Source organism: Butyricimonas faecalis, from assembly GCF_003991565.1.
In the GTDB taxonomy this organism is placed as follows: Bacteria; Bacteroidota; Bacteroidia; order Bacteroidales; family Marinifilaceae; genus Butyricimonas; species Butyricimonas faecalis.
The window spans coordinates 4,604,769-4,662,439 of the sequence record NZ_CP032819.1 but is presented as its reverse complement, the minus strand read 5'-3'; the positions used below and the strand labels follow the sequence as shown (position 1 = coordinate 4,662,439).

The window sequence follows — 57,671 nt, the reverse complement described above, 5'->3', positions numbered from 1 at the left end:
TCGAACAATACACCACACTCGCAATACAATAAATATGAACTCTATAATTTTCATCAGGAAGAATTATACTATTTCTATCCTGACTCACTAAAAATTAAAATAAATCCAACTGTTTTAGAGTTAATTGAACATTACGATACAGAAATTCGATGCATCTTTGAGGAAAAAAATAAAAAACCTCAATACTATAATCCTTTTTGTTTAAATGATTTTTCCCAAAACGAGAATTGGTGTTACGGAATGAAAGGAAGCGATGAACAGTTTTATACCGATACTTCTATTATGGTTTTTGATGGTTCTTTACACTTAAGGGGAAAAGTCGAAAATATAAGAGGATTCGTTTCTTGTGGCACAGAAGGCTGGGGAGGATTAACAGAACGACAGTTTTATGATTTATACGATGGCATATTAGGACATCCCCCCGTGATTCCGGGCATTCCCGTTTTTACAGGAACCCCTGGTATGGGATCTGGTAAATTTTACTATAAAGTGACTATCACTCTTTATCCCAAATCTCCTTATGACACCACCCCTATTGTTTTGATGCGTACTTTTTTACCGGAATATGATTACGGGAATGATATTCATTGTCAATTAACAGGTTGGATGACAAGAAGAGATCATTTTAGATACTAATACCTTCATTATATTACTTAAAATTTTGATATAGGAAACACTAATAAAACGCACATGAAAAAACAAATTTTAATCTCAATTTTTATCCTATTCCTAGGTGTAACAACACTCCACGCACAAAACAACAAGTTCACAATCCATGGAGAAATTAAAGGAATGACTTCCGGAAGCCTCTTTTTCGGCTACACGGATAATCATGAAAAATACCTAAAAAAGACGATTCCGGTAGAACATGGGAAGTTTAAACTGGAAGGCATGATCTCCGAACCGACAAATGTCTTTTTATGTTTGGATTCCACGATCAATCGCATGGACGACCCCAATCTCACGAATTTTTGGATTGAAGCTACCGATATGCACTTGGAAATAACCCTTGGTGCATTCAAGCAATTCAAGCTCTCCGGCTCGAAGACAAACGACGAGGAGCAAGAGTTAAATCGTCAGCAAGCACCCATCAGGGAAGAGATGCAACCACTTACGGAGGCTTACATGGCAGAAAAAGATCATGAAAAGGCCGCTGCCATCCGCGAACAATTTGAACCTTACAATGAACGTATGGAGGTAATCACGGATGAGTTTATCCGAACCCATACAGACTCTTATTTATCCCCTCACCTCATGCGGTTCCGGTTGATGTCGTTACCTGTCGATCAAGTTGAAAGTGCTTACAATCATTGGACGGAACGAGTAAAAAACAGTCGTTCGGGTAAAGAGATTGCAGAAGAAATAAAAAAACTGAAACAAGGTTCTCCCGGTAGTCCCGCAATCATGTTCAGCCGGAAAGATATTAACGACAAAATGTTTAATCTTGAAGAACTGAAAGGCAAAAAATATGTCATTTTGGATTTCTGGGCCAGTTGGTGTATTCCCTGCCGCAAGGGTAACCCGCACTTGAAAGCCTTACACGAGAAATATGCCCCGCTGGGACTTGAAATCGTGTGCATCGCATCCGACGACTCTTCTCCTGACAGATGGCGTCAAGCTGTTGAACAAGATGGAATCGGACATTTCCATCACGTGTTAAGCGGGATGAAACACACGGCAACGGGATATGACAAAAGTGAGGATATCGGAGAATGGTACGGGATCCATACCCTACCAACCAAAATATTAATCGACAAAAACGGAAACATTATCGCCCGCTACGGCGGTGGTGGTGAACCTCATGAAAACTTGGATCAAAAACTAATTGAAATATTTGGAAAATGAACAAAATGACATTTATCGGATTAATCGGGCTTACGGTTGTAGCCTGTCAATCCAACACGGAGGGTTATCAAATCAAAGGCAACATTGAAGGTGCAGGGAATGGCGTTGCCATTCTGACACTCCCTGTCGGGAGAGAAGAACCCACAACGGGTGACACGGTAAAGATGAAAAACGGGGTCTTTACTTTCACGGGAAAATTAGAAGCTCCCTCCTGGATCAGTATTCAAGTTTGCCCGGATAAAGAGCAACCGGCATCCTTGGGTTTCATTGGAGAGAACAACCCGCTTACTCTTGCCGGTAAATGGGCTGACGTTATCGATCAATACGGCTACCGGAATATACCGAATGTTCAAGTGACAGGTTCACTAAATGAAAAAGTATTCCAGAAAATCAGTAACATTCGCCAAAAGTTGATGCAAGAACCTCGCTTTAAGGAATACGCAAAAGTTCAAGCTAAATTGAATGAACTCCGGAATGGGGAGGACAAAGAAGCCTTCTACAAATATCAAGCAGAAACCGAGGCGATCACCGAACAATTCAATAACGAGGTGCAGAAACAACAGAAAGAACTGATATTGAAAAACGATACGGTAGAATCAGTGGCATATTATCTAAACTTCCTTCAAAATAATATGGAACTGGCAGAGTTGGAACAGGTATTTAATGCCTTGTCGCCTAAAGTACAGAACAGTTCATTTGCTGAAGATGTTAGAGAAGAAATCGCTGCAAGAATTCGGGTGCAACCGGGTATGCCAGCTCCAGACTTCACGTTGGAAACGCCCGATGGAACGAAATTATCCTTGTCCGATTTGCGAGGGAAATACGTGATTTTGGATTTCTGGGCTTCTTGGTGTCGTCCTTGTAGAGCTTCTTTCCCTGAAATGAAAAAACTATACGCGGAATACCACAAAAAAGGAGTTGAAATACTCGGGATCACGAATGATAGCAGGAAAGACAACTGGCTGAAAGCGTTGGAAGAAGATCAACTTCCCTGGCTGCAAGTCATCGATGAATTCCCTATCCGCAATAGACCTGCCAAAATAGCTACTTTATACGCTATACCCTATTTGCCAACGCTCATGCTGATCGACCCCGATGGAAAAATCGTGGGAAAAGCAAAAGATAAGCACGAGTTGAAAGCTTGGCTGGATGAACGGTTGGCAAAAAAGAAGTAAGTAATTTGGAAGGGGGGAAAAAACTCTTTTTTCGGATAGAACTCCTTTCGTTACTACCCCCTCCAACTCCCCCTTACACAGGGGGAGAGTTGGGATACTCTCCGTTTTTGGCTAGAGTGCCAGCACCTCCTCTGTTCTCCCTTCCCATCCCTTTTGGGGTACTACTCCTTAGGCAGGGGAAGACGGAGGTGGTAGCGGACAGCGTAACGGTTAATTCAAGGCCCCCCGCATTTTCTCCCGATCCAGGATGATGATCTCCCGACGATTCACGGAAATCATTCCCTCGTCAGCCAGTTCGTACAACACTTTGGCCAGTGCCGGACGAGTTACCCCGAAATACTCGGCCAATTCTTGCTGTGACTTTTCCAACAACACTTTTTTCTTATCGGGTGAGGCTAGTTCCAGAATATAATGGATCAATTTTCCTCGAATTGTTTTGAATGACAGAAATTGCAAACGTCCGGTGAGGAAAGTTGTCCGGTTCGCGTTTACAGACAGGAAATTACGCAGGAAACTTTCATAACGTCCCATCTGTCGGAACACGGATTCTTTCGCGGCGATAAACACGTCGGCCTTTTCCAAAACGGTTGCCGTCACCGGGAAATGATTGTCCTCGGCAAAGAGGAATGCCGGGGCAAGCGCTCTCGGTGCCCGAATGGTCTCGATCCGCAACATGGCTCCCGAATCATCCGTCATTTCCGCCTCGACTTCCCCTTCCAACAAAATATACAGGAAACGGCACACGTCGCCCTGCCGGAAAACCACGTCTCCTTTCATGTAGCTCTTCACGCTATAATCCAATCCTTCTAAAAATTGTTCCCTTTCCCGTTCGGGTATTCCCAGGCATAAAGGGCAATCGAAAAGTCGTGCTATATCCATTGTCTGTCATCTTTTTAATGATATACAAATGTATCATTTTCTTCTTTAAGACCTTATCTCACTTTTAACCTTTTTCATCCTCGCTCGTATAAATTATTGAAAATTAAATTCACGTTTGTAATTTATATTACAACTATTGTTTTGTTGCTCACGTACATTCGCGACAAACAATGAAAGAAGTTATTTATCAAATACACTAGACCATGGAAAAAATGTTTTGTTATCAATGCCAAGAAACTGCAAAAGGAACCGGATGTACGGTCCGCGGCGTATGCGGAAAAACATCGGACGTTGCCAATTTACAAGATTTACTGCTATTCGTTCTGAAAGGTATCGCCCACTACCGGGTGCAACTCAGAGCCCTTGATGCCGTTGACCATTCGGCTGATCGCTTTATCCTCGACGGTTTGTTTATGACGATCACGAACGCGAACTTTGACAAGCAACGTTTCGTGGAAAAAATCAAAGAGGCCATCAAATTACGAGAACAGTTAAAACAAACTTTCCTTGAAAAAGGCGGGAATCCCGAAAAGATTACTTTCGAGGGAGCCTTTTGGACGGCCGACACGCTGGAAGAAATGGAATCGAAAGCCGGACACGTGGGAGTTCTCTCCACTGAAAACGAGGATATCCGTTCTTTAAGAGAGATGCTTACCTACGGGATGAAGGGGATGGCGGCTTACACGGAACACGCCCATAATTTAGGGCACGAGAACCCATCCATCTACGAATTTATTGACCGGGGGTTGGTAGCCACGACGCTTCCGCTGTCGGCCGATCAACTCGTGCAAATGGTATTGGAATGCGGTAAAAATGGTGTTGACGCCATGGCCCTGCTCGACAAAGCGAACACGGATACTTACGGGAACCCGGAAATCACGAAAGTAGAGATCGGTGTACGGAAAAATCCCGGTATCCTTGTCAGCGGTCACGACCTGCGGGACCTGTATGAACTTCTGGAACAAACGGAAGGCACGGGAGTGGACGTCTACACCCACAGCGAGATGCTTCCCGCCCACTACTATCCGGCATTCAAGAAATACAAACATTTCGCCGGGAATTACGGGAACTCCTGGTGGAGACAAGTGTATGAATTCCAACATTTCAACGGTCCGATGCTATTTACCACGAACTGTATCGTTCCCCCACATCCGGATGCAAATTACAAGGATCGGGTGTACACGACCGGATCGACAGGATTCCCCGGGTTCAAACATATCGAGCGCAAGCCCGGACAACCGAAAGATTTCAGTGAAATCATCGAACACGCTAAAAGATGCCCGGCACCGGAAGCCATCGAAAGCGGAAGTATTATCGGTGGATTTGCCCACAATCAAGTGTTTGCACTGGCAGACAAGATCGTGGAGGCCGTGAAGTCCGGGGCTATCCGCAAATTCTTCGTCATGGCCGGATGTGACGGTCGGATGAAAAGCCGGGAGTATTACACCGAGTTTGCCCGAAAACTCCCGAAAGACACGGTGATCCTTACCGCAGGATGTGCCAAGTACCGTTACAACAAACTACCCCTCGGGGATATTAACGGTATTCCGAGAGTACTGGATGCAGGACAATGTAACGATAGTTACTCTCTAGCGGTCATTGCCTTGAAACTGAAAGAGATTTTCGGGGTAAAAGACATTAATGAATTACCTATCGTTTACAATATCGCTTGGTATGAACAGAAAGCTGTCATCGTGTTGTTAGCCCTGCTCTATCTTGGCGTGAAAAACATCCACCTCGGACCGACTTTGCCCGGATTCCTTTCTCCCAACGTGGCGAAAGTGCTCGTGGAAAAATTCGGGATTGCCGGAATCACAACGGTGGATGATGATTTGAGATTCTTTTTGGGAAATTAATCCATACCACCGGATGGGAGTGTCTAACAAGTCAGTCTTTTAACGACTACCTCCCCTACCCCCTCCAACTCCCCTGTGTAAGGGAAAGTTGGAGGGGGTAGCTTGTTGATAATACCATCCGATTACAATATCTTTGCAAGCGAAGAAAAATGACCAAACTATGATTCAATCAAAAACCGACTATATACACGACCGGATAGCAGAAGGAGAACACCAGCAACAGGATTTCAAGTTCGAGATTTCCGATGCCCGCAAGATCGCCAAATCTCTTTCCGCATTCTCCAACACGGACGGGGGACGCTTGCTCGTGGGGGTAAAGGATAACGGCAAGATTGCCGGCGTACACTCGGAAGAGGAGGTGTACATGATCGAGGCCGCCGCGAAGCTTTATTGTAAACCATCAATTGATTGTGAAATGCACGTACACATCGTGGAAGGGCGTACGGTTCTCGAAGTCATCGTTCCGCCGGGTGAACAAAAGCCCTATTACGCCAAGGATCACGATAACCACTGGTGGGCTTACATCCGGATTCTGGATGAAAACATACTTGCCACGCCCGTGCATATCAAAGTATGGCAACAGGCCGGAACCCCCAAAGGTGCATTCGTACATTACACGGAAGCGGAACAGGTGCTATTGGATTACCTTTCTTCACACGACTCTATTACACTGAATCAGTATTGTCGTTTGGCAAAGATTCCCCGCCCGAAGGCCGAAAACACGTTAGCCAAGTTTATACGATTCGAGCTCATCGAACCGTACTTTGACGGACAACGTTTCCTTTTCCGACAAAACGAAAGGAGTTTATGATATCCATTTACTCTCGAAAGCGGGATAACTCGTCAATCATCACGCGGGCAAATCGCTCGGATGCCCCGGCATTGCCCAACTTTTGGTTCACCTCGTCGTATCCTGCCAGCATTTGATTCCGTTTTTTCCCATCCGAAATAATACGCGATAGTTCTCTCAACAGATTCTTCTCGTTCAATTTCTGCATCAACAACTCGGTGACTACTTCCCGCCCGGCAATCAGGTTTACCAACGAGATATATTTCACCTTAACGAAGGTCTTAAACAGGAAATAACTCAACGCCCCCCCCTCCCCGCTGTAACAAACTACCTGGGGTGTCCGCAAAATAGCGGTTTCCAGCGTGGCCGTTCCCGAAGTAACGAGCGCCGCACGGGCCTGTCGCACCAACCGGTAGGTTTGCCCGTAAACAATCCTCACTTTTACATGCTGCAAATAAGGAGCATAATCCGCGTCACTCATAGAAGGAGCCCCCGCTATCACAAACTCGTGGTCGGGGAAATGTTTCACCATGGTCAGCATTTTCGGCAACACGTGTTTCAATTCCTGTGAACGACTGCCCGCCACCAAAGCGATAATCGGTTTACCGGAAAGGCCATTTACCTGCACGAACTCGTTGAAGGTTTCGTCCTTGCAAGGACGATCGTGAATAGCGTCTACCAACGGATTGCCGGCATATTGCACGGGATAATCATAGCGGGCATAAAAATCTACCTCAAACGGGAAAATCACGAACATCCGGTCCACCAGCCGCTTGATTTTCTTTACCCGTCCCGTGTTCCAAGCCCAAATCTTCGGGGAGATGTAATAGAATACGGGGATGCCCGCTTCCTTGATAAATTTAGCCACCCGGAGATTAAAACCACCGTAGTCCACGAGAATCACGACATCCGGCCGCCATGCCAGAATATCTTGGTGACAGGCCTCGATATTCGCCTTGATTTTGTCCAGATTTTTCAAGACGGTCAAGAAACCCATGATGGCCGTATCCTTGTAATGACGAACGATCTCACATCCGGCCTCCCGCATCAAATCACCTCCCCATCCGCGGATTTCCGCATCCGTATCAAACTTTTTCAATCCCTTGATCAAATTAGAGGCATGCAAATCACCCGAGGCCTCTCCCGCAATAACGTAGTATTTCATTGGCTTTTTTCTATTCTTTGGGCAAAGATAGAAAAAGATTTTTCATTTTATACCCATGACGTTCATACACTGAAAGAGAGTGGTTCAAAAAATGAAAAACATGGACAAAAGAGTCAAAACTCCAATTTCCATGCTCTCATTCATTATAAATTTCGTACATTTGCAAATGTACGAACACATGGTAAGCAAATGATTTCGAGAGAACAACATTATTATGGATAAAAAAAAATTAGATATAGCCTATTTCCTTTCATTTTGTATTGAACAATACAAAATGAAACAAGGATTATCTGGTGAAGAGACAATCTGCTTGTTCGAGAAATATAATGTATTATCATATTTATCGGATAACTTTGAAGTATTACACACACAAAGCCAACAATGGCTGATGGAAGAAATCAAAGAATACATTACAAAACAAAAAAAGGCAAATCAATGAAACTATACCATGGTAGTTTAGAAATCGTGAAAGAACCACAAATCCGACTAGCTAACCGAACATTGGACTACGGAATGGGATTCTATACCACAACTTCCGAAGAACAAGCAGAACTATGGGTAAAACGAAAAATTAGAGAAAGGAATGAAAAAGGGATTGTTAATATATACGAATTCGATTTATCTTCTACAGAAAAATTAAACGTATTGCGTTTTACAGAACCCACTGAAGAATGGTTGGATTTCGTAATGGAAAACCGAACGAACAAAGATTATCGCCACAATTACGATATTGTTCACGGTCCGGTTGCAAACGATCGTGTTTATGCAGCCTTCGCACTGTATGAAGGTGGTTTACTCAATAAACAAGAACTAATTCAAGAACTCAAGACATATCTTTTAGTGGATCAATACCTGTTTCACACGAAACGATCACTATCATACTTAACCTTTCTAAAAGTAAAGGAGATATTCAAATGAACCGAGAAATTACAGATAAAAATCTTTACTTGTTAATACCTTCTAAAGTCAGCCTTTTTGTACAACTGTATATAAAAGAACATGGCGGTTCAATTATAGATGCTATCCGACAATTCTATCATTCCAACACTTACAGAGCCTTAGAAAAAGAAAACACGAAATTATGGCATTATGGTTCCGTAGCTTTATACGAGGAATTCATGGATAAAAAATGAAAAAACTCTATCTTTGCCCCTCACTAGCAAATTTAAAGTAGATCGCATATGAATATTGTTGGGAAGAAGGTGGCATATATCACGTTGGGATGCAAATTGAATTTCTCCGAGACATCCACCATCAAGCACAGCCTCGAACAAGAAGGAGCCGTGACCGTGGGAGAAAAAGATGGGGCGGATATATTCGTGATTAACACGTGTAGTGTCACGGATATTGCAGAGAAGAAAGGACGGCAGATGATTCGAAAAATCATCCACCGAAATCCCGGGGCCTACATTGTTGTGGTCGGTTGTTATGCCCAACTTCGAGCACAGGAAATCATGAAGATCGAAGGTGTTCACCTGGTACTCAACGCACGTGACAAGTTCAACGTGGCTCACTACTTGAACCACCTCGAAGAGCAGGAACGACACGAACCGCATTCCTGCGATATTTTCGGAGTCAAGAACTTCGATATTGCCTACTCGTACGGTGACAGGACCCGGTGCTTTCTGAAAATTCAAGACGGGTGCGACTACTTCTGTTCTTACTGCACCATCCCCTTTGCTCGTGGACGTAGCCGTAGTGCCACCATTCAAGACGTGATCAAGGCTGCCCGAGACGTGGCTTCCAAGGGTATCAAGGAAATCATTCTCACGGGAGTAAATACAGGAGATTTCGGAAGAGAAACAGGAGAAACATTCCTCGATTTGGTACGGAGACTGGACGAACTGGAAGAGATACAGCGTTTTCGCATCTCCTCCATCGAACCCAACCTGCTGACAGATGACATCATTCGTTTCGTGGCCACCTCCCGGCGTTTCATGCCCCACTTTCACATACCTCTTCAATCCGGAAGTAACGAAGTGCTACACTTAATGAGGAGACGCTACGAACGAGAACTTTTTGCCGAGAAAGTGCAGGAGATCAAAACACTTATTCCCGATGCCTTTATCGGGGTGGACGTGATCGCAGGAATGCGGGGAGAAACGCCGGAAGCGTTCGAAGATGCCCGACAATTCATTGCCGGACTAGATGTTTCCCAGCTACACGTGTTCCCTTATTCGGAGCGTTCCGGAACAAAAGCCCTGGACATCCCGTATATCGTCCCACAAGTGGAAAAGCATCGCCGGGTGAATGCACTCCTCGATATTTCCGAACAAAAGTTACACGATTTCTACATGGCACACGTGGGGCAAACCCGCCCGGTGCTATTTGAAGAAAGCGATATTGCCGGATCGATCGGTGGCTTCACGGACAATTACATCCGAGTGGAAATACCCTACGATCCTGCCTTGGCAAACCAGATCGTACCCGTGGAACTGAAGCCCGACATTTTCGGCTCGTAAATACCGGACTTCACGCGGGACAACCCCCCGAAAGGACGCAAACTTATGAAGTAATTTTGTATTTTTGTTGCCGTAAAAATTGTATTAAAAACGTAAAACAGATATTATGAATGTCTTAGTTACAGGAACAGCGGGTTTTATTGGTTTTTATCTTGTTCAGAAGCTACTGGATGCAGGGCACACCGTTTATGGAATCGATTCGATCAATCATTATTACGATGTCGCCTTGAAGCATGATCGACTGCACGCCTGTGGCATAGACCATCCCGTCCCCGGTAAAGAAATCGTATCTTCCCGGAACACGAATTACACGTTCTGCCAGTTGGACCTGTGTGACACCGAGGCCATCCACAAATTATTCGCCACCCATGCTTTCGATTGCGTGGTGAATCTTGCCGCACAAGCCGGAGTGCGGTATAGCCTAAAACACCCGGAAAGTTACGTGCAAAGCAACATCATGGGATTCATCAATCTACTGGAAGCCTGCAAAAAGACAAATTGCAAAAAATTCATATATGCCTCATCTTCTTCCGTGTATGGGAACAACCAATCTGTTCCTTTCAAGGAAACGGACACCGTGGATCACCCAATCAGCATTTATGCCGCCACGAAAAAAAGCGACGAATTGATAGCAAATGCCTATGCTCATCTCTACGGCATACAAACTATCGGATTACGATTCTTCACGGTATACGGCCCCTTCGGACGCCCGGACATGGCTCCCATGCTTTTTGCCAACGCCATTCAACACGGCGAGGTAATCCGCATATTCAATAACGGAAATCTTTCCAGAGATTTCACCTATGTCGAGGATATCGTGACCGGCATTGAGAAAATCGTGTCAACAGCGGGAATCCCACGGGAAGATGTACCCGGTACTCCTGCCACGATATACAATATCGGACACGGTACTCCCGTCCAGCTCATGGATTTCGTCCACTTGCTGGAAAAGAACCTGGGAAAAGAGGCTCGTAAAGAGTTTGTCGGGATGCAACCGGGAGACGTTTACCAGACATGGGCCGACACCACCCGCTTGCAGGAAGACTACGGGTACACTCCACAAATATCACTCGAAACAGGGATTGCCCGTTTTGCCGAATGGTTCAAATCATACAACCCATGACAAGAATCAATAAGATACGGGCCGTGTATTTCAGCCCGACAGGAACAACTCGAAAAATCACAACCGCCACGGCCAAAGGACTTGCCAAGAGATTAAAGGCTCGCTTCGAAGAATATGATTTTACCTTACCCAAGGCAAGAATGCGAACATTACAATTCTCGGACAGCAATCTCGTGGTGTTTGGCACCCCGGTATACGCCGGACGAGTTCCCAACATACTGTTACCCTACTTGAACACGATACAAGGTAACGGGGCTTTAGTCATTCCCATCGTGCTTTTCGGAAACCGGGATTACGACGACGCATTGATCGAATTACGGGATATTCTTGAAAACAACGGGTTACACACGATAGCCGCGGGGGCATTCGTGGGAGAACACTCTTTTTCCCGGATACTGGCAAAAGACAGACCGGACACGAGAGACCTGAACACCGTGGATGAGTTTGTACGGAAAATCAGTGAAAAATACGAAACAGATACACTCTTGCACCCCGTCTTTGTTTCCGGAACCCCTTATCCCTATCGCAACTATTACACCCCTCGTGATCGGCAAGGGAAGCCGGTAGACATCCGTAAAGTGAAACCACTCACGAACGACCGCTGTGACAACTGCAAACTTTGCGCGGAAGTATGTCCCATGGGATCTATCAGTCATGATAATGTACGAGAATTTACCGGTATCTGTATCAAATGCGGGGCATGTATCAAGAAATGTCCCAAGCAAGCGAAATATTATGAAGACGCAGGGTATTTATATCACCAACACGAATTGGAAGAAGGTTTAACCCGACGTGCAGAAAACACGCTTTTTATTTGAAATTTACATAACTTTCATTAAATTTGTAGCATAACAATATTGACAATCAACAAACAGGATAATGGTTAAGGAAATATTTAAATTCTCCATTAGAAGATTTATTCAAACGAAAATAAATGGAGGAATAGTTCTTTTATTTGTGGCTCTTGCCGCCATGATTATCGCAAACTCTCCTTTACGGGAATATTACAATATTTTATTTTCTAAAAACATCACACTCACGATCGGGGAGTTCAACCTGTTTGATCGTCATGATGGCCATCCGATGACCTTACTGGATTTCATTAACGACGCTCTTATGGCCATCTTTTTCTTCTCGGTAGGATTAGAGATCAAACGAGAATTACTTGTCGGAGAACTCTCGTCACCCCGTAAAGCCCTGCTTCCGGTAGTGGCCGCTTGCGGGGGAATGATCGTCCCGGTCTTACTCTTCAGTCTGATCGGTCAACCCGGATTAGTCATGCGGGGAGCTGCCATTCCTATGGCAACGGACATCGCATTCTCGCTAGGTGTTCTCTCACTCTTGGGTAAGAAAGTTCCATTGAGTTTGAAGATTTTCCTTACTGCTTTCGCTGTCGTGGATGATATTGGCGGAATCATCGTTATCGCCCTATTCTATAGTTCGCATCTGACCGTGGAGTATTTAATTGCCGCAATAATCATTGTCGCACTCTTGTACATCGGCGGACGACAAGGGATTCATAATAAATTGTTTTTCATATTCTTCGGTATTATCGTTTGGTGCCTGTTCATCAATGCCGGGATTCATCCCACGATCGCGGGAGTTATCGTGGCATTTACCGTACCGGCCCGTCCGAAACTACATATATACAAGTACGTGAATAGTATTCGGGAAAGCTTAAAAAGGCTACCGGAAAATTCAAGCGAGATCATCATATTAAGCAACTCCGAACTTTCTATATTAAAAAGTATCGAGTCGGCCTCGGATAAAGTGGTTAGTCCCCTGCAAGCCATGGATGATGACCTGCGTACCCTTGTGAATTACGTGATCATGCCTCTTTTCGCGTTTGCCAATGCCAGTATCTCATTCGAAGGTTTCACGCTTGCCTCACTGGAAGGCGTATCGATAACGATCTTTGTTTCCCTTGTACTCGGAAAACTCATCGGCATTTTCTCGTTTACCTACCTTTTTATAAAATGCGGTTGGTTAACCATGCCCGACAAAATGGATACGCACTCTCTTTTCGGAGTATCTTTATTAGGTGGAATCGGATTTACCGTGTCACTGTTCATCGCCACCCTTTCCTACTCGGGAATGGGGGCAGAAGGAGCCATTTTATTAAACCAAGCCAAAATCGGTATCATCGGTGGTTCCCTGTTTGCTGGAGTTTGCGGTTATTTCTACTTGAAATATACCTTGAATAAAAAAACACAAAAATCGCTTTGAAAGTAAAATAAAATACCTATATTTGCATCCGCATTGGAGAGGTGGCAGAGTGGTCGATTGCGGCGGTCTTGAAAACCGTTGTACTGCGAGGTACCGGGGGTTCGAATCCCTCCCTCTCCGCCAAATGTGAAAGCGAAAAGCCTGTAAATTAAATATTTGCAGGCTTTTTCCTTTTAGGAATCAAACAGAAATGGGCTCACCTGAAAAAGTAGGTGGAGCAGCCCTAAAGTGTTATCTTCGTAATTCAAAGAGTATTAATATGAACGAGATCCCAACAAACAGCCTGCTTGCAAACTATCTGCCCGCGGACTATTCAGATTCATTCTCTAAAGAGGTGATGACAAAAGAGAGCATTACACCTGATGCCTTTTTTAATATGACATTTAATCAATTCCCTATTTGGATAGATTGGCTCTTGAAATTGAGAAACACGATTGTCAAACCGTTAGGATTGGATACCACAAGTCGTTTTTCAGATTTTGTATCTGATAGAAGTATGAATGAAATTATATGGGGAATGCCCGACAAGCATTTGGATTTTCACGTTTCAATGTGGTGTGGCGAATATCGAGAGGGCAAACAGGAGCTTCGGATTACCACCGTTGTGAAATACAATAACTGGTTCGGACGAGTGTATTTCTTTGTTATCAGACTGTTCCACGGGATAATTATCCGGTCATTATTAAACAGAATTCAGAGGAGATTAGAAAAGGAAATTACGCTTTCAAATAGATAAAATAAAAAAGTTGCAAAAACGCTTGACTCGTCCCTTGGGGCAGGGCTTACTTTTGCATCGTAAACCAATGCGCATGAAGTTTATGAAAAGCAAATGGTTATGAACTAAGCGATCGACATCGTTTTTGCTATATCGATGGCATTTGAAACAAAGAATCCATCCTTGAGTGGTTGACAGAGATCCAGTTGCCCGTGAAGCAATAAAGCATAATCTTTCATTGAGCCCCGAAATTAACCCGATGGAATTTCGGGGTATTTTAGGATATACCTCATTATAAATATTCTTCAACGTATTGGTAATTAGAAAAATATTCGCAACTTTTACATTGTATGAAGTTTGGATAAAATTTCCACTGGTAAGTCTGGAAGGGACAGGTTGAATTTCATACGATCTAAAGAAGGGTACCACACATTGGAAAAATAAGAGAATCGAATGTTTCCTGAATCTTACTTGTGGATTGATAATTTTTCTATAACTTGCCATTGACTATCTGTGAGAATTGTTTACACATCATATATAATATCCTTGATTCATTTCAAAACAGCTTTAAGTTATGATTTTACCTGCTATAGAAGATAAGATAGTAAGACGACCAGGATTGAATGTGCCAAAGACACATTATATACCGAATGATAAAAAGTCTGCTTTCTGGGATGACTTTTATACATCAGTTGCGAAAACAATATCGTTTAAAGCACCTGTTCCAAATTTTGAAAAATTAATTAATCCTTATTTTGGAAGATTTGGGATGCGGTGGCATCCAGTTATAGGATCTCCTCACTATTTTCATATAGGAATTGACATCAATTCTCCTGAAACAACTCCCTTTAATCCTATTGAAAAGGGCCTATTAGATTATTCAGGATATGCAAACATAAATGGCAATTACATTGTGATACGCCACCCTCATATTATTACTGAGGATGGTTTTGTATTGCATTCATTATATATGCATTGTAAGACTGTGAACGTGGAGTTTTCATGTTTCCAGAAGTTTTTACGCAGATTCATTTGTACTGATATACCTCTATCAAATTTAGCAATTGGGCAACATGAAATAATAGGTTTGATAGGGAGTAGCGGACATAAATTCAAGTACACTCCACACCTTCATCTTCAACTTGAATTTATTGCTATGAAAAAGAACATCAGAGTTGCAGTAGATCCAATTCGAATGTATGGACATGAAAGTTCTGACAACCTTTCAGCAAGTTTGAATAATATGGATGATTTCAAACTTTTTTACAAGGAAAATTTCCATGAATTGAGTGAATGGAGAAAATTTTTTGAAACATATATAACAGAGTAAAATTGAACTTGGTACACATCGTATTGCCAGCGGATATACTTACGCTACTTTACAAGAAAACAGACCGCCCTTGGAATACACATCCATGGCGGTCTGTTTATTTTTATGAACACTTATTCGAGTCCGCTATATTAAAAACTGTATGTCTACTATATTTTTTCGGCTTCACCACCGGTTAAATCTTCTGCCGGCTCCCATGGATTAATAGACAAATTGTTAGAAATTAACATTTTATCCTTACCAATTCTCAAGTTCATCTCGTAAGCCTTGCCTGCCTCCAAGTTAAGCCCGGAAGTCGGAACCACGTATTGATAGATTTTATCGTTACTCATGGTCACGTCTATCATCTTCTCACCCGGCTGTTGCCCTTGCGACGGATAAAATATGGCCTCATACTTGTCGTCTGCCACTTTATACATCAATATGTCTTGCGGTTGGTAGCCAGGAGCTATAACAGCCTCACCCGTAGTCAGATTAAAGTTTATGTAACTTGCCGTCTGGTTGAGTTTCACGCTCTTTACAGTTAAGTTCTTTCCATCAAACTCGTTTCCATAAATCATGTTCACGGTAAGCTTTACCAAGGCATGGTTAAAATCTATGCTCAATGCCTGAGTATTCGCATCCAAGTCGGTAGAAGGGACAAACCCCGAAATGTATTCATACACCAAATCGGCTGCTTCAGTACCTGAAGTCTGGTCGGGAACAATGGCAAAAGGCAAGTTTTCCACATCGGTGGCACTCACTTGAAAAGGTGCATAGGCATACACGTTTACCGGATCGGTAGCGTTTTTCCACAACATCTGGCTGGAAGCTTTCCAAGAGCCATTGACATTATTCCAGCGCACCATGTCGGTATTGTATTTATCACCAACGCCATATTCAAGGCAAAGTCCCAATGTATTTCCGGCATAAGGCGTGGAAGCACGTGAGAAAGCCTTTGTCACCATCGAGCTGATGCGTACCACCCCGTCTTGCGGATAATTTCCGTATTCCTGCAAATTGTCGTGTTCGCTACTGCAAGCAGCAAGCCCCGCAATCAAAGCAAAGAAAACCAATGTATTTTTTATGTATTTCATATCGAATGTTCTTTTTAATAATTGTTCTATTTATTCCACTGCTTTTATATCGTGAGAAGAAGAGGTGCCTACACCACCCACAGTGGGTAAGTCTGAGCAACCTGACGCATTATACCAGCAAGATTTCGTTTGAATATATCCTGCATCTTCTCCGATAAAAGCCGCAACAGTATTTTTTACACCTACAACCACATTCATTTGTCCTGTAAACGAACAATCCGTAGCCGTGAGGTAAGTACACCAACCGGCAAATCCACCCACTCGCTGAGGACAAGTAGACTTCACATTTCCTTGTGCCGAGCAACCTTCCAACACAACCCTTGAGTCTTCGTCCCAACCTTCCAAAACTCCAGAAAATCCACCACATCTCCAGTCATTGGATTCGACATTGGCATATGAAACGCAATTCTTTGCCTTTACAGAACAATACAAAACGCCGGCAAATCCACCAACAGTCCAAGAACCGTTCACCGTCCCTCTCACGGTACAATTCTCAAAAGAACCTTCGAAAGCAGAACCTACCATTCCCCCAGTAAATCCATATCCTGTCACTTTCACATCCACCGAACAACCATTAGCCACCAAATACGAAGCATCACCTATCATACCACCGGCATATCCATAATCCTCGGTAACTGTTACCGTACCGCTCACGTGTACATTATATAAACAAGGTGTTGCACTAGAAGACGGATTTAGTGCACCGGCCAAAATACCAGCATGATGTGCGCCCGAAATAGAAGCGTTGCGTATAGTAAGGTTTTTCACTGCATAATCCGATGTAGAAGTAAGCCAGCCGAACAATCCCAATTTACCCGCATCCGTTCTATTGATTTTCAAATTTGATATAACATGGCCTTGTCCATCAAACAAACCACCAAACCCAATACCACCGGCACCATCAATCCACATTCCCCAATCATTGTCCCACTTATAATCAGCAAATCCGATAGAAGTCCATTCCAGATTATTCAAATCGATATCTTGAGTAAGGACAAAATACTTGCTTCCACTAAAAGAATCGGGAATACGATCATTTATCTCTTGCGCCAAATAAGCCAACTGTGCTCCAGTCGCTATTTGATACGGATCGTCTTTCGTTCCGCTACCTCCGGCAAGAGCCGTGGCCACCGAACCATCCCACACGTCGACATTCGTTACCACGTCAGTTTCCCCGTCAAGCGCTTCCCCGTTTTCCCAATCGCTTACCAGGATGTTTCCGGCCGTGATATAATCTTTTCCCACTTTTATCGGCAACTCGTACTTGTAATTGCTTTCCAGCGTGATATCCTCTCCGGAAGTCCAAGTGTACTTATTACCGTTAATGGTAACATTCACCGAGAATCCACCGGCCGGTACAGTTTGCGGCAACAAAAGACATTCATACGTGGCCGCGGCCTTCTTGGTCCTGCCGCTTCCGGAAGTATAATCAACCTCGTAAAGCTGCACCTCTACCGGTGCTACCGATGCGTAATCCCATGTCTGGTCATCGATATTGAAATTACCTTTCGAGTGAGTACCCCCTATCGTCAACGCTGCTACCGGATTTTGTTCCGTACCCGGCAACTCGTTAAATTGATAATCCAGCGTCAGTTTCAAACTTATCTTGGACATCAGGTGAGAAAAATTCACTGCAACCTTTCCATCATCCATGGTAGGCAAAGCCTCCGTGGGAGCCATGTACAAGTAATCACCTTTCTTAAAATCATTCTCATCACGTTGGTCTTGTACCACCTCGAATTCGGCCTTTCCGAAATTAGCAGATGACAGCACCTCGTCGTTTTTATACAACGCGGCCACCATAACCGGATTCTTCACGCTTGCCCACAACATCTGCAAGGCATCCCCTACCGTGCCGTCTGCAGCCACATTGTAACTTTTCCACGTGTTTCCCTCCGGCTTCACGGCTGCATAATAATCGTATTTCCCCGCCTCGGAACCGGACACGCGCAACATGAACGCTTGCATGTCGGCCACGTTATCCATACCAACGCGAGTCTGCACCTCGTTTATAGAAGGCACTATTTGCATCTCTTGACCCGAGAAGGAACCTATATTCGAGTCGTCATTGCTACAAGCAGCCGAAGCTAGCAGTAGCGTACTCCAAAGAGCAATTTGTCTTAATTTCATAGCTATCGTATATTTATTCTCCATTTATTCTTTTTAATCCAAAGCTTCCCCTCCGCTAATCTCGTCCCCTTTCAACCAATCGTTTATAACAATACTTCCAAGAGAGAGTTCGTTACGCCCAACGGTCAAATTGATGATCGTGTATTTTCCACCTTCAAAATCTATATCCGTATCGTGCTGGTACACGTAATCTCTCCCGTTTATATTCACTTTTATCGTTTTTATGCCCGATTGAGGCACGACAATGGAAGCATAACTTTGGTTAGCCTTCACCTCTGCCAACGCAAAAGTTCCTCGTTCCGTACCTGCAACAACGGTCTTTTGCAAATAATTCACCTTGCATTTCGTAGCCACGTCATCCAGTGTAACACTCGCCACTTCCGGCCCATCCGCTCCCCATTGGTTACGGAATTCCAAATTCACGATAATTTTGGCCAGCAAGTGATCAAAAGTAAGCGACACGGGATTTGCCTGCGCCTTTATCCCATTCAAATTCGTGGCTACCAGCAAATCACTCTCCTCCAAGTTGGCATTTACTTCAAAATCGCTTTCCTCCAAATTAGCGATAGACTGGGCGTTGGAAGGATATACCCCGATGAAAAAATGCTCATCGCTCATGTTCTTCCATAACATTTGAGGAACAGCCTGCCAAGTTCCGCCAGCAAGCGTGTTTATCGCGTTATCTACCACGCGCTGCGATATATCCGGCACAGATGCCTTGCTTCCGGTCCATGCATACACGCTAATTTTATCCCCGTTTTCAAACTCCTGCGAACCATTTTCGGCCACAGCCACACGAGTAAGAATGTTTGTACTTATGGTTATATACTCCGAAGCATCATTTGTAACAGGGTCTTTCTCGCCATTATTACAACTGCCCAGCACGCATACCATCGATGCCAAAGCCATATTAAACAAATACTTTTTCACCGTTATTCTGTTTTAATTATTAGGATCCAATATTTCTCCGCTTATAGTCCACCCGTATTTCCAATCGGTAATCTTGATCGCCGACACACGCAAATAAGGCTTCAACTCGTTGTAAGAAAGAGTCAGTTCGTATTTCCCCGCTGGTTTCATCCGCGGGGCATCCACGACGCATTCAAAGGTAACGCCATCCGTTGTCGTCAAAAACAATCCCAACCGCGAGCCGGACTTTCCTTGAGCCGTGGGCATCACCCGCATGGCCTCCGTGACAATCGCTCCATTCTTTTCCAACGATTCGGGGAGAATCACCTCCGTCATGGTTTCTGTCGTGGGCAAACCGTACTGCCCGTCGGCATCCTTACATGCAGGAAGAATACCTTCCGCCGGCTCGTACACCTTCGTATTCAGACGAGCACCGGACGGAACCCCCTCTATCTTTATCGCGAGTTCTGACAAGATACGTTTCATGGGCAATGTCACCAACTGATTTTCATTTTCACGCACCTCCACTTGAACCGTACTGTAAAAAGCATGTTCAGACAGCGGGTCGGGAGCAGACGTGTAAAAAGCAAGCGTTTGCATTTCGTTCTGATTCTTGTACGTCAACGGTGAATTGAAATTAAGAGCAGAAACGACAACGTAGTTTCCTGCCGGCAAATCAAAACACTGAGAAGACAAATCCTTCGCCCCCTCGTAAAAATATTCCTTCACCAATTTACCATCAACTTGGTAAATCCACAAAGAACCGTTCTTCACTTTCGTTTGAGAAGCATCAAGCTCGTCATCGAAAGTCGAGCGTACGCTTATCCCGTACAACTCTTTTTCATGGGCATTTTTATCACATGCCGACATGCAACTTACTATCGCGCATATAAAAATGTATAAGAATGTATTTCTTGACATATTTTATCCTCCTTATTCATTAACTTTCGTATCCGTCTCCGCCCGGCGAGCCTCTTCGGCCGACTTGTTCTTGTCTACCCCCGCACCAATGGCAGATATACGCGAAGCATCAATATTAAACTTCTTAACCAACCAATCCTTTATCACTTTTGCACGAGCCTCCGACACGCGATGATTTACAGCATCAGAACCTTTACCATCGGCATATCCCTTTATACGGATATTTACTTCCGGGTGCTCTTTCAACAGACGAGCGATTTGGGCAACTTTTCCACGCTCTGAAGATTCAATCCATACACTGTTGAACGAGAATCGAATAACAGGGAATACCAGCTCGTGACGTGAAGTCTCTACAATCTCCGCCACATCTTTCCGGGCTTCCGCGATAGAATCCTTCGCTTCTATCCTTGACGGTTGTTCCTTTATCACCGCTTCTTCCTTAGTTACCGGTTCTTCTTTTTTCACTACCGATTCTTGACCAACAACAGGAACCGGGTTAGCAGATGCAGGCTTCTTACCTTTTTTACCAAAAACAAAGCCTAGCCGGATACCGCTTCCCCACGTGTAATTATTCTTGTGCAGGTACTTGGGCATTCCATCCAGACGACTGCCGGTCAGGTACGTCAATCCGCTATACACGCCTAATTGCACTCTATCAGCCACCCGGTAGCCCACCTGCAAATTTCCACCTAAGCCCACGTGCCACTTGGTGTTCTCTTTATTTAATGTTTGACCGGATTTATTATTTTGAATATCCGCTTTCGTTCCTACGGTGGAAAGTGCCGGAGATAAATCTACCGACCATCTGCCATACTTCGTGCGGGAAAAGAAACCCAACAAGTTGATATTAAGTTGTACCCCGTAGCGCTGCATGAACACTTTACTTTTCAGGTCACCATAAGCAACTCCCTCCATGCCGAACACGGGAGCGTTATAACGCACGCCGTCTGCACCATACCAATAGTTCCTATCCAGACAGCAATCCTGCACGGTCAAAGACATCTTGGAAAAAGCCGTTTGGACTTCAAGTGATAACGCGGGAGTGAAACGATATCCGGCGAATGCACCCGCGTCCCAACCAACATGTGTTTTATCGGCACCGAACGAGCTGAATGTACTCACCCCAAAAAGCGGTCCGCCTTGAACTCCACCATACCATTTTCTTTCTTTAATAGAAGTATTGTCTATTTTTTGACTATAACTGATGAAACTGCACACCCCGTTTATCATCAAAATAATGAAAAGTCTTTTTAGCATAATTCTACCTTTATTTTTTCGCGAAAGTAGAAAAAGGGCTATGACAGGGGTGTTCAACAATGTAAAATTTACGTCCAATCACGTAAAACTATGTCCAAATCCGTAAAAATAGACTTATTAAACGCTTTTTACATCCTGCTTACCTGAATAAATTTTCTGCCATTTCAAGAAACTGGTACGGCTACCGAAACCGCAGCGCTCTATCAATTCCACTTGTTTCATCTTGGGGTGCTCCTTCTGAAGTTGAACGGCATATTCGATGCGAAACTTATTGACATAAGCATAAAATGACCCATACTCTTTGGTTATCACCGCGGAAACATAACTTCGATTCTCCCCCACCGCCAAAGCGATATCCATCAACTGCAAATTTGACTTTAAAAACATACGATTTGTCTCGATACACGTGCGAATCTTTCCCAGTATCTCGCCATAACGTTCATCGGAAAGGTGGAAAGCTCCTTTGGCAACCTGCATGGAATCCTGCAACGCGTACTTCTTTCCATTACGCTGCGGATAAAGAATGATCAAGATCAATAATGTATGCAAGAAACAGAGCAATAAATCAACTGCCGCTTTTACCATCCTGCTATCCGACACGTACAACACCCACATATTGAGCATAAGAAATAAAACAAGCACGATAGTTATTCGGGCAAAACGTAAAGGAAAATCTTGTTCGTTGGAATACTCGTCATACTGAAACTGACGGATATCAACATATACTCTATATAAGGTATAGCACATCGTCACCATCGATAATACCGCCATCATCACGGACAACAAGCAAACAATATGCGCCCGTCCGGCCAAAAGATCTCCACCGCGCAATGCCAATAAAAACAACACGCACAACAAAACGGAAGATATGATCCACACCGTGTGTAATGACATACGCCACCATATCCGTTCCGTATAATGGAAATACCGGTTCAACAAGACCGTGAATATCACGGGATAAAACAAGATACCAAACACCCGGACATACATCCAGGCATCGAAAGACGACAAATACATCAAATACGGAAACTGAAACAGAATTAAAAAATAGCATACAGTTACCTGCTTGCGTGCCGGATAATAATAGGCTTCCTCCTTATCAAACGGACGGCACATGTGAAACCAACGCAACACGGCACAGATCAGTCCGGAAAAAAGACACAATATATTAGCCGTGTAATAAAATATATCATTCCCTTGCAATGTCATAGTATTTCCCCTGTCACCCTTTAGTCTAAAACAAGGACAAATATACGAAAATCAAGGTACTTATATACCACTTTACAATGAAAAACGAAGTAAACTTTTCCCAGGAAATACACGTGTATCTTCCGTGGCATATTCGATGTTCTTAGGGATTAAAGACGTATCAAAGACGAATCAAAGACGTTACAAAGACGTTCGTGAACGTCCCTGACACCTCTCCGTGGCGAAATGAATGGGTGCTTGTCTTAGAAATGAATTCCTTATCCATTGGATTACGCATGGTAAATATTCCTTCTTGCATGCGGGAGTTAACATCTCACAACAAAATCGTATATAACTACCAAAAAAGTAACCGTGAAGCAACCCTAAAGCAACCGAGAAGATACCGTAAAGATACCGAGAAGCTACCCCACATTTGCTCTTTATTCGAAGTTTACTCGTTGCTCAACCAATCCCAATCGGCTGAGCAACGGCTCAACAACGACACAGCAACGACGAAGGGGTAGCTTCTCCCCAGCTTTTCGGTAGGATTACCTATGCTTCTCTTCTAAAACAGACTCTTACTTCCTCTTCTTTTCCGTCTTCGACAACTCCTCGTACTCTTTTATCCTCCGCTCGCACGCTTGACGTGTCACCTCGCCAAACTTTTCGACTTTTACCATCAAGTCGTCAATATCTTCCCGGTTCACTTTAAATTCCGGATTATAACGCGCTTCGATGTACGAACGCACGAGTATTTTAAACAATCGCTCCTCCTCTTCATTCCCGACAGGAAAAGCACGAATCAGTTCGGGAGCGTATCCTCGTGAAGCTCTAAAAAGCTCATCCAAATTATGTTCCTTATCATTTTTAAGGGTAAATGTCAACAAAATCGCGTTGAATAAATTTTCACAAGCCTGATGCAAATTAAAAGAAGACATCACATATTCTTCTTTATCACACATGAAAGCAGCTTGCTCCACGAAAAGTTTGGATTTAGCGAGTTTCTCTCTGAAATATTCTTCCCCCTGCCTCTTTATTTCTTCAAACTTCAACGGTTTCCGCCTCGCCAGTTTATTATTCCCGCGATTATAAAGCATGATCCCGTCACGCTTCAATTCCGTATAAAAATAGCGACCGTATTTCAAATCTTCATTCACTTTCTTTAGGCTATCATGGATAAATTGCACGGGAACCCGGTAACGATAGTCGCCCCGCTTGCCGTAGATACTACGGACGCGTGCTAACTTATTTTCAATTTTGTCATAACTCCAGGCATTATTTATAACCAATATATCATAATCACTTTTAAAAGAAGTAGGTATGCCAAATTCCTCTCGCTCGTCATAGCTAACGTAAGTACCGCGGGCATAACTTCCATAAAGGATTATCATTTCACAAACCGGAATTTTATCCAAAATCAGTTCAACGAGATATTTCAGGTCTTCCCGATTTTTCTTGGGCAGGAAAGCAATCGACTTTTTCATAACAGCTACATATTTAAGAACAAATATAGCATTTTTCCGGCAGAAAGGTTACTAGGTTTATCTTGAAGAGAAAAAAGGGATCAACCTTCTTACTAGGAATTCAATCGGTTATAAAATAAAAAATGGTCTGACAATCAAATGACTATCAGACCACCTTGTACCCAGAACAGGACTCGAACCTGCACAGCCGTACGGCCACTAGTCCCTGAAACTAGCGTGTCTACCGATTCCACCACCTGGGCATGATGTCGAAGAACTGGAATAAAAAGCCTTGCAACTTCCCTGCTGCAAGGCCCCTCTTCATGTTTGTTGTCCCACAAGGATTCGAACCTTGACTGACAGAACCAAAATCTGCTGTGCTACCATTACACAATGGGACAATCTTTATGTCGTTTCAACAACCGTTGTTGTTATTTTGACGCTGCAAATGTAGAGTATTTTTTTATTTCGCCAAAACAAAATGCAGAAAAATTAAAAGAAAATTGCTATTTTCGTGCTGTCGAAAAACGACTTTTTTGTTATAACCTTGAATATTAATAAGAAATATAAATTCAAACTAAGGAGAAGCATGTGCAACATTAAAAATCACCCAACATTAAGCTACAGGTTGATCAATAATGTCACCGGATGGGTGGCGTTCGTGGTGGCCAGTATTACTTACATTCTTACGGTCGAACCAACAGCCAGCCTTTGGGACTGTGGTGAGTTTATTACAACCTCGGTCGGACTGCAGGTAGGACACCCTCCCGGAGCGCCTCTATTCATGATTATCTCGCGCTTGTTCGCCATATTCGCACCGAGTCCTGAAACACAATCCTACATGATCAATATCATGTCGGCCCTATGTTCCGGGTTCACGATTCTATTCCTGTTCTGGACCATCACGCACCTGGCTAAAAAAGTCGTGGTGAAAGAAGGAGAAGAATGTTCCATGGGACAATTGTGCGGGATCATGGGAGCCGGACTTATCGGGGCATTGACCTACACGTTCACGGATACGTTCTGGTTTTCAGCCGTCGAAGGCGAAGTGTATGCCATGTCGTCCCTGTTCACGGCTGTCGTGTTCTGGGCCATCCTGAAATGGGAAAATGTTGCCTTCCAACCTTACGCCAACCGCTGGTTGATTTTTATTGCCTACATGGTCGGACTGTCCATCGGTGTTCACTTGTTGAACTTGCTGGTAATCCCTGCCATTGTATTTATATACTATTTCAAGAAATACGAAACCACCAAGTGGGGTATTATCAAGTCGGCAGCCCTCTCTATCGTTATACTGGGCGTGATCATGTGGGGTATTATCCCGGGCGTGATTATCGTTGCCGGTTGGTTTGAATTGCTGTTCGTGAATGGCTTTGGGATGCCTTTCAACACGGGTGTTATTATTTACGCGCTACTTTTAATTGCCGGATTGACTTTCGGAATTCGTTACACGTTAAAACACAACCACACGGTAGTGAACACGATCTTAACCTGTTTCGTGGTTATGCTTATCGGGTACTCCTGCTATGCCATGGTCGTTATCCGCTCCGTAAGCAATCCCCCGATTGACGAAAACAGCCCGGACAACGTGTTCTCGTTGCTTTCTTACATCAGCCGCGATCAATACGGGCAGGAGCCGTTGGTTTACGGTCCTTATTTCAACGCCCCGGTTATCGGCGTGGAGGATGCCGGACCTGTTTATTACCAAAACGAGAAAACGGGTAAATACGATATCGTGGATCATAAAAAAGAGGTGAAATATGATCCTCGCTTCTGCACGATCCTACCGCGTATGTACAGTCAGGCTCGCGAACCACAGGTGTACTATGAATGGGTGGGACAACCCAAAGGCCCCGTGTACATGGTGGACGGACAACCCATTCAAAAACCGAGTTTCGGACAAAACCTGAGTTTCATGTTCCGTTACCAACTCGGACACATGTATTTCAGATACTTCATGTGGAATTTCTCCGGACGTCAGAATGATATTCAGGGACACGGAGATTTCCGCTATGGCAACTGGATATCGGGTATTCCATTTATAGACAATATTCTGGTCGGTGACCAGAGTTTAATGCCGGACACGTTGAAACACGACAAGGCAAATAATAAATATTACATGCTCCCGTTCATTCTCGGATTACTGGGTATGTTCTATCAATACCAACGGGGAAAACAAGGGAAGAAAGATTTCTGGGTGGTTATGCTGCTTTTCTTCTTCACGGGTATTGCCATCGTACTCTACTTGAACCAGTATCCATATCAACCGCGGGAACGTGACTACGCTTACGCCGGATCGTTCTACGCCTTTGCCATCTGGATCGGATTCGGGGTTCTTTACTTGTGGGATCTTCTTCAAAAGAAGATGGACCCACGCAACGCGGCGATTATCGTCACCGCTGTTTGCCTGTTCGCTGTTCCGGTAAACATGGCAGCACAGAACTGGGACGATCATGACCGTAGCGGACGTTACGCAACGATTGCCCATGCCAAGAACTACCTAAGTTCGTGTGCTCCGAACGCTATTCTGTTCACGTACGGGGATAACGACACGTTCCCGCTATGGTATGCACAGGAGGTGGAAGGTTTCCGCCGGGATGTACGCATCGTGAACCTGAGTTTGCTTGCCGGAGACTGGTACATCGATCAGATGAAACGGAAGGCTTACGAAAGTGACGGGGTACCCATTTCCTTCACGAAAGACCAATACCATGCCGGAGTGCGGGATTTTGTCACGATTGAAGAACGGGTGCAACAACCTTTCAGCATGAAAGACGTCATGGAATTCGTTGCCAGCGACAGACCGGAAACGAAATCCAACCGTTACCAGGGAGGTGCCGTGGACTTTATTCCGACACGCAACCTGTATATCCCCGTGGACAAGGAAAAAGTGTTGGCCAATGGAACCGTACAACCCGAAGATTCTGCCTTGATTGTTGACAGAGTAGAGATTCAATTAAAAGGAAATTCCCTAACCAAATCACAATTAATGGTACTGGATATATTGGCCACCAATAACTGGGAACGTCCGGTATATTTCGGGGTCGGCATGGGACAAGACAGTTACATGGGCTTCGACAAATACTTCCAGCTGGAAGGAGCCGCGTATCGCGTTGTACCGATCAAGACGGAAAACAATTCTGCCTATTATGACTTCGGACGTATCAACTCGGCAATCCTGTATGACAACCTGATGAATAAATTCGTCTGGGGTAACATCAAGGACCCGAAAGTAAATATCGATCATTTCCACGACAATACCATTGCCGTGATGAAGTACCGGAATACGTTCTTGCGTTTGGCAGAACAATTAATGCAAGAAGCGAGCACGGAAACACGTGTTATGGGAGACTCGATTATCAATGAAATCACGGATTCCACTAAAATTCAAGAAGCCATCAGGGTGCTTGACAAGTCTCTGGAAGAAATTCCATTGTATCAAGTTCCGGCCGACTTCTTCTTGTTGAATTATATCTCGATCTACTACGCTGCCGGCGAGTACGAGAAAGGAAACGATCTGGCTTGGGCCTTGGCTCTTGACAACGCACAAACGCTGAGATATATCGGGTCACTTTCTCTGAATCGCAGAAAAGCGCTGGAAAACGACGAGAGAAGAAGTATGCAAGCGTTGCAAATGCTCGTGGACATGGCCAGAAGAAACGGGGAAACTGCTTTTGCCCAAGAAATTCAGGACATGGTGGAAAGCACGTTAAGCGGACGACCTGTAACCAGCAAGCGGGTAAACAAAAATTTCCCGATGGCTAACCAAAACAAGTGAAATAACGTACACGAAAACATTCGTCCCTTCGTATGGAGGGACGAATGTTATTTATAAACTTAATACACAATGATCACAATAGACCATATTAAAGAATTGGCAGAGCGAGGTGAAGCATTGAGGAGGTATCTTTGACATCGATGGCAAGAAGATACAACTCGCTGAAGAAGAATTAAGAACACAGAATCCGTCACTGTGGGACAATCCCAAGGAAGCAGAGGCCTTGATGAAGAAAGTCCGAGAATTGAAATCCTGGATTGAAGGCTACGAACAGGTGACCTCGGCCGTGGGAGACTTGCAGGTACTCTTTGATTTCGCCAAAGAGGGTGAAGCGACCGAGGAGGAAGTGGATGCCCAATACCAAGAGACCATTCGGGTGCTGGAAGACATCGAGATGCGTAATATGCTACGCCGGGAAGAAGATCACTTCGGGGCCATCATGAAAATCAACTCCGGTGCCGGGGGAACGGAAAGTATGGACTGGGCCAGCATGCTGTACCGGATGTACATCCGCTGGGGAGAGTTAAACGGTTATAAGGTAAAACACGTAGACTATCAAGAAGGTGAAGAGGCCGGTATCAAATCAGCTACACTGGAATTTGAAGGTGACTACGCTTACGGTTACCTGAAATCCGAAAACGGGGTTCACCGACTGGTTCGTTTATCACCGTATAACGCGGCCAACAAACGAATGACCTCTTTCGCCTCCGTGTTCGTTTATCCTGCCGTGGACGACACGATCGAGATCACGATCAATCCCGCCGATATCAGTTGGGACACCTTCCGAAGTGGTGGTGCGGGTGGTCAGAACGTGAACAAAGTGGAAACCGGGGTGCGGTTACGCCACGCTCCCACGGGAATCATGATCGAGAACACGGAATCGCGCTCGCAGTTGCAAAACCGTGAAAACGCCATGCGTTTGTTGAAAGCCCAATTATACGAATTGGAGTTACAAAAACGCCAGGAAGAACGGGATAAAGTGGAAGGGACAAAAAAGAAGATCGAGTGGGGATCACAAATCCGCAGTTACGTGTTCGACGACCGTCGGGTGAAAGATCACCGCACCAACTACCAGACATCAAACGTACAGGCTGTTATGGACGGAGAAATCAACGAGTTCATCAAAGCCTATTTGATGATGTTCGGTGGCGGAGAAGAGTAGAGGCAATTAATTTATGATTTATGAATTACGATTTACGAATATACAACCTCTGGTTGCTTAAAGAAAATCTAAAATCATAAATCTAAAATCTAAAATGAATACATGGATTTAAACTTTAATAGCTGCAAAATACTGATCGTCGGGGACGTGATGCTTGACAAATATTATTTCGGGAAAGTGGAACGGATTTCCCCGGAAGCTCCCGTTCCGATAGTAAATATCGTGAACGAGGAATCCCGTCTAGGCGGGGCTTCAAACGTGGCCAACAACATCACGAGTCTTGGTGGGCAGGCAACGTTGTGCGGGGCTATCGGCCACGACTTTTTCGGGAAAGAGATTGAACGCATGGCACGCCAGAAAAAGATCAAGACCGGTTTTGTCAAGACCGAACAACCCACGATCACGAAGGCGCGCATCATCGGGGGAAGACAACAGATTGTTCGTATAGATTACGAGCAACAGTTGGAACTTTCCGAAAAAGCAAGAGAAGATCTCCAAACCAGTCTTGCCTCTCTTCTCCAAGAACACCCTACCCTTATCATCTCTGATTATGGGAAAGGCATGATCACGGAAGAACTATGCACGTACTTGATAAAGACGGCCAAATCACATGGTGCCCGTGTTATCGTAGATCCTAAAGGGAAAAATTGGGAAAAATACTCCGGAGCAGATTTGATTACCCCAAACGTGAAAGAATTAGGAGACGTTATCGGTCATTCGGTGAAAAATAACGATCCGGAAATTACCGAGGCTGCCCTAGAAATCATTCACCGCTACGGATTGTCGGCACTGCTTGTCACCCGAAGCGAACAAGGCATGAGTTTGATTTCGGATCAAAATATTCTACATCTTCCCACACACTCTCAAGAGGTGTTTGATGTAAGCGGAGCCGGAGACACGGTGGTGGCAGCACTCTCGTTAGCTTTAACCCAAGGGCAGGAAATCACGGAAGCCATGCGTATTGCAAACGTGGCAGCCGGAATTGTTGTTCAGAAAATCGGGACGGCAACGCTTAGTATCGAGGAATTAAATGCAAATCTATAAGGAACTACCCCCTTCGACTCGCTTTTACACGGGAGGGATATCGTTTGGTAATTAACCCTCCCCCGGTGTAAGGGGGAGTTGGAGGGGGTAGTTGTAAAAAATACTTGTTAGAAGTCTTTTAAATCTTAGATACAAAGTATTTCAGGAATGCCGTATTATCGGTAAGTTCCGGGTGGAATGATGTGGCCAACATATTCTTTTCTTCTGCCGCAACAATATGTCCATCAAGTTCACACAGCACGTTTACTCCTTCCTTCACACTTGTAATATAAGGGGCACGAATAAACACCAACTCAATCTCGTTAGGATCTACTTCCGGAATCACTTTCTTCGTGGCAAAACTATCAATCTGGCTCCCGTAAGCATTACGCCGAACGGCAATATCCATTACGCCCAAATGAGTAACCGAATCGTTCACGAGTTCTTTAGCCAACAAGATCATTCCCGCACATGTTCCCCATACCGGTAAACCACCCTGGATTTTCCCGCGTAAAGGCTCCATAAGTCCCGTGCGATTAAGAATTTTTCCCATGGTAGTACTCTCTCCTCCCGGTAGAATAATAGCATCAATCTCTTCCAACTGCTCCGGGTATTTCACAATCACGGGTTCATGGCCGATGGCCTTTATCTGGCGTTCGTGTTCAATGATAGCCCCTTGAAAGCCTAAAATTCCAATCTTTTTCATGACAAAAAAATATAAGGTTTATAAAGTTCATAAAATCTAAAAAGTAAGTTACCTTATGAACCTTATAAACCTTATGAACTTTATAAATTATTCTTTACCAGCCTCTTTCAGCGTATTTGTTTTCCAATTTACTGATTTCCAATCCGGACATAGCTTCACCCAAGTTCTCGGATAATTGAGCCAATTTAACCGGGTCGTTGTAATAAGTTGTCGCTAAAACGATAGCTTTCGCTCTCTTGGCAGGATCGCCTGATTTGAAGATACCAGAACCAACGAATACACCCTCGCAACCTAATTGCATCATCAAAGCTGCATCAGCCGGAGTAGCAATACCACCGGCAGCAAAGTTTACTACAGGCAATTTACCATTTTCATGCACGAATTTTACCAAATCATAAGGGGCACCCATCTCTTTGGCAATCGTCATCAATGCTTCAACCGGAGCCGCTTGTACCTGATGAATATCATTGTTCAACTGACGCATATGTCTTACAGCCTCTACCACGTTTCCGGTACCGGCTTCTCCTTTCGTACGAATCATGGAAGCACCTTCGCCAATACGTCTTAAAGCCTCACCCAAGTTACGGCATCCGCAAACGAACGGTACTTTAAACGCGGTTTTGTCAACATGATACAAATCATCTGCCGGCGTTAAAACTTCACTCTCGTCAATATAATCAATGCCAATGGCCTCCAAAATCTGCGCTTCCACGAAGTGACCGATTCTCACTTTTGCCATTACAGGAATAGATACGGCATTTTTTATAGCCTTGATCATCTGAGGATCAGACATTCTGGCCACACCACCATCTTTACGAATATCCGACGGAACTCTTTCCAATGCCATTACAGCACATGCTCCGGCAGCTTCAGCAATCTTTGCTTGTTCAACATTGGTTACATCCATGATAACCCCGCCTTTCAGCATTTGTGCCAGATTTTTGTTTAATTCATAGTTTCCCATAAGGTTCTCATTTATTTATGTGTTCATAATAATAATTCTCCACTATTCCTAACGCTCCTGGGAGTCACATATTTATGATTGACAAACCCATTTTCTCAAGCATTTCCAATCACACCAAACACCCCCGCTAAAACGGGGAACAAATATAGCAATTAAGTTGAAAAAACTAACTTTATAAGCATATTTTAGTTGCAGACTGTAAGTACATAAAATACAGATACCAACAATCTAAAAGAATGCTAGCCATCCCACAATTCCCTCTAACACATAAATTTTGTATGAAAAGATTATCAGAAGAAAAGACAAAAAGTCAAACAAAGTGTACCTTTCCATAAATTAAAGAATGAAACTTATGGACGAAAGAACTTTCTATAAAAAGAAATCATTCACCTACCTCTTATAAATAGGTCTTCAACCGTTTACTACGGCACGAGTTTTTCAGTTTCTTGATGGCCTTGGACTTAATTTGTCGTACCCGTTCGCTCGTCAGACCAATCCGGTCGCCAATTTCTTCCAATGACATTGCCGAATAACCTCCCAAACCGTAATACATCCGCAGGATTAAAGCATCCCGTTCATCCAGCATCGTCAAATAGCGATCGATTTCCGTCCGCAATGAATCGGCATTCATCTCCCGTTCTGCATCCGATATGGCATTATCCCCGGTAATCATCACGTCATATAAGCTGGACGAATCCTCGTCTGCCGACAATGGCGCATCCATGGATACGGGACGATTGGCTATCCGCAAACTATCTTTAACCTCCTTCGTGGGAACATCCATTTTCGAGGCTATTTCCTCTACCGTAGGTTCCCGTTGAAATTCCTGTTCCAGACGGAAAAAGAATTTATTCACTTTGTTAATGCTACTGATTTTGTTCAATGGTAACCGAACTAAACGAGAATTCTCCGCGATTGCCTGTAAAATCGATTGCCGAATCCACCATACGGCGTAAGAAATAAACTTGAATCCTTTCGTTTCGTCAAAGCATTCGGCAGCTTTTATTAATCCCAGATTGCCCTCGTTTATCAAATCCCCCAAACTTAAACCGTTATTCTGGTATTGCTTGGCCACGGAAACCACGAAACGCAGGTTACTCTTCACCAATAGTTCTCGTGCCTCTCGGTCACCCGATCGGATCTTCTTGGCTAAAGCAACCTCCTCATCCGGCGTCAACACGTCGATTTTCCCAATCTCCTGCAAGTATTTCTCTATCGAGAACGAATCCCTGCCAGTGATTTGTTTGCTAATTTTTAACTGTCTCATAGGTCTCTTCGTATAATTGGCTTAAAGTTAATCATCTATTTCAGTAAAACAAATATTCGAACTTTTTTTTTCATGTCTACTCAAAGAAATATACGAGGATATATTAACTTTGTTGTCTGAAAGCCTCATTTAATTAAAACATACACCATTAATTTAGAAATCATTCGAATAATTAGAATAAAACACCATTTGAATCGAGATAATTTTGCAAAAATCTTTGGCACAATAAAAAAAATACCTACTTTTGCAGTCCGAAGTGAGAAAATAATAACATAAGAAATATTGCAATGAAACGTACATTTCAACCATCCAACAGAAAGAGAAGAAACAAACATGGTTTCAGAGAAAGAATGTCTACCGCTAACGGTAGAGCAGTTCTAGCTAGAAGAAGAGCTAAAGGTAGAAAAAAATTAACTGTTTCTGACGAGCGCAGACACAAGCATTAATATAAAAAAGCTGCTTTTACAAGCAGCTTTTTTTATTCGTACCTTTTCCCCCGCAACCGCAATTACAACCGCATCCTTTTCCTTTCTTTGCATTCCGAAACAAACGATAAATACCTCTTCCCGCGAAAACAAGCGCTATCGCCACAATTATATACGTCAATGTTAGTTGTATTTCCATTTTCTGATTTTAGATTAAAATTCATTCTACCGGACACTTAAATAATTAAATCCAATACCTGCTTTAAGACGAAACATACACACCAAGCCAGTACCGTCGTATAGCCCATCACGAAAAATGCCCACTTCATTCCAATCTCTTTGCCTATGGCGATCAAGGTCGCAAAGCAAGGGGAATAAAGTAACACAAAGATCATAAATATTATGGCCGTAATCGGAGTAAAACCATGTTCCCGCAAACACATTTTCAAGGTCGCATTCGCCCCGTCATCCTCCTCCGCAACCTCTTCACCCAGGTATAAAACGGCCATCGTACTAACCACAACTTCTTTTGCTGCTACCCCGGTCAATAAACTGACTCCCGCTTTCCAGTCAAAGCCAAGCGGTGTCCAAATCGGCTCCAAAGCTCGTCCCAATCGACTGATATAAGAATTTTCCTGACGTTCGCTTACCACTTGTCGATGCAGACTCTCCAGTTTTGCATCCTGCTCCTCTTTCAACATTTCAGCGTTCCCGACTCCGGAAGTGATCGTGGCCTCGTAAGCCCTTGTCACTTCTGCTTTCTTTTCATCATACTGTGCTTCCAGCTCTTTATCCACGGGGAAATACCCCAAGGCCCAAATCAAAATGGATGCAAACATGATGATACCTCCCATTTTCTTCAAGTACTGCTCCCCTTTACTCCACATATGTCGCACCGTCGTTCTCAAGGTCGGCATTCGATACGGGGGCAACTCCATCACGAAGGGCACTTCCTGTTTGTGGAAAAGCACCCGTTTAAATAACTTAGCCATCACGATAGCAGCCAGTATTCCAAAAAGATATATTCCAAAAAGAACTAATGCCGCGTAATCTTTGAAAAACGCCCCGACCAACAGGATATACACCGGAAGACGGGCACTGCAAGACATGAATGGATTGATCAATATTGTCAATATCCGGTCACTCCGGTTCTCCAGCATACGCGTTGACATGATGGCCGGCACGTTACACCCGAATCCCATGATCATCGGAATAAAACTTTTCCCGTGCAAACCAAGTTTATGCATCAACTTATCCATGATAAATGCCGCACGAGCCATGTATCCCGTATCTTCCATGAAAGAAATAAAGAGGAACAATATCAATATATTCGGTAAAAATACAATCACACTTCCCACGCCACCGATAATACCATCCACTAACAAATCCTTTAGAGGTCCGGCACTCATCTGGTTATCGACAAATTCACCTAAAGCTCCAACCCCGGCTTCAATCCATTCCATCGGGTAACTTCCCAAACTAAACGTGGCAAAAAATGTTACGAACAGGAATAATAAGAAAATCGGGAACCCGAATAATTTATGCGTGACAATAGCATCGATATATTCTGTTTTACGCCTTCGATTCACAGGGCTCTCCTTATACGTCTCTTTCAATGCCCCGGAAATAAAACCATATTTCGTATCGGTAATAACCGACTCCACGTTTTCCCCGTACATTGTTTCAATCCGTTCAACCCGCTCTTTCACGACCTTCAACAACTTTTCCCGCGAATGATCCCGCTGCACGAATTCCAACGCCTCTTTATCTCCTTCCAATAACATCAACGATAAAAAACGAGGAGACATGTTACAAGTTAAATCTTTTTCATCTTTCAACTCGGCCCGAATGGCAACGATGCTGTCTTCAATTTCTTTCCCGTAGTTTATATGGATATGCCGCACGGTTTCGCTTCTTCCCTCATACACCTCGATAACTTCCCGTAACAGTTCCTTGACTCCTTTTCCTTTTGACCCGATCGTGGGCATCATCGGCATCCCGATCATCCGTCCCATCTCCTGGTAATTGAAAGTTGCCCCGGAACGTTCCAACTCGTCGTACATATTCAAAGCGATCACCCCTTTCACATCCATGTCAATCAATTGTGTTGACAAGTAGAGATTACGCTCCAAATTAGACGCATCCACCACGTTAATCACCACATCGGGCGCGTTATTCATAATATATTCCCGCACATACTTTTCTTCATTCGAATAAGCGGAAATAGAATACGTTCCAGGCAAATCGACCACGTTAAACTCGTAACCTTCAAACCGGAAGGTAGCACTCTTCGCATCGACCGTAACCCCTCCGTAGTTTCCCACGTGTTCTTGGGCACCACTCATGTAGTTAAACAGGGTTGTTTTTCCCGCATTGGGGTTACCCACAAAAGCAACATGTATATGTTTATCCCGACCTTCCCAATGCTTGGCGAATGCTTCTTCCGCATCGCGGGCACTCCCGGACACCCCGACAATATTAGCAGCCTCCTCCAAAGACACGATTTCAATAAACGCCGCTTCCTGCCGCCTTAAAGAGATTTCATAACCCATGATTGAATATTCAATCGGATCATTCAAAGGTGCATTTTTCACGGCTTTCACCACTTTGCCCCTCACAAATCCCATTTCGTTTAATCGCTTCCGAAAGGCTCCATATCCTTTCACCTTGGTAATAACGGCACTTTCTCCGGTTTTCAGTTCTGACAGTAACATATAAACATCTTGTGATTAGTATCGCGAATGTAAAAACTTTATTTTTATTTTTTCTAAATAAACGCAGAATAATGACTAAATTTTCATTGCTAATAATTATAAAATTTATTAACGAAAGAGTTTCCAAAAGAAGCGTCTACCGAAATTTATCGAGGGAAACGACGAATCTTTACTTTTTTGCTCTATATAACCAACAAATAGTTTACTTTTGCAATATGAAAGCAGAAGATATAGAAAAACAAGACGGGCAAAAATGGCAAAGCGTGAACCAATTGCTATCGCAGGCAGGTTCGCACTTAAACATCTTGGAAGAAGAAATTGATATAGACGTACAACACCAATACATGGATCTTTTGGAACATCTTATCCATGGTGGGAACTTTAAAGTATTAAGAGAAGACGCGATTGTACATGCGCAAGATCTATTTGACGAGGCCGTTGATGACGAAAAGAAAAAAACGTTGTTAGTCTTATTGTCCATGGTCGATGACATTTCTATATACCGGAGTATTGAATCGTTTCAAAAACAAGACACCCCTGTCAAACCATGGGCAACCATAGCGTTACAACAATCTCGAATGCTGATTCAATCCAACTTGCTGGACGAAGCAACCGTGTTCGTATCCACCGGCCTAGGTGGTCACGGCTCGCTGTTACGTTATTTTTGTGTCTATGTTGCTAACGAAGGTGTCACGTTACAACCTTTCCAGTGGGATGTTGTCAAAAAAGAAACGGAACTGGTCGTAACCCAAAACCAAGGAGAAATCGAACAATTCGAACACTTCGAGAAATACATCACGTTTATTTTTCTGTTGCCCATTGAGGCTGATCTAAAAGAAATTTTCAATTCAATTATAGATGAATGTAACACGTATGGGAACTTTTTAAGTGAAAATGTCATCATCACGAACGTGAAAAAACTTTCCCTCGAAGAGATTGATGATTTCTTGGCATCCAAATCACCCAAGCATAAAACAAGACGTTCTAATCCAACATCAAGCTTATAAAGGGACTACATTTTTTGAAATAAGGCTCCAACCGAGGAAAATGTTCCGGGTGGTAGCCTAAAAGCAATTGTGTCAGTTCCTGCACGGATAACTCCACCTCTACCTGCTTTCCATTATCACAAATACAATTCCCTTTTCCGATTACATATATTCCCGTATTTTCCGGAATCCAGTCATCCGTCACTTTCAACACGAGATTCTGTTCCGGATTATTCACAGCATACAAACGTAGCATTTGCTCCACGTCCAACACACGAGCCATTCCCCGATGCTCGTCGACTTTACCGGAAGGAAGTTCCCGACAATATATCTCCGCTGCATCCAAATACTTCATCACTCCCCACAGAGCCACCTGCTTGACATCATCGGAATCATACATTCCGTCCTGTATCAAAACGTGATTTCCCATCGGTTCAGCAAAAGCCATTCCAACAATATTCCTATCACTATACACGACAATCAAGGCCCCGCCATCCATTCGCAAACTTTCCACGATCACTTCAAAATCATCCCGTTCATGTTGCACGCAACAAGGGCGCAAACGCATCATTGACTGAAAATAATGAAACACATCATCCGTTAACAACTCCTCGTCCCGAATAGCTTCTACGCGAAAATGATCTGCAACTGGTTTTTCCAAGACCGTGTAATGTTCCGGGGTATAATCAAAAACAGTCGCATACCCCATCTTCCCGTAATAAGCGTACAACCATTCACTGGCCGGGATCAGAGTACTCATGAGAATCTTTCTCCCTCTCATCACGTAAAAAGCCTCCCGTAACAATTTCGTCATCACACCCCGAGCCCGGGCCAACGGATGAGTACAAGCCCCCGAAATATACCCTGTCCTAATTTGTGTACCACCAAAAGTCATTGGGTAAATAGGCGTCTGCAAAGCGGCAATAGCTGCACCTTGTTCATCCCAATACACCAGAGCATTCTCTTCTTTGTATTTTTTGTCAAAATAGAATTGAACGAACTCTTCCGTATCGTCAAAACATACCCTCCACAACTCCATGACTTCTCGTTTCATTATACGCATATTTAAATTAAACCACCTTTTGAATCATCGACTTTCTCATTTCCAATTTTCAATTAATTCGGCATACCCTTTCTCCAATAATATCACCGGATGATAAGATAATTTTGCCTTTCTCAATCCCGGTATTCCCAAATCTTCTTCCCGATTCAAATAAACATATTGCTCCGGGATATGGCGTGCGAATTCTTGATTCAAAATACTATATGAACCGTCAATACGACTATCAGCCTTCTCGATATGAACGGCAAAGGTATCATGATTCACCGGGGCACCATACGTGAACCCGACAATTTCATCGTCCACCCAGAGCGCTCCTCCTACCAAACCAAGAGCATCAAAGTTCCGTAACGCGGTATTCAGTGCCTTTCGCTCGTTTATCAAACTTTCCTCGTCCTCACAATCATGCTCCTCACACCATTTTTCCTCCAGTTCCAAACAATGCGGGATCAAATCTACAGTTAACGGCGTGTACTTGTAATTATAGGTACGTTTGAATTTATTCACGTGATTCCGCTTGGGTTGAAAATTCTTTCCTTTCAATTCAGCCAACTCCTGACGGGAATAAATATAATCAAAATAATCCCGATCCAACCGATAATCAAAACACCCAGGAAACTCCCGGTTGAACCATTCTTCCAATTCCGGGAAAACCCCGTGCACACGTAACACGTGGCCTTCAGCCTTTGCCTGCAACTTTAATAACTCAATCACATCTTTCACATTTCCAGTCCCCACGGGCATCGTGTACACGACACTCTCCTCGTCCAAAGTAAAACGAACCACAAGGCAGTCATCAACCACAGCATAATGACTATTGGTCAAGAATTGCCACGTGTACAAGTTTACAAACGAAAGATTGCAATCCCGGTTTCCACATGCCAAAAAATAAGTCGTTACTAACTCTTTATCCTCTATCCTAATCGGTTTAAAATCTATCATATAACTACTTTTAATTTCCGTCACAAAGATACGATCTTTCTCATTTATAAAACCTCCTTCATATGTCTAAAATTAGAACTGATCGAATCCAGTATCTCATGCGTCCGTCCGTTTATCATCAATTTATACATGGATTGGGCAAACCCCATCATCTGGCTCCACTCCACTTTAGGCGGCATGGCCAAAGCGTTCGGATCTGTCATCACGTTTACAAGTACCGGCCCGTCAATATTCATCGCCTGTTCCAGCACGACCTGCACGTTCTCCGGATCATTCACCGTGAATCCTTCCATTCCCATCGCTTTCGCCACTAGCGCAAAATCCGGATTGTCCATATCCGTCTGCCAATCCGGTAATCCGGCAACTTCCATTTCCAGCTTCACCATTCCCAAAGAACGATTATTGAACACGATAATTTTCACGGGTAATTTATACTGTACGATTGTCGAAAGATCCCCCAGTAACATAGAGATTCCACCGTCCCCACACAAAGCCCAAACTTGCCGCTCCGGAAAGGCCAGCGAGGCCCCGATCGCTTGCGGAATAGCATTTGCCATTGAACCATGATTAAAAGAGCCTAACATTTTTCTCTTTCCCGTTCCGTGCAGATAACGTGCTCCCCATACACACGTCATCCCCGTATCAACCGTGAAAATCGCATCCTCCGACGCCAATTGATCCACGACGGACATCACGTACTCCGGATGAATTTTGTCTGTTTGTCCTTTTTCCTCCACGTAAGCATTCAAGTTCTCCTTCACCCGTTCATACCCTTTCAATTGTTTCTGCAAAAAATCATCCGTCTGTTTTTGCTTGATACGGGGTAACAGTGCATGTAACGTACTCTTCACGTCTCCACATAGCCCCATAGCCACCTTGGCCCGTCGGCCTAAACGTTCTGACTTAATATCCACCTGCACGATCGTGTTGTTTTCCGGCATAAAGGCTGCATATGGGAAATCCGTTCCCAACATCACCAGCACTTCTGCCTCGTGCATACTGTCATACCCGGAAGGCATCCCTAGCAAACCAGTCATTCCCACCTCGTTAGGATTATCATATTGAATTTCCATCTTACTCTTAAAAGAATATGCCACGGGAGAATTCAACAACCCGGACAATTCCACCACTTCAGCGTGGGCATCCTTGGCCCCGATTCCACAAAACAAGGTTATCTTCTCCTTCCCATTCAATAAATCAGCCAACGCATCCAACTCTTCATCCGAGGGACGTATGGAAGGATGTGTCGGGAATGTCTTAACGGCAGAAAATATCTCCTCTACCCCACGAGCAGTCACGTCCCCGGGAACCCCGATCACGGCTACTCCCGAACCAGAAATTGCCGCTTGCATGGCAGCCTGCAACATACGAGGCATCTGGCTAGGCGTGGTTGCCACCTGGTTATAACAACTACAATCTTCGAACAACTTCATCGTGTCCGTTTCCTGAAAATAACGAGACCCGAATTCACTCGTGGCCATCGTGGAGGCAATCGCTAACACGGGGGCGCCCGAACGATGCGCATCATATAGCCCGTTAATCAAATGAACGTGTCCCGGACCACTACTTCCAGCACAACAAGCCAGTTGCCCGTGTAATTGAGCCTCCGCCCCAGCCGCATAAGCTCCGACTTCCTCGTGGCGCACGTGAACCCATTGTATCTTACCATTTTTCCTTACGGCATCATTTATCTCATTCAAACTATCGCCCGTGACGGCATAAATTCTTTTCACGCCGACCTCAACCAGCATATCAACCAACTGTTCTGCAACTTTTTTTGCCATAGATCCTGTATTTTATATTGTTTTTAGTCTCTATGGCTAAAACGAAAAATAAAAAGAAAAGTTTATATTTTAGGAGCCAGAAACGCTCCCACTCGTAATATGTTTGCCTCTTTACGACAGTCATTAATCGTGACACAAATAGTCTCCCCAGCTAATATCTTCCTGCAACAAAATCGTGTTTATCGTACCTCCCTTCCCCAAGGTATATTTCTCGGGAATACACGCTTACCAACTGTTGCCAGGCTAATTGTTGCTTTATCGGGACCAGTCTTGCTACCATTTCCACTTTCTCCTCCAATATAACCTTCTCCGGGAAACGAACATTCTTTTCAAAATATTTCCCCTTCCAAGCCTTGGCCGACAAAGAAATCACGCATAAAATTTAGACAACAAAAATCTAACTATTCACGTATGAAACTAAATATATAATACCACATTAAGTATGAGTACAAACAAAATAATCGAAATTCTGGGAGATCAAAGTGATTTCCTATTGAACCACACCTGTAAAACCATTGATAAATCGTTACTTCACATCCCGTCACCCAATACTATTGACGAGATTTGGATGTCATCTGATAGAAATACCCGCACGCTGAACAGCCTGCAAAGCATCCTGAGTCACGGTCGTTTGGCAAATACCGGCTACGTATCCATTCTTCCCGTGGATCAAGGAGTTGAACATACGGCAGGAGCGTCTTTCGCCCCGAACCCTCTCTATTTTGATCCGGAAAATATCATAAAACTTGCTATCGAGGGCGGGTGTAACGCCGTGGCATCGACATTCGGAGTACTCGGAGCTGTGGCTCGTAAATACGCTCACAGAATTCCATTTATAGTGAAAATCAATCATAATGAACTACTGACCTACCCGACTCAATACGACCAAACACTATACGGTACGGTGGAAGAGGCATGGAACATGGGAGCCGCAGCAGTAGGTGCCACAATTTACTTCGGCTCACCGGAAAGTCGCAGGCAAATACTGGAAGTATCGGAAGCATTTGCCCGCGCTCACGAACTGGGTATGGCAACCATTCTCTGGTGTTACCTTCGCAACGGAAGTTTCAAAAAAGAGGGAATAGACTATCACTCGGCTGCAGATTTGACAGGCCAAGCCAATCATCTGGGAGCAACCATCCAAGCCGACATCGTAAAACAAAAACTTCCAACTGTAAACGGGGGATTCACAGCACTCAAATTCGGGAAAACTAACGAGAAAGTTTACACCGAACTCACGTCCTCCCACCCGATAGATCTCTGCCGTTACCAAGTGGCTAACAGCTACATGGGGCGCATTGGACTGATCAACTCCGGAGGAGAATCCAAAGGAGCATCCGACTTAAAGGAGGCTGTCATAACAGCCGTAATCAATAAACGAGCCGGTGGAATGGGACTTATCAGCGGACGAAAAGCTTTTCAGAAACCAATGAATCAAGGAGTTGAATTACTACATGCCATCCAAGACGTTTATCTGGATAAAAATATCACGATAGCCTAACAGGAGAAGCAAAATACTCCACCTTCTGTTTTTTATTTCTATCTTTGTGAAGAAGACATAACCCTTGTTCACCATGGATGAAAGAGTGCTCAACAAGCTAAAAATACTCGCTGAATCAGCGAAATATGATGTATCCTGTGCATCTAGTGGGACCTCTCGCTCTCATAGAAAAGGACAGATCGGCAGTGCAGAAGGTTGGGGTATATGTCACAGCTTCGCAGAAGACGGACGCTGTATCTCCCTGCTGAAAATCATGCTTACAAACAGTTGCATATACGACTGTGCCTATTGCATCAATCGCAGGAGTAACGACCTGCCGAGAGCCACGTTCTCCGTCACGGAACTTGTGAACCTGACAATAGAATTCTACCGCCGGAACTACATTGAAGGACTTTTCCTCAGTTCCGGTGTCGTGCGCAATCCTGATTATACCATGGAACGCCTCGTGAAAGTAGTGAAAGACCTCCGGCAAGTGTACTGCTTCAATGGATATATTCACTTGAAAAGCATCCCCGGAGCCAGTCAGGAACTAGTCAACGAGGCTGGTTTATACGCGGATCGTATGAGTGTAAATATCGAAATACCCAACGAACAAAGTTTACAACTTCTCGCTCCGGAGAAAGACTTTCAAAGTGTGTTCACCCCCATGCGCTACATTCAACAAGGAATGTTACAAAGTGCCGAGGAACGGAAAAAATACAGTCACGCTCCCCGCTTTGTTCCCGCCGGACAAAGTACGCAAATGATCGTGGGTGCAACTTCCGATTCGGACAAGGACATTCTACATCTCACTTCCGCACTTTACAAACGCCCAAGCATGAAAAGAGTGTATTACTCAGGATTCGTCCCCGTTAACGGGTACGACAATCGTCTACCGGCCTTGAAACAACCGCCTCTTGTGAGGGAAAACCGATTGTACCAAGCCGATTGGTTACTCAGATTTTACAACTTCAAAGTGGATGAGATCGTGGATGATTCCTATCCTGATCTTGATTTAGAAATTGATCCCAAGCTGGCGTGGGCTTTACGCCACCCAGAAGTTTTCCCCGTGGACATCAACCGGGCCGACTATGAAATGCTGTTACGGGTTCCCGGCTTGGGTGTGAAATCTGCCAAAATGATTCTCACCGCTCGTCGCTATTCCCGTCTAGGTACTTCACACTTGAAACAAATCGGTGTCGTTCTGAAAAAGGCACAATATTTTATCACGTGCCACGAACTCCCTACCCGGACTGTCAACGAGCTCAAACCTGAGAACGTAAGACGTATTCTAACACAAAGAAAAGCAACCAAAATCGATGACAACCAACTAATCATCCCGTTCGTTTATTAAATGAGGACAGACTTGTGCGGTTGGAATCTAAAATCGTAAATCTAAAATTAGTATGCTTATATTCCGGTACGACAAAACTTTCGAAGGACTGTTAACGGCGATTTTTGACGCTTATAGCATGAAAAGATTCCCCGATATATTATTAGCAACAGAAGAAACACCACCTCTATTTTATGATGAAATTATCGCAATTATCACTGACGAAGAAAGAAGTAATCGGGTATGGAAAGGACTTCAAAAAAAATTGTCAGCCTCGGCTCTTGCCAGTCTTACAACTTGTTGGTTATCTGATATCCCGGGAATAGACCTCGTACTATTTCGCTACATTCGCAAAGCTATTGACGCACCTCGCTCCATAGAACTGAACTTCGGTGATCCCGATGTGCTGGAACTCTCCAAAGTCTGGAAGAAAGTCAACAACGAACGACTACGAGTCATACAATTCCTCCGTTTTCAAAAAGCGGCAGACGGGACTTATTTTGCTGCCCTAAAACCCCTGTACAACGTAATCTCACTTGTGACCCCCTACCTGCAAGACCGTTTTGCCGATCAAAAATGGCTACTCTACGATCTCAAACGGGAATATGGCTACTATTATGACCTGTCCACTATCACCGAAGTCCATTTCGAACAAAAGGAAGGCCACCTCCATTCCGGCTTCCTCGACGAAAGCATCATGGATCAAGATGAAAAGCTTTTCCAAAAACTCTGGCAGACCTATTTCAAGGCCATTACCATCAAAGAACGCTCGAATCCGAAACTACATCGCCAAAACCTTCCCTCCCGTTTCTGGAAATATCTACCCGAAAAGAAGGGGTAGTCCCCTTGTCCATTTTAATTTGGTCGGCACAACACCTAATGCCCACAACAATACGGCACAACACTCGTATCACCACAAAAACTGGATACAATCATGTTGTTCCGGTTTCGGGTTATCAAGATACGCCCGCTCCATCGGGGTAAATTCATCTTCAATATGATAAACCTCCGTCACTTGGTTCACGTAATCCAATACCTTCTCCCGATCCTGCTTCTCCGACAACAACACCTCTGAATACAAAGCCACAGACCGACGAGCTACCATCTCCGGGTTCTTTATAACAGCCTCGCTTCCATCACCTCGCAAGGTAAATGCTCCATATAAAGAACTCCTACCTCTTTCAAACGAACTATCGAACGCTCCCGACGTGCCAGATCGACATCCCCGGCTTCCGGGCGATCCACGTTCAACAAATCAGCGCTTGCCACTGAACGGAACGTCTCATACTCGCTTTCCCCCTTCACAGAAAAAACAATTTCCCCTTACCGTCAAAAAGACTTCATACTCGGATTTCGTTGTTTATCCATACATCAAATCACGTCCCACTCCGGTTGAATTCCTAACAACCAATTAAAAGCATGATTTCGGTGCATTGCAATATCGGTATCAATATTTCGAGGCATTTTCTTTTTCTTATCCATAGCTTCTATACACGCCAAAAGATAATGCAAGGTAACATCAGCTTCATCCATGATTACCCTTCGCCCCTTTCGATCAGGGAATCCAGTTTCCCAATCAATTTTAGACGAAGCCGCATAAAACGAATCCATTACTTCCAGCATTTTTACCACCTCGCAATGCTCGGAAGGGAATGACAGATTCTCGATCAATCCCAGACTCCACATGAAAACATTACATTCCTCAAATTGCCAAAAAAAACGCAGATGATCATTCTCTTTATTATTTTTCGAAAATAAATAATCCTTTTCCTCCTGTACACAATTTTTAAGAGGCTCGAATCCATCTTCTTCCATATCGTGAATCTGCTTCCACCACGTTTCCACACCTTCCTCACCGAAATTCAATGCACAGAATGCATAAGAACCGGTTGAAACAATGGCCATAATTCGACCTATCACGCTCTCTTCTATTCTAATCCCATAACGCCTATAATCTACTTCCATCGGTTCCAGATTTTCAAAAGCCACCTTCTCATCCTTCAAACGTTTCATTGTACGAACCCGACGTTCTTTGTTCTCGCTATCATCCGTCATGAAAAATTTCTTCATAAAGAAATCCGTGTTAATCATAGGAGCATACGTGACAAGGTCGCTCTTTCCCTCGTCATTAAACACTAATTCCCGTTCCCCCGAGTAAAAACTCATGTCCGAGAAAAGCAAAAGTCCTTGTAATTTATTCGCCAAATGGAATAACACATCACACATCATGTCCTCTCGACTCTTGTCACCACGCTTATATTCAACTTTCAACACTGTGGTAAACACCTTGATTTGAAAAAGCAAAGAACTTTTCACCTCCTCTTTTTGAGTCGGGACACGCTCAAAATAAGACACTAATTCAGACACATGTTTGCTCACCTCCTCGGGTTTACGCTCTTTGTCAAGCAATTGACACTTCACCTCACTTCGATCATTCAACACGTATTTCCAAGAATACCCATCAAATTCTTGTGAATGTATAGAACAATCAAGCATTCTATTTAATTCAATGGCCACTTGCCCTGAATCTCCAGTCACACAATAAAAATACACGCATTCATTATCCATAAGTTTGCACATTTAAAATTTCACTAAAGATAGTAATTAATTTAATAAATCATGCAAACAAATAGCAATACAGCTTTATTTTCGAAAAATAAACACCTTTATACATTCTCTCGCACCCGAAAACATTATTCTCGCTCCGGTAAAATTTCTATCCAATAACCATCCGGATCATTGATAAAATAAAGTCCCATATCCGTGTTCTCGTAGCACACGCAATCCATCTGTTTGTGATAGGCCCGGACGGCATCATAGTTTCCTGGAACACGCATACATAGATGGAACTCCCCTTCACCCAAGTCGTAAGGCTCCTCACGATCCCTCAACCAAGTTAATTCCAACAAGAAACCTGTTTTCTCTTCTCCCATATACACTAAAATAAAAGAACCATCCGGAGCTTCCATCCGACGCACTTCCTTTAATCCCAACGCTTTCTCGTAAAAGCGAATACTCCTATCTAGATCAAGTACATTAAAATTGAAATGATCAAATCTACCCTTTACTTCCATATATTAATTTTTGATTTATGATTTTAGATTGAAAAAATTTACCCATTCTAAATTTTAAATTCTTCTCCCCTATAAGTCAATTCCACGAAACACACGCCCCGACTTTCCGCATATTCTCGAAAAGCATTGGCACGGGCATACTCCTCATCGAAATGCATCGGGACAAACATCCCCACACGAAAATGATCCACGAATTGCTTGGCTCCCAGCATGTACTCCTGCCCTAACCGAGGATCAACGGGAAACATCACAAGATCCACCCGGTTTGTTCTCCGGGCAAGTAGTTCCAATTCCGCTAAATAAGCGTTTTCCGCCTCACGAACCTCCCCTTCCGTCGATTCCTCCTTCCAATGCCAATTATTCAAATCTCCGGCATGAAAGATCAATTTCCCATCCAGCCGCAAAAGGAAAGAAATACCTAAATCCGTTGATCCGAAGGCCTCTACCTCCAACACCCCATCAGACCAGATATCGCCTCGTGATAAATAACAAGCATCATTTAATCGAGCCAACCCATTTTCAAGAATATCTTTTGAAAAAACATACTGAATATCCGGATGCATATCCCTCCACTCCAGCACCTCCGGGTTAAAGTGATCAGCATGAGAATGAGAAGACAACACGTACAATTTTTCAGGTCGTTTGAGCAACTCATCATGTACAAGACCCACCAACGGCCGCAGTGCCGAGTCTTTATAATAATCAATGATTACAGTAAAACTCTCTCCTACCAAAGCAAAACAACTATGGTATATATAAATTAATTTCATCTTATTCCTAGTCTTTCAATTATATACGAAACTCTCCTGTCACAAGTTACTTCTTTTTAAAGATCAAGTGTTCCATGATCAACACGGTAATCACTCCCATCACGAAACCATTCCCCACGATTGGCTTGAACAAATAAGGTATCAAATTCAACACCTTCTCCGGGGCAAACGATAACAACAGGGCTACCATCAACGGTAATCCCACAACTACCCCGCTATCAAAATCCGTGATCGCCTTCTCTCTTACCAACATCTGTAAACCAGCAGCCAATTGCGTCGCCATCAAGTAAAGCAAAATTGCCCCCATCACCACACCTGGTATCGTCACCAACATCCCCACAACAGAAGGGAAAAAAGCACACAAAATCAATCCGACCCCAGCAGGTAATAAGGTATAGCGAGAAGCACACCCTGTAGCAGAAATCACGCCCGGACTCATGGAATAATCGACCGGGCCAATCACCCCGAACAATCCGGACAGCATGTTCACCACTCCCACAATCCCAACTCCCCGTGTTGTACGCCGATCCATATGATCAGCTTGTAACATATGTCCAACGGCCTGTATCGAACCAAGCTCATTCACAATCAAAGCTATATAACAAAACAAGAATGCCAAAATCGTCCCCGCCTCAAAATTCAACGGAAAGTTTAAAACAGTCGCTTGTTCCAGTATTATCTCGACTCCCGTTGAAGGCAACATCGGCAAACCAAACACCCCGTAATACACCAACACGCCCCCTACTATTCCCCATAACACCGTGGTTGACTTCCATATTCCCCGCAACAATTTATTCCCGATCACTAAAGCCAGTACCATCACCAGCGTGAAAAACATATTAAACAAGGCACGTACCGCATCTCCCAACACCAGTTTCAAAATCACCGATGTCAGCGTGAACGCAATCAAAATCAAGATCACCGTAACAATGCGGGGCGTAAACACGAACTGCAACCTCCCCAGTAATCCACTATATGCTAAGATGGTCAAAATCAAACCTCCGACCATAATACCTGTGTAAACAGCAGAAATCCCCGACGACACCGTGGACAGAATCCCAATCAACAATACTGATGCCGGCCCGATTATCAACGGCAATCGATGTCCCCATAGCACTTGTACAATCATAGCTATTCCAATGACTCCAAACAACTTTTGCAAATAAAATGTCTGCTCGGACACATCCGTGTAATGAAGTTGCGACACGATAATCCCCATAATTACCACGCAAGGCAGAGAGACGATCCACCACTGCAACCCGTACATCAACATAGGCAAAATTCCCGGCTTATCATTCAACTCGTATTTCATATCTTTCGAATTTATGTATGTAAAGTTACATATTTTCCCGAATCTGACATCTGGAGTACGGATACCTAATAAAAATTAAAGTATCCCTTTCAACTTTTCGGGCAACCTCGGCATTGCTCCTGCTTGACCACAAACAAAAGCGGAAACCTCGACTGCCAAACGATGAGCCTCAACCATTGATTTCCCTTTCAAAATAGCAGCACAAAATGCTGCAGTGAAAGAATCCCCTGCACCCACCGTGTCTACCACCTTCACATGAGGGGTATCTAGAAATGACCGTGTATCACCTGAAAACACGTAACTGCCCTGCACCCCACATGTAAGTATCAACACCTTCAAATCAAACCGCTTCATCATCTCCCAACACTTCCCCTCAATCGATTTCTCTGATAATTCTAATAACTCAGACAAAATAACCAATTCTTCATCATTCAATTTCAATATATTACACCGGACTAAAGAATCTTTCAAAACTTCCATCGTGTAAAAATGTTGACGAAGATTTATATCAAAAACTTTATATGCCTCCCCGGACATAGCATCCAAAAATCGGTTCAACGTTGTACGAGTCACCACATTCCGTTGAGCCAAAGATCCAAAACAAACACAACGAGTCTGACAAGCCAATCGATCAAGTTCCGGAGTATACGGCACGTTATCCCACGCCACGCTCTGTTTTATTTCGTAACAAGGAATTCCCCCTTCGTTCAGCGTAACTTCAACAGTACCCGTAGGGAACGGCACCCGTTCCACCCAATAACGTAGCCCCTTCTCATTAAAATTTTCCAGAATTTCATCACCCAACACATCTTCCCCCACAGCACTCACCACCCGACTATCAAAACCGAATTGCGACATATGATAAGCAAAATTAGCAGGAGCCCCTCCTATCCTTTTCCCTTCTGGAAACATATCCCAAAGAACCTCTCCGATTCCCACGATTATATCATTATTCATCATCACGTGTATTTAGTCATAAATGCATATACAAAAGAAAGCAATTGATATGAAAAAACAAACGGAACTATGAACAAGTTTTTTCAACTGCATGCTCCGATTTGGGGCCTGTACCACTCAAAGCAATAATACGCCACATATAAACAAAAAAATATTTTCTTCATAGCCTAACGTTCATATTGTGGAATTTCAGGATTATATTCCAACACTCTCGGCGGAATAGGTAGGATATAACGATTGTCATTAGGGGGTAAAATCCAAGTTTGACCATCCGCTTTACGCGTAATCGTCTTCTGAAAACGTTTTTCCAAATTCAAACGTTTCAGATCAATGTAACGAGTCATTCCAGTAAATGGCATCTCTCGACGACGCTCATCCAAGACTATCATTAAAGCCTTATTTTCAACTGAAAGTTGCCGATTATTCATAATACGAAAATCCCTCAGCCGATTGATATAATCCACAGCATTTTCCACAGAACCGATCCTCGCTTCACACTCAGCAGCAATCAACATCATTTCGGGTACTGAAAAACCGACATTCTGTACATGGTAAGGCCCATAAGTAAGTCTGTACTCAGCCGGAAACAGCAAATTATTCAAGCCGAAAACGCCTCTCTGAAATTAGAACAGGACAAAGATAAAACGTCAAATATCCGCTTTACCATTAATGGAACAGATATACACCAGTGGTTTCGACAAAAGCAACAAGAGTTTCTACTCTTCACTGGGATTAAGCTACAGGAACGACAGGAGAGGCGAGGGATAAAATTATAATTCTATTTCATTGTCTATTAAACAAAAGGTTGAGGTAAGTGAGTAATTTACCTCAGCTTTTTGTACCTTTGCTTATTATCCATATTTTTAAAAACATGGATGAAAAATTAGTCGATAAAGAATATTTGCTTGAGAAATTGCCTGGCAAGTACGGTTGGACATATACGATTATTCCTGAAATTAGGCCAGCCCCCAATGCCCCGTTCAATTGGGTGAAAGTACGAGGAACAATTGATCGTTATCAAATCAAAGATTACCGTTTAATGCCATCTGGGGATGTAATGCCATCTGGAAAGGGAGTTCTGTTTCTGGCTGTCAATGCTGAAATCCGCAAAAAGATACAGAAACAGGCAGGCGATTATGTCCACATTGTTTTATATCCAGACAATGAACCAATAGAAATCCCGAAAGAATTTTTGTTGTGCTTACAAGATGACATCGTAGCTTTGCAGTTTTTTAATTCGCTCATTGAAAGCGAACAATATAAATACATCAGGTGGATATATTCGGCAAAGGGGGAGCAGACCAAAGTTGACAGGATTGCCAAAACAGTAACCAAACTTGCAGACCGCAAGAAATTTGCAGACAAAGAATAATGATTACTATAAACCCAGATACACCGACCTTCTATTTTAATAGATGAGTCTACAATAAGTGCTGGTAAAAAATACTATCTTTCTTTTTCTCGTCAGCACTATTTTTGCACTTTTGCAGTGAACAAATGAGTTATTTTGAAAGCAATGCAAAGCAGAGCACAGAAAATGAGTACAGTTGCTAAGTCATTACCTCAAATTCCATCAACCACTCAAATAGATTTTATTTGAGCAAGTTAGCTTTTCTTTCCAAGATTAGTGAAAAATCACGGAAATATAGAAATCCATAAAATAATGGTCGAACTTGACTCTTTATCTCTATCCTTACTTCTGCTGAAAACGAAACTCGTCCACCATATCCAACAACACGCCCCCGTAACGTTCCACGATCTTTTTCCCGACCCCGGGAACTGCCAACAATTCCTTTGAATTCGTGGGTAATGTGTTACTGATTCCCAATAAAGCCTTCTGTTGCAACACCGTGTACACGGGCAATTTCAAACGTTCGGCCTCTTTATTCCTCCAGCTGCGAAGAGTTTCATACAGTTTCGGATGTAGAATATCGGAAGAAACTTCCACTTTCTCCATCCCGGCACGCTTCGCCTTGATCTTCACTTTCGGAGCATCAATTAACGCCTTCGCTTTGGCACGTAAATAATCTTTTACAGAAAAACCATCTTTGATCACTTTCAATGTTTCCAGTTTCAAATTCACCTCACCCCGGAAACGTTCCATATTTTGCTCCACCAACTTTCTCACCTCTTTGTTATCAATCTCCGGGATAGCCTCTTCCAAGAAATTTCCCAAAATAGCCATCGTATGTTCCCGAAAATATTCCGCTCCTTTCTTCACCCGTTCCGCGATCACCGAATCCTCCTCGTAATTTCCCTCTTCTGGCATCAACCGTTCCAACTGATTCTGAAACCGTTCAGCTACCGCTAACAACTCCTCGGCACATCTTGTGCCAGCTATCCGGTAACGTTCTACCCAATCGGGATATAATCGCCGCAACTGCTCATCCAACACCCGGTATAAATAATGTAAACGCCACCGGATCGTTTCGTAATCGAATTGTTCCAGCAACAATTCCCTGAAATAAGACTGCCGAGCCTGTTGCAACTCCTCTTTATTGGGCTCTTTCTGTTCCGCCTCCCGCACGAATTCATCTATTGCACCATCGCTTACCAGCGAACTCATAGTTACCGGAGAACTCAAAACAAGTCCCTCGAATGTCTTACAACGGCTCAACGCCACATACACCTGTCCGTGAGCAAATGCTGCATTGGCATCCACAATCGCCCGTTCAAACGTCAACCCTTGGCTTTTATGGATCGTGATCGCCCACGCCGTTTTCAACGGGTACTGCTTAAACGTTCCCTCCACAGTCTCTGTGATCTCCCGAGTCTCCTCGTCTAACGTGTATCTCGTGTTCGTCCATTCCTCCGGCGTCACCTGAATCTTCAGACCATCCTCTTTTCCGACCACCTCGATGGAACGATCATTAATAGCCGTAATTTTACCGATTTTTCCATTGTAGTAACGCTTTTCCGGTGATGAATCATTTTTCACGAACATCACTTGTGCGCCCTGTTTCAGCACTAACGTTTCCTCTGTGGGATAAGAATAAGTCGGGAAATTATCTTTCACCTCTGCCTTAAATGAATAAGCCCTAGTAGATAATTCTGCCATTTTCACGTCGTTAATCCTTTGTGCTTGATGGTTATGTGTTGTCAACGTGATATACCCCTCTTCATCCGAAGGCTTAAAGTCCGGTATATACCGCCGATTCAACATCCCCAACACCGCAGTATCCACCCGATTCTCCCGCACCCGGTTCAATAGATCCACGAACTCCCGATCTTGCTGCCGGTAAACGTGTTTCAACTCGATCATCACGTACCGAGTTGCTGCCAATGCCTTGCTGTGAAAAAAGAACGCCGATGCATAATGCTGTTTCAACAAAGCCCACTCGTCCTCTTTCACCACGGGAGCCAACTGCTGCAAATCACCGATCAGCAACAACTGCACCCCTCCAAAAGGCTCATTTTTAGATCGATAACGCCGCAATATATCATCCACTGCATCCAACAAATCTGCTCGCACCATACTAATCTCGTCAATCACCAGCAAATCAATCGTTTTGATAATATTGATCTTCTCCCGGTTGAATTTATGCGTGTAATGCAATTTATCCCCTTGTCCCACGACCTCCGTTACTCCCGGCACATAAGGTCCGAATGGTAATTGGAAAAAGGAATGAATCGTCACCCCACCCGCGTTAATCGCCGCCACTCCCGTGGGAGCAACCACAATCATTCTTTTGGGTGATCTCCGTTTCAATTCCCGCAAAAACGTAGTTTTTCCTGTTCCCGCTTTTCCCGTAAGAAACACGTTCACACCTGTATATTCCAAGAAATCATACGCCAATTCCAGTTGTGGATTACTTTCCATGGATCAAAAGTTTACACGAATTATCATTTCATTCGGCCTTCGCAGACACTCAATTTTTACAAAGGTATGAAAATAATCTGTTCCTATCGCGACAAAAGATAAATCTCTGACAAACCTGCCGATTTCATTTATACCTTCTAATATTTCCGTCTGTTTTTCAGGATTATTCTTCACAATATCCAGAGTATATACATCGAAAGCCACCTCGAAAAAGGTGGCTTTCAAATATCTGATCAATTCGATAAATTACTTTCCGGCACGAGCTTTATACTCTTTCAAACCGTCTTGCAAGAATTTCACGAAAGCATCCCGATCTTTATTATAACCTCTAGCAGGTTGCAACACATGCGGTTTCAATACTTTCTCGTTTCCCTTACGGCTATCTAACAAGATATAGTTCGGTTGAGCGTTTGACTCGAATTGCTTGATCTGGAAGTCTGTATTCTTCTTTCCAAGCGTATTTTTCTTCTTCCCGTCATACTCTGACACGTATACCTCTTCTGCTGGTAATTTGGTCTTATCGTCCACGTAAAGAGCCACGATAATATAATCATTCTTCAACATTTCAAGCACGCGAGGATCAGACCAAACACTCTGTTCCATCTCACGACAGTTTACACAACCGTGACCGGTGAAGTCAATAAACAAAGGTTTATCCTGAGCTTGTGCAGCCTTCAATGCTTGATCGTAATCGAAATAACCATCCAACCCGTGAGGCAAGTGTAAGAAATCAGAGTATTTTACAGGCTCGTTAGAAGCGGCACTAGCAGCTCCTTGTGTTCCCCCTACCTGCACGCCACTCTTCATAATCTCTTTCGCATTGTCACGTACAATACGGTTAATATCGAAGTCGATCGTTTCTTGCGGCGGGAAGTATCCGGCCAAAGCTTTCAACGGTGCCCCGAACATACCCGGGATCAAATAGATCACGAATGACATGGTAATAATAATCATGACCAAACGAGGAACCCCGATATAGGGTAAGTCGCTATCGTGAGCGAATTTAATTTTACCCATCAAGTACAATGCTTGTAACGTAAATACGGCTACCCAAATTGCGATGTAAACCTCACGGTCTAACAATCCCCAGTGGTAAGTCTGGTCTGCCACCATCAAGAACTTGAAACCAAGGGCAACCTCGATAAATCCTAATACCACCTTCACCGAGTTCAACCAACCTCCTGACTTCGGAAGATTGCTCAATTTTGAAGGGAAGAACGAGAAAAACCCGAAAGGTAAAGCCACGGCGATAGAGAATCCTAACATACCGACAATCGGACGCAATACAGATCCGCGAGCAGCCTCAACCAACACAGTTCCTACAATCGGAGCAGTACATGAGAATGATACCAATACCAACGTGAAAGCCATGAAGAAAGCTCCGATATAACCACCTTTATCAGCTTGTTTGTCTGATTTATTTACTAACCAAGACGGCAACACGATTTCAAATGCACCAAAGAAGGATGCAGCAAAAATCATGAATATAATAAAGAAGCAAATATTAGGCAGCCAGTTAGTACTCAACCAGTTGATAAATCCCGGTCCTAACAAGAAGGAGATAATCAATCCTAATGCGGTATAAATACCGATAATAGATAAGGAGAAGAAAATTGCTTTTGCCTTTGCTTTTGCCTTATTACTATCGCCGTGCATGAAGAAAGACACTGTCATCGGGATCATCGGGAATACACAAGGCATCACAACAGCCAGCAATCCACTACCGAAAGCAACCCAGAAAAATAACCATAAAGAATCATCCTCAGTTGCATCCTTCGTTTCATCGGCTGCAGCAACAGTTGCTTTTTCCGCACCTTTGTCGCTCAATTCGATCGCGAAGTCTTTTTCTCCCGGTACACAAGCACCTTCTTGGCAAGCTTGAAACTCAACACTTCCTTTCACAATCGTAATGGAAGGATCGGTAACTTTGATCTTTTGGGTTACGGTGTAATTATTTGAATAATACCACACATCGACTCCGAAAACATCATCATGCTTTTTATTGGGTTCACTCTCCTCGGCCGTTCCCACCAATTCGATCCCCTCTCCCACTTTCTCAATATTAATTGATGTAGGCATGGGACCGCCTGCCGGGGTTGACATGGAATAAACTGTCCACCCGGGTTGAATGGTTGCTTTAAAAGTTAAAGCGTATTCGTTATCCCCGGTTTTCTTTTGGGAAAACGTCCAACTTGTCGGGTCAGACATTTGAGCGAAAACCGAAAAGGTTCCCACGAACAACGTAAAAATCAACGTCAATAGTCTCTTTTTCATAAAAAATTATTTAATAAAACATCAATTTGCATGCTTCTCGAAATCGTATGCATTGTCACACAGTGGGCGCAAAAGTACCATATAATTTGTTCTCTCACAAATTCATGGCACTATTTTAACATCGTTTTAAGACGGAATGACTAAACTGTAAGTAAAAACACCTACTCTAGTTCTATTTCTCTATTAAAACGATTAAAAAACTTATACTCGTAAATATAAAAAGAGGGCACTCCGATCACCTTCAAATGGATATGGTACTTGAAAGCCCATTTCCTACGCAAAGACCAGAAACCTTTTTTCAAATACGCCTCTACAAAGGGGTGTACTTTCAATACCAGGTTTTTAATTTTTTTCTCCTCGACCAAAAATTCAAGTTGGTCCTCAATTTTATCAATTACCAGAACAGCAGCATCGGCCTTACCGGTTCCATGACACACAGGACAGGTTTCCGTCGTTGTCACGGTCATTTCCGGACGTACCCGCTGGCGAGTGATTTGCATCAACCCGAATTTACTCAAAGGAAGTATCGTATGTTTGGCTCGATCAAGTTCCATCGCCGAACGCATCTTATCGAACAACTTCTGGCGGTTTTCCGCTTGTTGCATATCAATAAAATCGATCACGATAATTCCTCCCATATCTCGTAACTGCAGTTGACGAGCCACTTCATCGGCAGCAGCCAAGTTTACTTCCAGGGCATTTGATTCCTGATCGTCACCCAACTTCACTCGATTACCGCTATTCACGTCTATCACGTGAAAAGCTTCCGTATGTTCTATAATAAGGTAAGCCCCGTTTTTAAACGAAACGGTACGTCCCAACGAAGATTTGATTTGCTTATCCACTCCAAAATGATCAAAAATCGGCACCTCGGTAGATACAAATTTAACGATACCTTCTTTCTCCGGAGCTATCGTGCTGATATAACGCTTAATTTCTTTACTCAATGCTAAATCATTCACATAAATATTCTCGAACGAGGGATTTAATATATCCCGGAGAATAACACTAGTCCGGTCGATCTCTCCCAAAATTAACTTGGGAGGTTCTATATCCCGAAGGTGTTTGAACGCGGTTTCAAAACGTTCGACAAGTTCTGTTAATTCACTGTCAAATAGCTCGGCATTCTTGCCTTCTGCGACAGTTCTCACGATCACCCCGAAATTCTTGGGGCGTATACTTTCAATCAATCTTTTCAAACGCTTCCGTTCCTCGACTGATTTTATCTTTTGTGACACGGATACCTTTTCCGAAAAAGGCATCAAAACTAGGTGACGTCCGGCAATACTCAACTCGGAGGTCAAGCGCGGCCCTTTGGTGGAAATAGGTT

General features: G+C 43.7%; 52 protein-coding genes and 3 tRNA genes (2 of these 55 cut by a window edge). 24 read left to right on the top strand and 31 right to left on the bottom strand.

Going from position 1 to position 57,671, the window contains the following annotated elements; genetic code table 11:
• The 3 genes in view from D8S85_RS19930 to D8S85_RS19920 are tightly spaced (at most 54 nt apart) and all read left to right on the top strand, a layout consistent with a single transcriptional unit that may run on beyond the window.
• Positions 1-636 carry the end of a hypothetical protein gene (locus D8S85_RS19930; RefSeq protein ID WP_127075597.1) on the top strand. The gene continues 1,125 nt to the left of window position 1, outside the view, so the window shows 636 of its 1,761 coding nt (coding positions 1,126-1,761); its start codon lies off the left edge, out of view; the stop codon is at positions 634-636.
• Between the two features lie 54 nt (positions 637-690).
• Positions 691-1,845, top strand: a complete 1,155-nt coding sequence (locus D8S85_RS19925) for a TlpA disulfide reductase family protein (RefSeq protein WP_127075595.1) — start codon at positions 691-693, stop codon at positions 1,843-1,845.
• Positions 1,842-3,020, top strand: coding sequence for a TlpA disulfide reductase family protein (locus tag D8S85_RS19920; protein ID WP_106624052.1), 1,179 nt, complete (start codon positions 1,842-1,844; stop codon positions 3,018-3,020). Before D8S85_RS19925 ends, D8S85_RS19920 begins: the two co-directional genes overlap by 4 nt.
• Before the next feature lie 210 nt (positions 3,021-3,230).
• Here D8S85_RS19920 and D8S85_RS19915 read toward each other — a convergent pair whose 3' ends face one another.
• The gene (locus tag D8S85_RS19915) at positions 3,231-3,899 is read right to left on the bottom strand and encodes a Crp/Fnr family transcriptional regulator (protein ID WP_106624051.1); all 669 of its coding nucleotides are present in this window, start codon (positions 3,897-3,899) and stop codon (positions 3,231-3,233) included.
• A 212-nt stretch (positions 3,900-4,111) separates the two neighbouring features.
• On the opposite strand from D8S85_RS19915, the gene hcp reads away from it, so the two are divergent.
• A complete protein-coding gene (gene hcp / locus D8S85_RS19910) occupies positions 4,112-5,755 on the top strand; it encodes a hydroxylamine reductase (RefSeq protein WP_106625187.1) in 1,644 nt (547 codons plus the stop codon).
• Positions 5,756-5,915: 160 nt separating this feature from the next.
• Positions 5,916-6,566, top strand: a complete 651-nt coding sequence (locus tag D8S85_RS19905) for an AlbA family DNA-binding domain-containing protein (protein WP_106624050.1) — start codon at positions 5,916-5,918, stop codon at positions 6,564-6,566.
• Between the two features lie 7 nt (positions 6,567-6,573).
• Here the strand turns inward: D8S85_RS19905 and lpxB are convergent, their stop codons facing one another.
• On the bottom strand, positions 6,574-7,710 hold the full coding sequence (lpxB, locus tag D8S85_RS19900) for a lipid-A-disaccharide synthase (RefSeq protein WP_106624049.1): 1,137 nt from the start codon (positions 7,708-7,710) through the stop codon (positions 6,574-6,576).
• Between the two features lie 214 nt (positions 7,711-7,924).
• Here lpxB and D8S85_RS19895 point away from each other — a divergent pair, with 214 nt between their 5' ends.
• The 10 genes from D8S85_RS19895 (at position 7,925) to D8S85_RS19850 (ending at position 15,566) form a co-directional block, all read left to right on the top strand.
• The gene (locus D8S85_RS19895; protein WP_106624048.1) at positions 7,925-8,149 is read left to right on the top strand and encodes a DUF3791 domain-containing protein; all 225 of its coding nucleotides are present in this window, start codon (positions 7,925-7,927) and stop codon (positions 8,147-8,149) included.
• Entirely contained in the window at positions 8,146-8,628 is a 483-nt protein-coding gene (locus D8S85_RS19890; RefSeq protein WP_106624047.1) for a DUF3990 domain-containing protein, read from the top strand. Before D8S85_RS19895 ends, D8S85_RS19890 begins: the two co-directional genes overlap by 4 nt.
• Entirely contained in the window at positions 8,625-8,843 is a 219-nt protein-coding gene (locus D8S85_RS19885) for a hypothetical protein (protein WP_106624046.1), read from the top strand. The genes D8S85_RS19890 and D8S85_RS19885 overlap by 4 nt, the downstream gene beginning before the upstream one ends.
• Positions 8,844-8,891: 48 nt before the next feature.
• Positions 8,892-10,172, top strand: a complete 1,281-nt coding sequence (mtaB, locus tag D8S85_RS19880) for a tRNA (N(6)-L-threonylcarbamoyladenosine(37)-C(2))-methylthiotransferase MtaB (RefSeq protein WP_106624045.1) — start codon at positions 8,892-8,894, stop codon at positions 10,170-10,172.
• 106 nt (positions 10,173-10,278) lie between these two features.
• Complete coding sequence (locus D8S85_RS19875) at positions 10,279-11,295, top strand: GDP-mannose 4,6-dehydratase (protein WP_127075593.1); 1,017 nt, start codon at positions 10,279-10,281, stop codon at positions 11,293-11,295.
• The gene (locus D8S85_RS19870) at positions 11,292-12,113 is read left to right on the top strand and encodes an EFR1 family ferrodoxin (RefSeq protein WP_106624043.1); all 822 of its coding nucleotides are present in this window, start codon (positions 11,292-11,294) and stop codon (positions 12,111-12,113) included. The genes D8S85_RS19875 and D8S85_RS19870 overlap by 4 nt, the downstream gene beginning before the upstream one ends.
• 61 nt (positions 12,114-12,174) lie before the next feature.
• Positions 12,175-13,521 (top strand): Na+/H+ antiporter NhaA, encoded by a 1,347-nt coding sequence (gene nhaA, locus D8S85_RS19865; protein ID WP_106624042.1) that lies wholly within the window; start codon positions 12,175-12,177, stop codon positions 13,519-13,521.
• Positions 13,522-13,556: 35 nt separating this feature from the next.
• A tRNA-Ser gene (locus D8S85_RS19860) sits at positions 13,557-13,644 on the top strand.
• A gap of 136 nt (positions 13,645-13,780) precedes the next feature.
• A complete protein-coding gene (locus D8S85_RS19855; protein WP_106625186.1) occupies positions 13,781-14,257 on the top strand; it encodes a DUF2867 domain-containing protein in 477 nt (158 codons plus the stop codon).
• 553 nt (positions 14,258-14,810) lie between these two features.
• The gene (locus D8S85_RS19850) at positions 14,811-15,566 is read left to right on the top strand and encodes a M23 family metallopeptidase (protein ID WP_106624041.1); all 756 of its coding nucleotides are present in this window, start codon (positions 14,811-14,813) and stop codon (positions 15,564-15,566) included.
• A 149-nt stretch (positions 15,567-15,715) separates the two neighbouring features.
• Here D8S85_RS19850 and D8S85_RS19845 read toward each other — a convergent pair whose 3' ends face one another.
• The 9 genes from D8S85_RS19845 to D8S85_RS19805 form a co-directional block, all read right to left on the bottom strand.
• Positions 15,716-16,642, bottom strand: a complete 927-nt coding sequence (locus tag D8S85_RS19845) for a fimbrillin family protein (protein WP_127075591.1) — start codon at positions 16,640-16,642, stop codon at positions 15,716-15,718.
• Between the two features lie 30 nt (positions 16,643-16,672).
• Entirely contained in the window at positions 16,673-18,772 is a 2,100-nt protein-coding gene (locus D8S85_RS19840; protein ID WP_158641652.1) for a fimbrillin family protein, read from the bottom strand.
• A 33-nt stretch (positions 18,773-18,805) separates the two neighbouring features.
• The gene (locus tag D8S85_RS19835; RefSeq protein ID WP_127075589.1) at positions 18,806-19,702 is read right to left on the bottom strand and encodes a fimbrillin family protein; all 897 of its coding nucleotides are present in this window, start codon (positions 19,700-19,702) and stop codon (positions 18,806-18,808) included.
• Positions 19,703-19,714: 12 nt separating this feature from the next.
• A complete protein-coding gene (locus tag D8S85_RS19830; protein ID WP_106624037.1) occupies positions 19,715-20,602 on the bottom strand; it encodes a FimB/Mfa2 family fimbrial subunit in 888 nt (295 codons plus the stop codon).
• Positions 20,603-20,614: 12 nt separating this feature from the next.
• Entirely contained in the window at positions 20,615-21,859 is a 1,245-nt protein-coding gene (locus D8S85_RS19825) for an OmpA family protein (protein ID WP_106624036.1), read from the bottom strand.
• A 117-nt stretch (positions 21,860-21,976) separates the two neighbouring features.
• A complete protein-coding gene (locus D8S85_RS19820) occupies positions 21,977-23,068 on the bottom strand; it encodes a helix-turn-helix transcriptional regulator (RefSeq protein WP_106624035.1) in 1,092 nt (363 codons plus the stop codon).
• Between the two features lie 557 nt (positions 23,069-23,625).
• The gene (locus tag D8S85_RS19815; RefSeq protein ID WP_106624033.1) at positions 23,626-24,531 is read right to left on the bottom strand and encodes a HEPN domain-containing protein; all 906 of its coding nucleotides are present in this window, start codon (positions 24,529-24,531) and stop codon (positions 23,626-23,628) included.
• 158 nt (positions 24,532-24,689) lie between these two features.
• Positions 24,690-24,773 (bottom strand) — tRNA-Leu (locus D8S85_RS19810).
• 67 nt (positions 24,774-24,840) lie between these two features.
• Positions 24,841-24,911: transfer RNA gene (locus D8S85_RS19805), tRNA-Gln, on the bottom strand.
• 188 nt (positions 24,912-25,099) lie between these two features.
• Here D8S85_RS19805 and D8S85_RS19800 point away from each other — a divergent pair.
• The 3 genes from D8S85_RS19800 (at position 25,100) to rfaE1 (ending at position 30,494) form a co-directional block, all read left to right on the top strand.
• Positions 25,100-28,288 (top strand): glycosyltransferase family 117 protein, encoded by a 3,189-nt coding sequence (locus D8S85_RS19800; RefSeq protein WP_106624032.1) that lies wholly within the window; start codon positions 25,100-25,102, stop codon positions 28,286-28,288.
• Positions 28,289-28,357: 69 nt separating this feature from the next.
• Positions 28,358-29,450 (top strand): peptide chain release factor 2 gene (gene prfB / locus D8S85_RS19795; RefSeq protein WP_118304733.1). Its coding sequence is split into 2 segments (ribosomal slippage): positions 28,358-28,420 and positions 28,422-29,450, totalling 1,092 coding nucleotides; the frame shifts between segments, so codons are not numbered across the junction.
• A 102-nt stretch (positions 29,451-29,552) separates the two neighbouring features.
• A complete protein-coding gene (gene rfaE1 / locus D8S85_RS19790) occupies positions 29,553-30,494 on the top strand; it encodes a D-glycero-beta-D-manno-heptose-7-phosphate kinase (RefSeq protein WP_106624030.1) in 942 nt (313 codons plus the stop codon).
• 118 nt (positions 30,495-30,612) lie between these two features.
• Here rfaE1 and pdxT read toward each other — a convergent pair whose 3' ends face one another.
• From pdxT to D8S85_RS19775, 3 genes are all read right to left on the bottom strand, one after another.
• Positions 30,613-31,179 (bottom strand): pyridoxal 5'-phosphate synthase glutaminase subunit PdxT, encoded by a 567-nt coding sequence (pdxT, locus tag D8S85_RS19785; protein WP_106624029.1) that lies wholly within the window; start codon positions 31,177-31,179, stop codon positions 30,613-30,615.
• Between the two features lie 94 nt (positions 31,180-31,273).
• The gene (gene pdxS, locus D8S85_RS19780; protein WP_106624028.1) at positions 31,274-32,143 is read right to left on the bottom strand and encodes a pyridoxal 5'-phosphate synthase lyase subunit PdxS; all 870 of its coding nucleotides are present in this window, start codon (positions 32,141-32,143) and stop codon (positions 31,274-31,276) included.
• A gap of 397 nt (positions 32,144-32,540) precedes the next feature.
• A complete protein-coding gene (locus D8S85_RS19775; RefSeq protein WP_106624027.1) occupies positions 32,541-33,410 on the bottom strand; it encodes a sigma-70 family RNA polymerase sigma factor in 870 nt (289 codons plus the stop codon).
• Positions 33,411-33,697: 287 nt separating this feature from the next.
• On the opposite strand from D8S85_RS19775, the gene rpmH reads away from it, so the two are divergent.
• The gene (rpmH, locus tag D8S85_RS19770; protein ID WP_071595963.1) at positions 33,698-33,856 is read left to right on the top strand and encodes a 50S ribosomal protein L34; all 159 of its coding nucleotides are present in this window, start codon (positions 33,698-33,700) and stop codon (positions 33,854-33,856) included.
• 16 nt (positions 33,857-33,872) lie between these two features.
• On the opposite strand, the gene D8S85_RS19765 is transcribed toward rpmH, so the two are convergent.
• Positions 33,873-34,034 (bottom strand): FeoB-associated Cys-rich membrane protein, encoded by a 162-nt coding sequence (locus D8S85_RS19765; protein ID WP_106624026.1) that lies wholly within the window; start codon positions 34,032-34,034, stop codon positions 33,873-33,875.
• Positions 34,035-34,071: 37 nt separating this feature from the next.
• Positions 34,072-36,549 carry a ferrous iron transport protein B gene (feoB, locus tag D8S85_RS19760; RefSeq protein WP_106624025.1) on the bottom strand — a complete coding sequence of 826 codons (2,478 nt, stop codon included), beginning with the start codon at positions 36,547-36,549 and terminating at the stop codon, positions 34,072-34,074.
• Positions 36,550-36,764: 215 nt separating this feature from the next.
• On the opposite strand from feoB, the gene D8S85_RS19755 reads away from it, so the two are divergent.
• Positions 36,765-37,556 carry a hypothetical protein gene (locus D8S85_RS19755; RefSeq protein ID WP_106624024.1) on the top strand — a complete coding sequence of 264 codons (792 nt, stop codon included), beginning with the start codon at positions 36,765-36,767 and terminating at the stop codon, positions 37,554-37,556.
• Here the strand turns inward: D8S85_RS19755 and D8S85_RS19750 are convergent.
• From D8S85_RS19750 to D8S85_RS19735, 4 genes are all read right to left on the bottom strand, one after another.
• On the bottom strand, positions 37,534-38,589 hold the full coding sequence (locus D8S85_RS19750) for a GNAT family N-acetyltransferase (protein ID WP_158641651.1): 1,056 nt from the start codon (positions 38,587-38,589) through the stop codon (positions 37,534-37,536). The genes D8S85_RS19755 and D8S85_RS19750 overlap by 23 nt on opposite strands.
• Before the next feature lie 45 nt (positions 38,590-38,634).
• A complete protein-coding gene (locus D8S85_RS19745) occupies positions 38,635-39,537 on the bottom strand; it encodes a DUF2156 domain-containing protein (protein ID WP_106624022.1) in 903 nt (300 codons plus the stop codon).
• 44 nt (positions 39,538-39,581) lie between these two features.
• Entirely contained in the window at positions 39,582-41,321 is a 1,740-nt protein-coding gene (locus D8S85_RS19740) for a thiamine pyrophosphate-dependent enzyme (protein WP_127075587.1), read from the bottom strand.
• Positions 41,322-41,472: 151 nt separating this feature from the next.
• Positions 41,473-41,694 carry a hypothetical protein gene (locus D8S85_RS19735; protein ID WP_106624020.1) on the bottom strand — a complete coding sequence of 74 codons (222 nt, stop codon included), beginning with the start codon at positions 41,692-41,694 and terminating at the stop codon, positions 41,473-41,475.
• Positions 41,695-41,763: 69 nt separating this feature from the next.
• Between D8S85_RS19735 and D8S85_RS19730 the strand changes: the two genes are divergently transcribed.
• The 3 genes from D8S85_RS19730 (at position 41,764) to D8S85_RS19720 (ending at position 44,975) form a co-directional block, all read left to right on the top strand.
• Positions 41,764-42,822, top strand: coding sequence for a class I fructose-bisphosphate aldolase (locus D8S85_RS19730; protein WP_106624019.1), 1,059 nt, complete (start codon positions 41,764-41,766; stop codon positions 42,820-42,822).
• Between the two features lie 73 nt (positions 42,823-42,895).
• Positions 42,896-44,155, top strand: a complete 1,260-nt coding sequence (locus tag D8S85_RS19725) for a putative DNA modification/repair radical SAM protein (RefSeq protein WP_106624018.1) — start codon at positions 42,896-42,898, stop codon at positions 44,153-44,155.
• A gap of 52 nt (positions 44,156-44,207) precedes the next feature.
• A complete protein-coding gene (locus D8S85_RS19720; protein WP_106624017.1) occupies positions 44,208-44,975 on the top strand; it encodes a TIGR03915 family putative DNA repair protein in 768 nt (255 codons plus the stop codon).
• A gap of 69 nt (positions 44,976-45,044) precedes the next feature.
• Here D8S85_RS19720 and D8S85_RS19715 read toward each other — a convergent pair whose 3' ends face one another.
• From D8S85_RS19715 to D8S85_RS19680, 8 genes are all read right to left on the bottom strand, one after another.
• Positions 45,045-45,239 carry a DUF4272 domain-containing protein gene (locus tag D8S85_RS19715; RefSeq protein WP_127075585.1) on the bottom strand — a complete coding sequence of 65 codons (195 nt, stop codon included), beginning with the start codon at positions 45,237-45,239 and terminating at the stop codon, positions 45,045-45,047.
• A gap of 11 nt (positions 45,240-45,250) precedes the next feature.
• Positions 45,251-45,439, bottom strand: coding sequence for a hypothetical protein (locus tag D8S85_RS19710; RefSeq protein ID WP_106624015.1), 189 nt, complete (start codon positions 45,437-45,439; stop codon positions 45,251-45,253).
• Positions 45,440-45,505: 66 nt separating this feature from the next.
• Positions 45,506-46,702 (bottom strand): DUF4272 domain-containing protein, encoded by a 1,197-nt coding sequence (locus D8S85_RS19705; protein WP_158641650.1) that lies wholly within the window; start codon positions 46,700-46,702, stop codon positions 45,506-45,508.
• A gap of 125 nt (positions 46,703-46,827) precedes the next feature.
• Positions 46,828-47,208: a VOC family protein gene (locus D8S85_RS19700; RefSeq protein ID WP_106624013.1), complete on the bottom strand. Its 381-nt coding sequence runs from the start codon at positions 47,206-47,208 to the stop codon at positions 46,828-46,830.
• 47 nt (positions 47,209-47,255) lie between these two features.
• The gene (locus D8S85_RS19695) at positions 47,256-47,978 is read right to left on the bottom strand and encodes an MBL fold metallo-hydrolase (protein WP_106624012.1); all 723 of its coding nucleotides are present in this window, start codon (positions 47,976-47,978) and stop codon (positions 47,256-47,258) included.
• A gap of 46 nt (positions 47,979-48,024) precedes the next feature.
• The gene (locus tag D8S85_RS19690) at positions 48,025-49,290 is read right to left on the bottom strand and encodes a uracil-xanthine permease family protein (RefSeq protein ID WP_106624011.1); all 1,266 of its coding nucleotides are present in this window, start codon (positions 49,288-49,290) and stop codon (positions 48,025-48,027) included.
• A 75-nt stretch (positions 49,291-49,365) separates the two neighbouring features.
• A complete protein-coding gene (locus tag D8S85_RS19685) occupies positions 49,366-50,247 on the bottom strand; it encodes a carbohydrate kinase family protein (protein ID WP_106624010.1) in 882 nt (293 codons plus the stop codon).
• A gap of 167 nt (positions 50,248-50,414) precedes the next feature.
• Entirely contained in the window at positions 50,415-50,762 is a 348-nt protein-coding gene (locus D8S85_RS19680) for a RagB/SusD family nutrient uptake outer membrane protein (protein WP_228423366.1), read from the bottom strand.
• A 356-nt stretch (positions 50,763-51,118) separates the two neighbouring features.
• On the opposite strand from D8S85_RS19680, the gene D8S85_RS19675 reads away from it, so the two are divergent.
• On the top strand, positions 51,119-51,619 hold the full coding sequence (locus tag D8S85_RS19675) for a YdeI/OmpD-associated family protein (RefSeq protein WP_106624007.1): 501 nt from the start codon (positions 51,119-51,121) through the stop codon (positions 51,617-51,619).
• Positions 51,620-51,940: 321 nt separating this feature from the next.
• On the opposite strand, the gene D8S85_RS19670 is transcribed toward D8S85_RS19675, so the two are convergent.
• The 3 genes from D8S85_RS19670 to D8S85_RS19660 form a co-directional block, all read right to left on the bottom strand.
• On the bottom strand, positions 51,941-54,067 hold the full coding sequence (locus D8S85_RS19670) for an HRDC domain-containing protein (RefSeq protein ID WP_127075583.1): 2,127 nt from the start codon (positions 54,065-54,067) through the stop codon (positions 51,941-51,943).
• Positions 54,068-54,313: 246 nt separating this feature from the next.
• The gene (locus tag D8S85_RS19665; protein WP_106624004.1) at positions 54,314-56,341 is read right to left on the bottom strand and encodes a protein-disulfide reductase DsbD family protein; all 2,028 of its coding nucleotides are present in this window, start codon (positions 56,339-56,341) and stop codon (positions 54,314-54,316) included.
• A gap of 161 nt (positions 56,342-56,502) precedes the next feature.
• Positions 56,503-57,671: the 3' portion of an Rne/Rng family ribonuclease gene (locus D8S85_RS19660; RefSeq protein WP_127075581.1), read on the bottom strand. The gene runs 379 nt beyond the window's last position; only the last 1,169 of its 1,548 coding nucleotides appear in the window; its start codon lies beyond the right edge, outside the window — the gene reads right to left on this strand; the stop codon is at positions 56,503-56,505.

Bases quoted from the DNA above. Each gene is read 5' to 3' on its own strand.
- rfaE1 (WP_106624030.1), top strand. From the start codon at position 29,553: ATGGATTTAAACTTTAATAGCTGCAAAATACTGATCGTCGGGGACGTG.
- lpxB (WP_106624049.1), bottom strand. From the start codon at position 7,710: ATGAAATACTACGTTATTGCGGGAGAGGCCTCGGGTGATTTGCATGCC.
- D8S85_RS19840 (WP_158641652.1), bottom strand. From the start codon at position 18,772: ATGAAATTAAGACAAATTGCTCTTTGGAGTACGCTACTGCTAGCTTCG.
- D8S85_RS19895 (WP_106624048.1), top strand. From the start codon at position 7,925: ATGGATAAAAAAAAATTAGATATAGCCTATTTCCTTTCATTTTGTATT.
- D8S85_RS19925 (WP_127075595.1), top strand. From the start codon at position 691: ATGAAAAAACAAATTTTAATCTCAATTTTTATCCTATTCCTAGGTGTA.
- nhaA (WP_106624042.1), top strand. From the start codon at position 12,175: ATGGTTAAGGAAATATTTAAATTCTCCATTAGAAGATTTATTCAAACG.
- D8S85_RS19820 (WP_106624035.1), bottom strand. From the start codon at position 23,068: ATGACATTGCAAGGGAATGATATATTTTATTACACGGCTAATATATTG.
- D8S85_RS19675 (WP_106624007.1), top strand. From the start codon at position 51,119: ATGGATGAAAAATTAGTCGATAAAGAATATTTGCTTGAGAAATTGCCT.
- D8S85_RS19725 (WP_106624018.1), top strand. From the start codon at position 42,896: ATGGATGAAAGAGTGCTCAACAAGCTAAAAATACTCGCTGAATCAGCG.
- feoB (WP_106624025.1), bottom strand. From the start codon at position 36,549: ATGTTACTGTCAGAACTGAAAACCGGAGAAAGTGCCGTTATTACCAAG.
- D8S85_RS19750 (WP_158641651.1), bottom strand. From the start codon at position 38,589: ATGAAACGAGAAGTCATGGAGTTGTGGAGGGTATGTTTTGACGATACG.
- D8S85_RS19680 (WP_228423366.1), bottom strand. From the start codon at position 50,762: ATGTTGATTGCTGCTGAGTGTGAAGCGAGGATCGGTTCTGTGGAAAAT.
- D8S85_RS19815 (WP_106624033.1), bottom strand. From the start codon at position 24,531: ATGAAAAAGTCGATTGCTTTCCTGCCCAAGAAAAATCGGGAAGACCTG.
- D8S85_RS19690 (WP_106624011.1), bottom strand. From the start codon at position 49,290: ATGAAATACGAGTTGAATGATAAGCCGGGAATTTTGCCTATGTTGATG.
- D8S85_RS19715 (WP_127075585.1), bottom strand. From the start codon at position 45,239: ATGGTAGCTCGTCGGTCTGTGGCTTTGTATTCAGAGGTGTTGTTGTCG.
- D8S85_RS19775 (WP_106624027.1), bottom strand. From the start codon at position 33,410: ATGAGACAGTTAAAAATTAGCAAACAAATCACTGGCAGGGATTCGTTC.
- D8S85_RS19885 (WP_106624046.1), top strand. From the start codon at position 8,625: ATGAACCGAGAAATTACAGATAAAAATCTTTACTTGTTAATACCTTCT.
- D8S85_RS19800 (WP_106624032.1), top strand. From the start codon at position 25,100: ATGTGCAACATTAAAAATCACCCAACATTAAGCTACAGGTTGATCAAT.
- D8S85_RS19665 (WP_106624004.1), bottom strand. From the start codon at position 56,341: ATGAAAAAGAGACTATTGACGTTGATTTTTACGTTGTTCGTGGGAACC.
- D8S85_RS19700 (WP_106624013.1), bottom strand. From the start codon at position 47,208: ATGGAAGTAAAGGGTAGATTTGATCATTTCAATTTTAATGTACTTGAT.
- pdxT (WP_106624029.1), bottom strand. From the start codon at position 31,179: ATGAAAAAGATTGGAATTTTAGGCTTTCAAGGGGCTATCATTGAACAC.
- D8S85_RS19825 (WP_106624036.1), bottom strand. From the start codon at position 21,859: ATGCTAAAAAGACTTTTCATTATTTTGATGATAAACGGGGTGTGCAGT.
- D8S85_RS19685 (WP_106624010.1), bottom strand. From the start codon at position 50,247: ATGAATAATGATATAATCGTGGGAATCGGAGAGGTTCTTTGGGATATG.
- D8S85_RS19870 (WP_106624043.1), top strand. From the start codon at position 11,292: ATGACAAGAATCAATAAGATACGGGCCGTGTATTTCAGCCCGACAGGA.
- hcp (WP_106625187.1), top strand. From the start codon at position 4,112: ATGTTTTGTTATCAATGCCAAGAAACTGCAAAAGGAACCGGATGTACG.
- D8S85_RS19920 (WP_106624052.1), top strand. From the start codon at position 1,842: ATGAACAAAATGACATTTATCGGATTAATCGGGCTTACGGTTGTAGCC.
- D8S85_RS19875 (WP_127075593.1), top strand. From the start codon at position 10,279: ATGAATGTCTTAGTTACAGGAACAGCGGGTTTTATTGGTTTTTATCTT.
- D8S85_RS19740 (WP_127075587.1), bottom strand. From the start codon at position 41,321: ATGGCAAAAAAAGTTGCAGAACAGTTGGTTGATATGCTGGTTGAGGTC.
- D8S85_RS19720 (WP_106624017.1), top strand. From the start codon at position 44,208: ATGCTTATATTCCGGTACGACAAAACTTTCGAAGGACTGTTAACGGCG.
- D8S85_RS19830 (WP_106624037.1), bottom strand. From the start codon at position 20,602: ATGTCAAGAAATACATTCTTATACATTTTTATATGCGCGATAGTAAGT.
- D8S85_RS19850 (WP_106624041.1), top strand. From the start codon at position 14,811: ATGATTTTACCTGCTATAGAAGATAAGATAGTAAGACGACCAGGATTG.
- D8S85_RS19730 (WP_106624019.1), top strand. From the start codon at position 41,764: ATGAGTACAAACAAAATAATCGAAATTCTGGGAGATCAAAGTGATTTC.
- D8S85_RS19695 (WP_106624012.1), bottom strand. From the start codon at position 47,978: ATGAAATTAATTTATATATACCATAGTTGTTTTGCTTTGGTAGGAGAG.
- D8S85_RS19755 (WP_106624024.1), top strand. From the start codon at position 36,765: ATGAAAGCAGAAGATATAGAAAAACAAGACGGGCAAAAATGGCAAAGC.
- D8S85_RS19905 (WP_106624050.1), top strand. From the start codon at position 5,916: ATGATTCAATCAAAAACCGACTATATACACGACCGGATAGCAGAAGGA.
- D8S85_RS19855 (WP_106625186.1), top strand. From the start codon at position 13,781: ATGAACGAGATCCCAACAAACAGCCTGCTTGCAAACTATCTGCCCGCG.
- D8S85_RS19845 (WP_127075591.1), bottom strand. From the start codon at position 16,642: ATGAAATACATAAAAAATACATTGGTTTTCTTTGCTTTGATTGCGGGG.
- D8S85_RS19915 (WP_106624051.1), bottom strand. From the start codon at position 3,899: ATGGATATAGCACGACTTTTCGATTGCCCTTTATGCCTGGGAATACCC.
- pdxS (WP_106624028.1), bottom strand. From the start codon at position 32,143: ATGGGAAACTATGAATTAAACAAAAATCTGGCACAAATGCTGAAAGGC.
- D8S85_RS19765 (WP_106624026.1), bottom strand. From the start codon at position 34,034: ATGGAAATACAACTAACATTGACGTATATAATTGTGGCGATAGCGCTT.
- mtaB (WP_106624045.1), top strand. From the start codon at position 8,892: ATGAATATTGTTGGGAAGAAGGTGGCATATATCACGTTGGGATGCAAA.
- D8S85_RS19890 (WP_106624047.1), top strand. From the start codon at position 8,146: ATGAAACTATACCATGGTAGTTTAGAAATCGTGAAAGAACCACAAATC.
- rpmH (WP_071595963.1), top strand. From the start codon at position 33,698: ATGAAACGTACATTTCAACCATCCAACAGAAAGAGAAGAAACAAACAT.
- D8S85_RS19705 (WP_158641650.1), bottom strand. From the start codon at position 46,702: ATGGATAATGAATGCGTGTATTTTTATTGTGTGACTGGAGATTCAGGG.
- D8S85_RS19670 (WP_127075583.1), bottom strand. From the start codon at position 54,067: ATGGAAAGTAATCCACAACTGGAATTGGCGTATGATTTCTTGGAATAT.
- D8S85_RS19745 (WP_106624022.1), bottom strand. From the start codon at position 39,537: ATGATAGATTTTAAACCGATTAGGATAGAGGATAAAGAGTTAGTAACG.